At 69.6% G+C, this 57,671-nt stretch carries 44 protein-coding genes (1 of these 44 cut by a window edge); 30 read left to right on the forward strand and 14 right to left on the reverse strand.

Translation table 11 applies throughout. The features are described 5' to 3' along the window. Window positions 1-1,251 carry the 3' portion of a hypothetical protein gene (locus G3I78_RS01230; RefSeq protein WP_164420819.1) on the forward strand. 180 nt of this gene lie to the left of the window's left edge, so the window shows 1,251 of its 1,431 coding nt (coding positions 181-1,431); its start codon lies beyond the left edge, outside the window; its stop codon occupies window positions 1,249-1,251. Window positions 1,252-1,260: 9 nt separating this feature from the next. Next, window positions 1,261-1,563 (forward strand): hypothetical protein, encoded by a 303-nt coding sequence (locus G3I78_RS01235; RefSeq protein WP_164420820.1) that lies wholly within the window; start codon window positions 1,261-1,263, stop codon window positions 1,561-1,563. Window positions 1,564-1,668: 105 nt separating this feature from the next. On the opposite strand, the gene G3I78_RS01240 is transcribed toward G3I78_RS01235, so the two are convergent. Beyond that, a complete protein-coding gene (locus G3I78_RS01240; RefSeq protein WP_164420821.1) occupies window positions 1,669-2,415 on the reverse strand; it encodes an SDR family NAD(P)-dependent oxidoreductase in 747 nt (248 codons plus the stop codon). Window positions 2,416-2,506: 91 nt separating this feature from the next. Between G3I78_RS01240 and G3I78_RS01245 the strand changes: the two genes are divergently transcribed. Beyond that, entirely contained in the window at window positions 2,507-3,325 is an 819-nt protein-coding gene (locus tag G3I78_RS01245; RefSeq protein WP_164420822.1) for a TetR/AcrR family transcriptional regulator, read from the forward strand. Window positions 3,326-3,372: 47 nt separating this feature from the next. On the opposite strand, the gene G3I78_RS01250 is transcribed toward G3I78_RS01245, so the two are convergent. Further along, window positions 3,373-4,530, reverse strand: coding sequence for an FAD-dependent monooxygenase (locus tag G3I78_RS01250; RefSeq protein ID WP_164420823.1), 1,158 nt, complete (start codon window positions 4,528-4,530; stop codon window positions 3,373-3,375). Between the two features lie 72 nt (window positions 4,531-4,602). Between G3I78_RS01250 and G3I78_RS01255 the strand changes: the two genes are divergently transcribed. Continuing rightward, window positions 4,603-5,193, forward strand: coding sequence for a TetR family transcriptional regulator C-terminal domain-containing protein (locus G3I78_RS01255; protein ID WP_164420824.1), 591 nt, complete (start codon window positions 4,603-4,605; stop codon window positions 5,191-5,193). Here G3I78_RS01255 and G3I78_RS01260 read toward each other — a convergent pair. Further along, complete coding sequence (locus G3I78_RS01260) at window positions 5,182-5,616, reverse strand: MarR family transcriptional regulator (protein ID WP_164420825.1); 435 nt, start codon at window positions 5,614-5,616, stop codon at window positions 5,182-5,184. The genes G3I78_RS01255 and G3I78_RS01260 overlap by 12 nt on opposite strands. A gap of 57 nt (window positions 5,617-5,673) precedes the next feature. On the opposite strand from G3I78_RS01260, the gene G3I78_RS01265 reads away from it, so the two are divergent. Next, complete coding sequence (locus tag G3I78_RS01265; RefSeq protein ID WP_164420826.1) at window positions 5,674-6,204, forward strand: DUF6790 family protein; 531 nt, start codon at window positions 5,674-5,676, stop codon at window positions 6,202-6,204. A gap of 206 nt (window positions 6,205-6,410) precedes the next feature. On the opposite strand, the gene G3I78_RS01270 is transcribed toward G3I78_RS01265, so the two are convergent. Both G3I78_RS01270 and G3I78_RS01275 read right to left on the reverse strand, forming a co-directional pair. Beyond that, a complete protein-coding gene (locus tag G3I78_RS01270; protein ID WP_164420827.1) occupies window positions 6,411-7,940 on the reverse strand; it encodes a UDP-N-acetylglucosamine 1-carboxyvinyltransferase in 1,530 nt (509 codons plus the stop codon). An 83-nt stretch (window positions 7,941-8,023) separates the two neighbouring features. Then, a complete protein-coding gene (locus tag G3I78_RS01275; protein WP_164420828.1) occupies window positions 8,024-8,221 on the reverse strand; it encodes a DUF4236 domain-containing protein in 198 nt (65 codons plus the stop codon). A 100-nt stretch (window positions 8,222-8,321) separates the two neighbouring features. Between G3I78_RS01275 and G3I78_RS01280 the strand changes: the two genes are divergently transcribed. The 5 genes from G3I78_RS01280 to G3I78_RS01300 all read left to right on the forward strand — a co-directional run bounded on the left by G3I78_RS01280 (window position 8,322) and on the right by G3I78_RS01300 (window position 16,194). Beyond that, window positions 8,322-8,636: a hypothetical protein gene (locus G3I78_RS01280; protein ID WP_164420829.1), complete on the forward strand. Its 315-nt coding sequence runs from the start codon at window positions 8,322-8,324 to the stop codon at window positions 8,634-8,636. Between the two features lie 202 nt (window positions 8,637-8,838). After that, on the forward strand, window positions 8,839-11,553 hold the full coding sequence (gene acnA / locus G3I78_RS01285) for an aconitate hydratase AcnA (protein WP_164420830.1): 2,715 nt from the start codon (window positions 8,839-8,841) through the stop codon (window positions 11,551-11,553). 131 nt (window positions 11,554-11,684) lie between these two features. After that, complete coding sequence (locus G3I78_RS01290; RefSeq protein ID WP_164420831.1) at window positions 11,685-12,377, forward strand: response regulator transcription factor; 693 nt, start codon at window positions 11,685-11,687, stop codon at window positions 12,375-12,377. After that, window positions 12,374-13,921: an ATP-binding protein gene (locus tag G3I78_RS01295; RefSeq protein ID WP_164420832.1), complete on the forward strand. Its 1,548-nt coding sequence runs from the start codon at window positions 12,374-12,376 to the stop codon at window positions 13,919-13,921. Before G3I78_RS01290 ends, G3I78_RS01295 begins: the two co-directional genes overlap by 4 nt. Window positions 13,922-14,016: 95 nt before the next feature. Continuing rightward, the gene (locus G3I78_RS01300; RefSeq protein WP_343243622.1) at window positions 14,017-16,194 is read left to right on the forward strand and encodes a serine/threonine-protein kinase; all 2,178 of its coding nucleotides are present in this window, start codon (window positions 14,017-14,019) and stop codon (window positions 16,192-16,194) included. A 16-nt stretch (window positions 16,195-16,210) separates the two neighbouring features. Here G3I78_RS01300 and G3I78_RS01305 read toward each other — a convergent pair whose 3' ends face one another. Continuing rightward, window positions 16,211-16,699: a hypothetical protein gene (locus tag G3I78_RS01305; protein WP_164420833.1), complete on the reverse strand. Its 489-nt coding sequence runs from the start codon at window positions 16,697-16,699 to the stop codon at window positions 16,211-16,213. 9 nt (window positions 16,700-16,708) lie between these two features. Continuing rightward, on the reverse strand, window positions 16,709-17,674 hold the full coding sequence (locus tag G3I78_RS01310; protein WP_164420834.1) for a WYL domain-containing protein: 966 nt from the start codon (window positions 17,672-17,674) through the stop codon (window positions 16,709-16,711). A gap of 127 nt (window positions 17,675-17,801) precedes the next feature. On the opposite strand from G3I78_RS01310, the gene G3I78_RS01315 reads away from it, so the two are divergent. Both G3I78_RS01315 and G3I78_RS01320 read left to right on the forward strand, forming a co-directional pair. Continuing rightward, on the forward strand, window positions 17,802-18,167 hold the full coding sequence (locus G3I78_RS01315; RefSeq protein WP_164420835.1) for a VOC family protein: 366 nt from the start codon (window positions 17,802-17,804) through the stop codon (window positions 18,165-18,167). A 1,135-nt stretch (window positions 18,168-19,302) separates the two neighbouring features. After that, window positions 19,303-19,884: an HD domain-containing protein gene (locus G3I78_RS01320; protein ID WP_164420836.1), complete on the forward strand. Its 582-nt coding sequence runs from the start codon at window positions 19,303-19,305 to the stop codon at window positions 19,882-19,884. 22 nt (window positions 19,885-19,906) lie between these two features. Here the strand turns inward: G3I78_RS01320 and G3I78_RS01325 are convergent, their stop codons facing one another. Beyond that, on the reverse strand, window positions 19,907-20,503 hold the full coding sequence (locus G3I78_RS01325; protein WP_239157573.1) for a Uma2 family endonuclease: 597 nt from the start codon (window positions 20,501-20,503) through the stop codon (window positions 19,907-19,909). A 302-nt stretch (window positions 20,504-20,805) separates the two neighbouring features. On the opposite strand from G3I78_RS01325, the gene G3I78_RS01330 reads away from it, so the two are divergent. Together G3I78_RS01330 and G3I78_RS01335 are read left to right on the forward strand one after the other, a co-directional pair. After that, on the forward strand, window positions 20,806-21,870 hold the full coding sequence (locus tag G3I78_RS01330) for a lytic polysaccharide monooxygenase (protein WP_203614062.1): 1,065 nt from the start codon (window positions 20,806-20,808) through the stop codon (window positions 21,868-21,870). Between the two features lie 353 nt (window positions 21,871-22,223). Continuing rightward, entirely contained in the window at window positions 22,224-25,496 is a 3,273-nt protein-coding gene (locus G3I78_RS01335) for a GH92 family glycosyl hydrolase (protein WP_164420839.1), read from the forward strand. Here the strand turns inward: G3I78_RS01335 and G3I78_RS01340 are convergent. After that, window positions 25,486-26,481, reverse strand: a complete 996-nt coding sequence (locus tag G3I78_RS01340; RefSeq protein WP_164420840.1) for an acetylxylan esterase — start codon at window positions 26,479-26,481, stop codon at window positions 25,486-25,488. The two genes, G3I78_RS01335 and G3I78_RS01340, sit on opposite strands and share 11 nt — an antisense overlap. A gap of 203 nt (window positions 26,482-26,684) precedes the next feature. Here G3I78_RS01340 and G3I78_RS01345 point away from each other — a divergent pair, with 203 nt between their 5' ends. Genes G3I78_RS01345 through G3I78_RS01370 form a run of 6 tightly spaced genes read left to right on the forward strand, consistent with a single transcriptional unit; the run spans window position 26,685 to window position 34,416 of the window. Then, window positions 26,685-27,668 carry an ABC transporter permease subunit gene (locus tag G3I78_RS01345; protein ID WP_164420841.1) on the forward strand — a complete coding sequence of 328 codons (984 nt, stop codon included), beginning with the start codon at window positions 26,685-26,687 and terminating at the stop codon, window positions 27,666-27,668. Further along, window positions 27,662-28,534, forward strand: a complete 873-nt coding sequence (locus G3I78_RS01350) for a carbohydrate ABC transporter permease (protein WP_164420842.1) — start codon at window positions 27,662-27,664, stop codon at window positions 28,532-28,534. Before G3I78_RS01345 ends, G3I78_RS01350 begins: the two co-directional genes overlap by 7 nt. Window positions 28,535-28,569: 35 nt before the next feature. Beyond that, the gene (locus G3I78_RS01355; RefSeq protein ID WP_164420843.1) at window positions 28,570-30,225 is read left to right on the forward strand and encodes an extracellular solute-binding protein; all 1,656 of its coding nucleotides are present in this window, start codon (window positions 28,570-28,572) and stop codon (window positions 30,223-30,225) included. Further along, the gene (locus G3I78_RS01360) at window positions 30,225-31,736 is read left to right on the forward strand and encodes a glycosyl hydrolase (RefSeq protein WP_164421332.1); all 1,512 of its coding nucleotides are present in this window, start codon (window positions 30,225-30,227) and stop codon (window positions 31,734-31,736) included. The genes G3I78_RS01355 and G3I78_RS01360 overlap by 1 nt, the downstream gene beginning before the upstream one ends. Further along, a complete protein-coding gene (locus tag G3I78_RS01365; protein WP_164420844.1) occupies window positions 31,733-32,410 on the forward strand; it encodes a DUF624 domain-containing protein in 678 nt (225 codons plus the stop codon). Before G3I78_RS01360 ends, G3I78_RS01365 begins: the two co-directional genes overlap by 4 nt. Next, entirely contained in the window at window positions 32,407-34,416 is a 2,010-nt protein-coding gene (locus G3I78_RS01370) for a beta-galactosidase (RefSeq protein WP_164420845.1), read from the forward strand. The genes G3I78_RS01365 and G3I78_RS01370 overlap by 4 nt, the downstream gene beginning before the upstream one ends. Here G3I78_RS01370 and G3I78_RS01375 read toward each other — a convergent pair. After that, window positions 34,410-36,359, reverse strand: a complete 1,950-nt coding sequence (locus tag G3I78_RS01375) for an alpha-glucuronidase (RefSeq protein WP_164420846.1) — start codon at window positions 36,357-36,359, stop codon at window positions 34,410-34,412. The genes G3I78_RS01370 and G3I78_RS01375 overlap by 7 nt on opposite strands. 20 nt (window positions 36,360-36,379) lie before the next feature. Beyond that, on the reverse strand, window positions 36,380-40,108 hold the full coding sequence (locus G3I78_RS01380) for a GH92 family glycosyl hydrolase (RefSeq protein WP_164421333.1): 3,729 nt from the start codon (window positions 40,106-40,108) through the stop codon (window positions 36,380-36,382). A 422-nt stretch (window positions 40,109-40,530) separates the two neighbouring features. Between G3I78_RS01380 and ngcE the strand changes: the two genes are divergently transcribed. The 9 genes from ngcE to G3I78_RS01425 all read left to right on the forward strand — a co-directional run bounded on the left by ngcE (window position 40,531) and on the right by G3I78_RS01425 (window position 52,543). Next, window positions 40,531-41,991 carry an N-acetylglucosamine/diacetylchitobiose ABC transporter substrate-binding protein gene (gene ngcE / locus G3I78_RS01385; protein WP_164420847.1) on the forward strand — a complete coding sequence of 487 codons (1,461 nt, stop codon included), beginning with the start codon at window positions 40,531-40,533 and terminating at the stop codon, window positions 41,989-41,991. A 16-nt stretch (window positions 41,992-42,007) separates the two neighbouring features. Beyond that, entirely contained in the window at window positions 42,008-42,934 is a 927-nt protein-coding gene (locus tag G3I78_RS01390) for a sugar ABC transporter permease (RefSeq protein WP_164420848.1), read from the forward strand. Between the two features lie 5 nt (window positions 42,935-42,939). Further along, window positions 42,940-43,857 (forward strand): carbohydrate ABC transporter permease, encoded by a 918-nt coding sequence (locus G3I78_RS01395; RefSeq protein WP_164420849.1) that lies wholly within the window; start codon window positions 42,940-42,942, stop codon window positions 43,855-43,857. A 197-nt stretch (window positions 43,858-44,054) separates the two neighbouring features. Further along, the gene (locus tag G3I78_RS01400) at window positions 44,055-45,254 is read left to right on the forward strand and encodes an ROK family transcriptional regulator (RefSeq protein ID WP_164420850.1); all 1,200 of its coding nucleotides are present in this window, start codon (window positions 44,055-44,057) and stop codon (window positions 45,252-45,254) included. A 133-nt stretch (window positions 45,255-45,387) separates the two neighbouring features. Continuing rightward, the gene (locus tag G3I78_RS01405) at window positions 45,388-46,479 is read left to right on the forward strand and encodes a substrate-binding domain-containing protein (RefSeq protein ID WP_164421334.1); all 1,092 of its coding nucleotides are present in this window, start codon (window positions 45,388-45,390) and stop codon (window positions 46,477-46,479) included. Between the two features lie 283 nt (window positions 46,480-46,762). Further along, on the forward strand, window positions 46,763-47,554 hold the full coding sequence (locus G3I78_RS01410; RefSeq protein WP_164420851.1) for an ATP-binding cassette domain-containing protein: 792 nt from the start codon (window positions 46,763-46,765) through the stop codon (window positions 47,552-47,554). Further along, the gene (locus G3I78_RS01415; protein ID WP_164420852.1) at window positions 47,551-48,867 is read left to right on the forward strand and encodes a sugar ABC transporter permease; all 1,317 of its coding nucleotides are present in this window, start codon (window positions 47,551-47,553) and stop codon (window positions 48,865-48,867) included. Before G3I78_RS01410 ends, G3I78_RS01415 begins: the two co-directional genes overlap by 4 nt. 134 nt (window positions 48,868-49,001) lie before the next feature. Then, the gene (gene dxs / locus G3I78_RS01420) at window positions 49,002-50,921 is read left to right on the forward strand and encodes a 1-deoxy-D-xylulose-5-phosphate synthase (protein WP_164420853.1); all 1,920 of its coding nucleotides are present in this window, start codon (window positions 49,002-49,004) and stop codon (window positions 50,919-50,921) included. 137 nt (window positions 50,922-51,058) lie between these two features. Beyond that, on the forward strand, window positions 51,059-52,543 hold the full coding sequence (locus tag G3I78_RS01425; protein WP_164420854.1) for an amino acid permease: 1,485 nt from the start codon (window positions 51,059-51,061) through the stop codon (window positions 52,541-52,543). Window positions 52,544-52,703: 160 nt separating this feature from the next. Here G3I78_RS01425 and G3I78_RS01430 read toward each other — a convergent pair whose 3' ends face one another. Then, window positions 52,704-53,069, reverse strand: coding sequence for an NYN domain-containing protein (locus G3I78_RS01430; RefSeq protein ID WP_164420855.1), 366 nt, complete (start codon window positions 53,067-53,069; stop codon window positions 52,704-52,706). A gap of 67 nt (window positions 53,070-53,136) precedes the next feature. Between G3I78_RS01430 and G3I78_RS01435 the strand changes: the two genes are divergently transcribed. Then, window positions 53,137-54,162, forward strand: a complete 1,026-nt coding sequence (locus G3I78_RS01435) for a hypothetical protein (RefSeq protein ID WP_164420856.1) — start codon at window positions 53,137-53,139, stop codon at window positions 54,160-54,162. Between the two features lie 90 nt (window positions 54,163-54,252). On the opposite strand, the gene G3I78_RS01440 is transcribed toward G3I78_RS01435, so the two are convergent. Beyond that, on the reverse strand, window positions 54,253-56,379 hold the full coding sequence (locus tag G3I78_RS01440) for a 3-hydroxyacyl-CoA dehydrogenase NAD-binding domain-containing protein (protein WP_164420857.1): 2,127 nt from the start codon (window positions 56,377-56,379) through the stop codon (window positions 54,253-54,255). Continuing rightward, complete coding sequence (locus tag G3I78_RS01445) at window positions 56,376-57,602, reverse strand: acetyl-CoA C-acyltransferase (protein ID WP_164420858.1); 1,227 nt, start codon at window positions 57,600-57,602, stop codon at window positions 56,376-56,378. The genes G3I78_RS01440 and G3I78_RS01445 overlap by 4 nt, the downstream gene beginning before the upstream one ends. Window positions 57,603-57,671: the final 69 nt, after the last annotated feature.

Genomic DNA, 57,671 nt, shown 5'->3' on the forward strand with positions numbered 1-57,671 from the left:
AGCACACGGCAGGAGTTCCCCCGGATCACCCGCCGCGACCGGGTGAAGGGCGAGAACGCCTCCCACGACTCCGGGGCCGCCTACGCCTCCTACGGCGCCGACACGTTCGTGATGTGGGCGCCTCGGTCCCAACCGGGCCCGGCGGGCGCGCGGTTGGTGCGCGCGGATGTCCTGGAGGCGTCGCTCGTGCGGTACAGCCCCGAGGGGGAGTCGACGTTCACGACGTACGGCGGTGACTACGCGCCCGCGGAGTTCACGCCCGTGGTCGGGCTCAGGCTGCGGGTGCACGCGGAGGAGTCCCAAGGGGCCGTCGGGCGCGGGGAGTTCGAGGTCGCCGGCGAGTGGCCGGTGCCGTCCCTGTGTCTGTCGGCGGTCACGGCGGGCCGGCTGGCGGTCCTGGTGGACCTGTCCGCTCCCGAGGGCCCCGGCGCGATCACGGTCCACTGGCCGCGCAGCGCCCTGCTCGCGGGCACGAGGACCTGTCGCGTGATCGACCTCGAAGGCCGGCTGACCGATGTGACCCGACGGCCGCGCCGACAGCTGGCCCAGATGCGGATCTCGCGGGACGTGGGAGGCGTCAGGATGACCGGCGACACGATCGACCTGCGCCGCCTGGACGCGGAAACGGCCGCACGGTACGGCGCGTTGGCCGACCGGGCCGACCCCGAGGACCGGGCGCCGGTGACCGAGCCGGGGGAGGAGGCCCGTCTGCTGGTGGGCCAACTCCCCGGCGAGAAGGGAGGGTTCGGCACCGTGGGCCGGCGCTGGTCCCGGCGCGGCGGCCACCTGGTGCGCGCCCGGTTCCTGGAGATGCGCGGCCGGACCACCTTCCAGGACCACGGCCCGGTGCTCGACACGGTGCTGCGCGTCCAACCCGTGGACGGCACACCCCCGTTCGACGCCGCCCGGCGCCTGACGGTGCCGATGAACTACCTGGCGGTCCTGCACCACACCAGGGAAGTGGTCCTGTGCGTCAGCCCGAACGGCCGGGAGTACGTGGTCGACTGGGCCCGCACCAACCTTCTCGCGGGTGTCACCACGGCCACGGTCGTCGCACAGGACGGCCGGGAGTTCACGTTGCCGAGCCGCTCCGACGCGCTGTGGTCCCTGATGAACCTGCTTGCCTCACACGGCATTTCCCATCCGGCTCCGGTCCTGGACCTGCGAAGGCGCCGTACGGGAGTGGTGGCGGGGGCGGTCATGGACGTGCTGCGGGACGAGGGCCTGGTACCCGGCGATCACCGCGCATAGGGTCCCTCCATGAACGACGAGATCACGGCCACGGACGGCGACTGCCTCTTCGTCTTCGACGGCCGGATTCTGGAGAGGTTCGGACGCGACCCCGTCCGCTTCCACGTCCGGTACATGCACCTGAATGTCACGGGCCCCGACCGGAAGGGACGGCGGAACGTGATGATCGCCCATGGCCGGCCCGATTCTCCGGGCGCGTCCTTCTCGTGGACCTACACGGCCGCGGAGTGGGAGCGGGCCCGGGGCTTCGCCGAGCTGCTGGAGGTCGTACGGACGGCGGTCGAGTCGGGTTCGGACGCCGGGCTGGTGTGAGCGTCGGGGTGGGTGTGGGTGCGGGTGCGGGTGCGGGTGCGGGGACTGGGACCGGGGCAGGGTGCTCGCTGGTGAGCCAGGTGGGCTCCCGCTGCCCCGCCGGGTTCAGGCGGCAGCCCGTCCCTCGCTGAATCCCTGTCCCTCGCTGAAGAGGAGCCCCGTGGGACCGTCCGCGCCGAGGGTGGCCACGCGGACGACGTCGAGGGCGCTCTCGGCGGCGGACCGGTCGTTCTCGTCGTGGCGTCCGGGCTGGGTGGCGATGTTGCCGGGGTCGACGGCGTTGACCAGGATCGGCGTGTCCGCGAGGGCGCGGGCCAGGACCGTGGTCAGGGTGTTGAGCATGTACTTGGCCATCGAGTGGGCCGGGGAGCGCAGGGGCGCGCCCAGGTCGAGTCCGGTGGCGATCTGCTGGGCGGCCAGGCTGGAGACGTTCACGATCCGGGCCGCGGGCGCGGCCGTCAGCAGCGGCAGCAGGGCCTGGGTCAGGGCCCACGGGCCGAGCACGGCGACCTCCAGCGCGGAGCGCACCTCGTCCATGTCGGCGTCGAGCGCGGAGAGGGTCCTGAAGTCGGGCATGGTGCCGGCGTTGTTGATCAGGACGTCGAGGTGACCGAAGGCCACGCTGAGGTGCTCGGCCACCGCGTTCATGCCGGGCCGGTCGGACAGGTCCAGGTACACGGCGGTGGCCGCGTGTCCGTCCTGCCGGAGCCGCTCGGCCAGCGGCTCCGCCGCGGACAGATCGCGGGCGGCGAGGACGACATGGTGGTCGAGCTCGGCGAGACGGCGGGCCACGGCGAAGCCGAGTCCGGAGGGGCGGCCGGCTCCGGTGACCAGGGCGGTCTTGAGAGTCATGGGGTGTGATCCTTTCGGCGAACTAAGTTCGTTAGAGACGAACAATGTTCTAGTTGGCGAACTTAGTTCGTGTCAAGCTATAGTCGCCGGCATGGCCATCGACCCCAGGCAGCGCCGCGCGGCCCGCCACGCCCGGCCCGGCACCCAGCCCGGCGCCGAGCCCGCCACGCCCACGGCCCCCGCGAAGCGCAAGGCACCCATCACCGTCGAGCGCATCACGGACGCCGCGCTCCAGGTCGTGGCCGCCGAGGGGTACGACGCCCTGACCGTCCGCAGCGTCTCGAACGCGCTCGGGACCGGCCCGTCCTCGCTCTACGCCCACATCGTCAACAAGGCGGACATCGACGACCTGTTGATCGGACGGCTGTGCTCCCGGATCGTGCTCCCCGAGCCCGACCCGGCGCGCTGGCGGGAGCAGATCCGGGATGTGTGCGCCCAGCTCCGCGACCAGTACCTGGCCTACCCGGGCGTCTCCCGCGCCGCCCTCGCGATGGTCCCGACCGACCTGGAGACCCTGCGACTCAGCGAAGGCATGCTCGCGATCCTGCTCGCCGGTGACATCGCCCCCCGCACCGCGGCCTGGGCCATCGACGCCCTCTCCCTCTACGTCGCCGGGTACGCGCTGGAGCAGTCACTGGTCCGGCGCCGCCGCCAGGACCCGGACGCGGCCTGGGTGCTGAGCGAGGAGGAACTGGTCCGCCGCTTCAGCGCCCTGCCCGAGGAGACCTTCCCGCAGACCAGACGCCACGCGGCCGAGCTGACCTCGGGTACCGGGTACGAACGGTTCGACTTCGCGCTGGGGTTGCTGATCGACAGCCTTCCTGTGCGGGGCGGCGCAGGCGGACAAGACGGCAGGTCGGCGGGGGCTTCCCGTGGCGGTCGGCAGTCAGACCGCGCGGCCGACCGCTGAGGGGCCTGTCCACCCTTCCACGCCAAGGGCCGAGGGGGCGAAGCGGGTCAGTCCAGATGCGGCGGAACCCAGGCGTGGTGCCGAAGGATCATCCGTGTCGCGATACGGGAGGGCGTCAGCCGCATCGCCGTGTCGCGCAGGGCGACGGCCAGCGGGTGGGAGAGCTGCTGCCCCATCCGGCCCGCTTGCCGGGCGGCTCGTGCGACGGCCTGGCTGCGCGGCCGGCGCTCGGCGTCGTAGCGGGCGAGCGCGGCCTCGACGGTGGGCTCGGCGGCGAGCGCGGCGGACAAGGTGACCGCGTCCTCCAGGGCCTGGCAGGCGCCCTGCCCGAGGTTGGGGGTCATCGCGTGGGCCGCGTCGCCGAGCAGCGCGATCCGGCCGACGGCGTAGGAGGGGAGCGGCGTGCGGATCTCATGGACGTCGTGGTGCAGCACGGCGGCGGGCCGGGTCGCGTCGAGCAGTGCGGGAACCGGGTCGTGCCAGTCGCGGAACCGTCGGCGCACCTCGGCCAGCGGGTCGGCGAACCGGGTCCCCTCGGGCAGGTCGAGGACGGCGTGCCACTCGGCCCGTCCGTCGCGGAAGGCGATGTGCCCGAACTCGGCACCCGGCCCCCAGGTCAGCTCGAAGTCGGTGCGCAGCTCGACCGGCCCCTCGGTGACGGCCCGCAACACCGCCGAACCGCTGTGGACCGGGCCGGGATGGGTGGGGAAGAGCAGGCCGCGCACCTTGCTGCCGACGCCGTCGGCCGCCACCACCAGGTCGGCGTCGAGGACCGTGTCCCCGTGGCCGACTCGGACCGTCGCGGGGCCGAGTTGCCGGACCGGGTCGGCCTCGGCGCCGATCAGCAGGGCCTCGGCAGGCAGGGCCTCGCGCAGCAGCCGGTGCAGGGTGGAGCGAGGGATGCCCATGATCGGCGCGCCCACCGCCTTCTCCAGCACCGCTCCGTCCATCCGGGCCAGCCAACGGCCCTCCGGAGTGCGGGTGCCGCCGCTGTACTGGCCTCGCGAGGCATCCCGTACCGCCTTGCCGACACCGAGTCCGTCCAGTGCCCGCAGCCCGTTGGCGGCGAGCGAGATACCTGCGCCCGCGTCGTCGAGCGTGGCCGCGCGCTCGACGACCGTCACGTCCCATCCGATACGGCGCAGGCCGATCGCGGCTGCCAGCCCGCCGATGCCCCCGCCCACCACCACTGCCGTGCCGCCCATGCCGAGACCCCCGTTCTTCTACACCCGTAGAAGCCGACCCTATCCGAGCCTCTACAGGTGTAGAAAGGGGTCATGGCTTCGGATCGGCGCACCCTCCTCGCGGACGTGGCTCTCGACGTACTCGCCGACGACGGGATCCGTGGCCTGACCCATCGGGCGGTCGATCGCAGAGCGGCCCTGCCGCCCGGGACCACGTCGGCGTACTTCCGCACCCGGGCCGCGTTGCTCACCGGTCTCGTCACCCGCCTGGTCCACCTCGACCAGGAGGAGCTGCGGACGATGGCGGAACACCTCCCGCCCATCCGCACCGCCGAGGAACTGGTGGACGGCATGGTGCTGCTCACCCGGCGGCGACTCACCGGAGAGGGCCGACGCCGCTCGCTCGCCCGCTACGCCTGCGCCGTCGAGAGCGTGCGCGATCCCGAGCTGCGGGCGATCCTCGTCCCCCGCGAGAACGCCGGCCGTGAGGCCGTCCGGCTGTTCCTCGCCGGTCAGGGCGTACCGGATGTCGAGAGCCGCACGCACACCCTGCTGACCTGCATCGACGGGCTGGTCTTCGACCGGCTGGTGAGTGGCGGAGAAGTACCGGCCGAGCCCCTCGAAGGCCTGGTCGCCGCCGCCCTGCGCCGGGACTCGGCCGGCCCCGCCGCTTCAGGTCCGTGACGCCCGCGCGGCTTCCAGGATCTCGGCCAGCCGGAGTGTGTCGGCCAGATAGCGGTCGTACGGAAAATCCTGCTCCTGCAGGCCGAGCCGCAGTGTCTCGGCGAGGGGCTTTCCACTGGCGTGGTACGCCTCGCGGCCGGTGCCGGTGAGTTCGACGAGCCGGCGCCGCGCGTGCTCGGGGTCGCGGGTGATCCGGACCAGCCCGCCCTCTTCCAGTGGCCGCAGGGCCCGGCTGACCGCGGGGTCGGAGACTCCCAGTGCCTGTGCGAGCCGGTGCTGGGTGGCCGGTTCGACGTCTTCCAGCGTGCCCAGCAGCCTGAGCTGGCTGTAGGTGAGCTCGCCGTCCTGGCCGGTGTGGCGGCGAGCGACGTCGCCCAGCAGGGAGACCACGCGGTGCAGCAGATCTGAGAGTCCGTCGTCCATGGACGCAGCGTACCTCAATGTTGCGCAGTTAATATTAACCATGCAACACTCGACGGCATGGACACCTTCTCGTACCTCGCACAGTCCGCTTTCCCCATGACCTGGCTGCTGGTCGCGGTCGTCGGCGCGCTGATCCGCACCCGCCACAGCACCTCCCGCCGCGCGGCGCTGGAGACCTGGCAGCGCTGGTGGGCCGTCGCCGCGCTCGGGTGCGGCAGCCTGTGGATGACGATCTCGTTCGTCACGATCCCGGACGTCATGGCCACCGCGATCGGCTTCGGCCGGACCCCGTTCGAGTTCGAGATCGCCTTCGCCAACCTCGGCCTCGCCGTCATGGGCTTCCGCGCGGCCTCCCCGTCGGCCTCGGCCAGGGAGCGCGTCACCATCGGCCTCGGCGCCGGCATGTTCCTCTGGGGCGCGGTGATCGGCCACGTCCACCAGTGGTTCGCGCACGGCGACCACGCCCCCGGCAACACCGGCGGAGTCCTGGCCTACGACATCCTCATCCCCGCGGTCATGATCACCCTCGCGCTGCGCTCACGGCGGTACGCGGCTGCCGAGCAGCCTTCGGTGCCGGTCCTCGCGTGAGGCCGGTGCCGGCACGGATCGGCCAGGAACGGGAGCGAAGGCCACCGGAAGCACGAAACGATCCGCCGCCTCCTCGAACCGCCGCACCCGGCAGAATCGCCGCACCCGGCAGAACCGCCGCACCCCGCAGAACCGCCGCACCCCGCACCGACTCGCCGAGAGGCGGATCGGACGGGGTGCGGCGGCGTTCGTCTGCGAAGTGTCTTCTAGATGTCCCGGAAGATCTCGATCTGCGCCCCGATCGAGTTCAGCCGCTCGGCCAGATCCTCGTACCCCCGGTTGATGACGTAGACGTTCCGCAGCACCGATGTCCCGTCCGCCGCCATCATCGCCAGCAGGACGACCACGGCGGGCCGCAGCGCCGGCGGGCACATCATCTCGGCGGCGCGCCAGCGGGTCGGGCCCTCGACCAACACGCGGTGCGGGTCGAGCAGTTGGAGCCGGCCGCCGAGGCGGTTCAGGTCCGTCAGATAGATCGCGCGGTTGTCGTAGACCCAGTCGTGGATCAGGGTCTGGCCCTGTGCGACCGCCGCGATGGCGGCGAAGAAGGGGACGTTGTCGATGTTCAGGCCCGGGAACGGCATCGGGTGGATCTTGTCGATCGGCGCCTCCAGCTTGGAGGGGCGGACCGTGAGGTCGACCAGTCGCGTACGGCCGTTGTCCGCGAAGTACTCCGGTGTGCGGTCGTGGTCGAGCCCCATCTCCTCCAGGACCGCGAGCTCGATCTCCAGGAACTCGATCGGCACCCGGCGCACCGTCAGCTCCGACTCCGTCACCACGGCCGCGGCCAGCAGGCTCATCGCCTCGACCGGGTCCTCGGAGGGGGAGTAGTCGACGTCCACGTCGATCTGCGGCACGCCGTGCACGGTGAGGGTGGTGGTGCCGATGCCCTCGACCTTGACGCCCAGCGCCTCCAGGAAGAAGCACAGGTCCTGGACCATGTAGTTGGAGGAGGCGTTGCGGATGACGGTGACGCCGTCGTGGCGGGCGGCCGCGAGCAGCGCGTTCTCGGTGACCGTGTCGCCGCGCTCGGTCAGCACGATCGGGCGGTCGGGGCGGACCGTCCGGTCCACCCGCGCGTGGTACTGCCCCTCGGTCGCCGCGATGTCCAGACCGAACCGGCGCAGCGCGATCATGTGCGGCTCGATGGTCCGGGTGCCGAGGTCGCAGCCGCCGGCGTACGGCAGCTTGAAGCCGTCCATGCGGTGCAGCAGCGGACCGAGGAACATGATGATGGAGCGCGTGCGTACGGCCGCCTCGGCGTCGATCGCGTCCATGTCCAGCTCGGCCGGCGGGACGAGTTCGAGGTCCACGCCGTCGTTGATCCAGCGGGTGCGGACGCCGATCGAACTCAGCACTTCCAGCAGGCGGTAGACCTCCTCGATGCGCGCGACCCTGCGCAGCACCGTGCGCCCCTTGTTGAGCAGCGAGGCGCACAGCAGTGCCACGCACGCGTTCTTGCTCGTCTTGACGTCGATCGCGCCGGAGAGCCGACGACCGCCGACCACACGCAGATGCATCGGGCCCGCGTAGCCCAGAGAGACGATTTCGCTGTCCAGTGCTTCACCGATACGGGCGATCATCTCAAGGCTGATGTTTTGGTTGCCGCGCTCGATGCGATTGACGGCGCTCTGGCTGGTGCCGAGCGCCTCGGCGAGCTGCGACTGTGTCCAGCCCCGGTGCTGCCGGGCGTCACGGATGAGCTTGCCGATGCGTACGAGGTAGTCGTCTGCCATGGGGTTGAGGCTATCTCAGATATGAGATGGCGCATTTCGTGGGGTCCGTTCGGGTGAGAGGCCCGGGCGGACTTGAGGGAACGTCAGTGACGCTTGGCGTTACGGGTCCTGCGCCACCCGAAGGGTCCGGGCAAATCAACTGATGTCGTACGACGTCCCGTACTGCTGTGGGTCCGCCGGGGCCCATGGCTGCCACCGGTCGTGATGGACCAGGAGTGCCGGTTGATGTTGAGCCGCACGCCGGGAAGGATCCGGAAGCTCTTGCGGAACGTGAGCGGCATGTCCGCCCCCTTTCGTCCCGTACCGGATACCCGGAAGGCGCGGGGGCATGACGGTTCGGCGCGACCGGTGAGGAGGCAGGTATCCGGTATGGGGCAAGACGTGAACTCTCCTGAACCGGGCACCGAGCAGGCGGATGCGGCCCGTCTGCTCGATCTCGTTCGTTCCTTCGTCACCACGCATGTGTCGTGGAAGCCGCTGTTCATCGGAGCGGTCATCACGGGGGACGATCGGGCGCGCCTCTACTTTCGTTCGCCTGAGCGGGACCGCACGTACGGGGTGGATGTGCTGATCAGTCGGGCCGGGCCCGGCCTTCTCGGTGCTCTGGTCTCCCCGGTGTTCCTCGCCAACGAGCATCTGCACCGGCCCTCCGGCGATCCGCACTGCGATGTGGTCGTGGATCTCACCGGCTGCTGACGGGGAGCCCGGGCATGACCATTCCGCGCCCATGTACTAGAGTTATCTCGACATCGAGATATCTGCCGAGGCGTACCGCAGCCGCAGGCTCTGCCGGGTCTGGCAGTAAGGCATACCTAACTTAGCCTTACCTTAGCGGATCGGCCAAGAGGGCGTGGCGGCAGGATGCGGTGGTAAGCGCACAGAAATGAAGGAGACTGTCGTGTCGGCGAACAGCTTCGACGCCCGCGCCACGCTGAGCGTGGGCGACGAGTCGTACGAGATCTTCCGGCTGGACAAGGTGGAGGGCTCGGCCCGCCTGCCGTACAGCCTCAAGGTTCTGCTGGAGAACCTGCTCCGTACCGAGGACGGCGCGAACATCACCGCCGACCACATCCGCGCCCTCGGCGGCTGGGACTCCCAGGCCCAGCCGTCGCAGGAGATCCAGTTCACGCCGGCCCGCGTGATCATGCAGGACTTCACCGGCGTGCCCTGTGTCGTCGACCTCGCCACCATGCGTGAGGCCGTCAAGGAGCTCGGCGGCGACCCGGCGAAGGTCAACCCGCTCTCCCCGGCCGAGCTGGTCATCGACCACTCCGTCATCGCGGACAAGTTCGGCACCCACGACGCGTTCGCGCAGAACGTCGAGCTGGAGTACGGCCGCAACCGCGAGCGCTACCAGTTCCTGCGCTGGGGCCAGACCGCGTTCGACGACTTCAAGGTCGTCCCGCCGGGCACCGGCATCGTCCACCAGGTGAACATCGAGCACCTCGCCCGTACCGTCATGGTCCGTAACGGGCAGGCGTACCCCGACACCCTGGTCGGCACCGACTCGCACACCACCATGGTCAACGGCCTCGGCGTGCTGGGCTGGGGCGTCGGCGGCATCGAGGCCGAGGCCGCGATGCTCGGCCAGCCGGTCTCGATGCTCATCCCGCGCGTCGTCGGCTTCAAGCTGACCGGCGAGCTGACCCCGGGCACCACCGCCACCGACCTCGTGCTGACCATCACCGAGATGCTCCGCAAGCACGGCGTCGTCGGCAAGTTCGTCGAGTTCTACGGCGAGGGCGTGGCCGCCACCTCCCTCGCGAACCGCGCCACCATCGGCAACATGTCGCCGGAGTTCGGCTCGACCGCCGCGATCTTCCCGATCGACGACGAGACCATCAAGTACCTGAAGCTGACGGGCCGCGACGAGCAGCAGCTCGCCCTCGTGGAGGCGTACGCCAAGGAGCAGGGCCTCTGGCTGGACCCGAAGGCCGAGCCCGACTTCTCCGAGAAGCTGGAGCTGGACCTCTCCACGGTCGTCCCCTCCATCGCCGGCCCGAAGCGCCCGCAGGACCGCATCGTCCTCGCGAACGCCGCCGAGCAGTTCAAGAGCGACGTACGCAACTACGTCGCCGACGACGACGAGGCCGGCAAGGAGTCCTTCCCGGCCTCCGACGCCCCGGCCGCCACCAACGGCGTCCCGACCAACCCGGTCACCGTCACCGCCCCCGACGGCTCGACCTACGAGATCGACCACGGCGCGGTGACGGTCGCGGCCATCACCTCCTGCACCAACACCTCGAACCCGTACGTCATGGTCGCCGCCGCGCTCGTCGCGAAGAAGGCCGTGGAGAAGGGCCTGACCCGCAAGCCGTGGGTCAAGACCACCCTCGCCCCGGGCTCCAAGGTCGTCACCGACTACTTCGACAAGGCGGGGCTCACCCCCTACCTCGACAAGGTCGGCTTCAACCTCGTCGGCTACGGCTGCACCACCTGCATCGGCAACTCCGGCCCGCTGCCGGAGGAGGTCTCCAAGGCCGTCAACGACCATGACCTCGCGGTGACTTCGGTCCTCTCCGGCAACCGGAACTTCGAGGGCCGTATCAACCCCGACGTCAAGATGAACTACCTGGCCTCCCCGCCGCTGGTCGTCGCGTACGCCCTCGCCGGGTCCATGAAGGTGGACATCACCAAGGACGCCCTCGGCACGGACCAGGAGGGCAAGCCGGTCTTCCTGGCCGACATCTGGCCCTCCGAGGCCGAGGTCAACGACGTCGTGGCGAACGCCATCGGCGAGGACATGTTCAACAAGTCCTACCAGGACGTCTTCGCGGGCGACGCCCAGTGGCAGGCGCTGCCGATCCCGACCGGCAACACCTTCGAGTGGGACGCGGAGTCGACGTACGTCCGCAAGCCCCCGTACTTCGAGGGCATGACGATGGAGACCAGCCCGGTCTCCGACATCACCGGCGCGCGCGTTCTCGCCAAGCTCGGCGACTCGGTGACGACCGACCACATCTCGCCCGCCGGTGCCATCAAGGCCGACACCCCGGCCGGCAAGTACCTCACCGAGCACGGTGTGGAGCGTCGTGACTTCAACTCCTACGGCTCCCGCCGAGGCAACCACGAGGTCATGATCCGCGGCACGTTCGCCAACATCCGCCTGCGCAACCAGCTCGCGCCGGGCACCGAGGGCGGCTACACCCGCGACTTCACCCAGGCCGACGGCCCGGTGTCGTTCATCTACGACGCCTCGCGCAACTACATCGAGCAGGGCACCCCGCTCGTCATCCTGGGCGGCAAGGAGTACGGCTCCGGCTCGTCCCGCGACTGGGCCGCCAAGGGCACCGCGCTCCTCGGCGTCAAGGCCGTCATCACCGAGTCGTACGAGCGCATCCACCGCTCGAACCTCATCGGCATGGGCGTGCTGCCGCTCCAGTTCCCGGAGGGCGCCAACGCCGAGTCCCTCGGCCTGACCGGCGAGGAGACCTTCTCCTTCACCGGCGTCGAGGAGCTCAACAACGGCACCACCCCGCGCACGGTCAAGGTGACCACCGACACGGGCGTCGAGTTCGACGCGGTCGTCCGCATCGACACCCCCGGTGAGGCCGACTACTACCGCAACGGCGGCATCATGCAGTACGTGCTGCGCAGCCTGATCCGCAAGTAGGCCTTCGCACGAAGGGCCGCACCCCCGATGACGGGGGTGCGGCCCTTCGTCATGTGTGCAACACCGCAGGTCATCACCCACCCTCAGGTGGAACACAGGGTTCCCAAAGCGGACGGGGACAGGATCGGTACATGACTGGCACCTCCGGACCGCGAACCGGCCGCGTACGCGGGCTCATCGTCGACGACGAGCCCGCGCTCGACGAAGCGCTGTCCGTCGCCGTCACCGAGGCGGGCCGGCGCCCCTGTCCGGCGCTCGACGGACAGAGCGCGCCGAAGACCGCACGCGGCTGCGCACCGCACGCCGTCGTCCTCGACGGCCTCCAGGTGCTGCCCCGGCTGCGTCACGAGAACCCGAGGCCGCCCGCCCTCATGCTCACCGCCCGCCACGCCCTCGAACACCGCCTCGACGGACTGGAGTCGGGCGCCGACGACTCCGTGACCAAGCCGTCCTCCCTGGAAGAGGTCGGGCTGCGCCTGCGCGGACTGCCGCGCCGGTCCGGGTCCGAACACGGCCGCGCCGACGACTCCGTACGCGTCCTCGGCGACCTGGTGCCGACCGAGGACACCCGCGAGGTGCGGCGGGCCGGCAGCCGGATCCAGCTCACCGCCAAGGAGTTCGACCTGCTCGGACACCCCCGCCATGTGCTGAGCAAGGCCCAGATCCTCGACCACGTGTGGAGCAGCGCCTTCGACGGCGGCGGCAACCTCGTCGAGGTCTGCATCTCCAGCCTGCGCCGCAAGATCGACAGAGGCCGGACACCGGTGATCCACACCGTGCGCGGCCTCGGGTGCGCCATCAGGTCTGCGGAGGACGGGAGATGACCCGGCGTCAGAGCGCGCGGACGCGCAGCCGGTCCATCCGCACCCGCCTGCTCGTCTTCGTGAGCGCCACCCTGATCGCCGTCTGCGTCGCGATGGGCCTGGTCACCACGCTCTTCCAACACGCCTATCTGATGGGCAACATGGACGACCGCGTCCTCGGCGTCGCCGAACGGGCCCTGGGCGGGGCCTCGTTGCACCCGGAGCCGGAGAGCGACCTGACCTTTCTGAGGGAGACCGGGCAGCCCGCCGGGATGCTCTCCGCGCGACTCGACGCGAAGGGCGCCATCGTCGCCGCCGCCGTGGTCGTCCCGGACGCCCCGCCCCGGTCCCTCGACGCCGAGCAGCTCGCCGCCGTGGCCGGCATCCGGGCCGACGGCGCGATGCACACCCGGACCGTGCCCGGCCTCGGCACCTATCGGATCACCGTCCTCGTCGACGACGGCGTCCGGGTGCTCACCGGGCTGCCCATGGACGACGTCCAGGACATGATCAGCGGCCTCGTGGTGATCGAGACCGGCGTCGCCGTGGCCGGACTCGCCGTCGCCGGCCTGGTCTGCGCGGTGGTCATACGACGGCAACTGCGCCCCCTCGGCCGCGTCGCCGCCACCGCCGCCGAGGTCTCCCGCGCCCCGCTCGGACACGGCGAGGTCACCGGCCTCACCCGGGTACCCGAACGCGACACCGACCCCGACAGCGAGGCCGGCCAGGTCGGCGCCGCGCTCAACCATCTCCTCGACCACGTGGAGTCCTCCCTCGCCGAACGCCGGCGCAGCGAGGAGCGGGCGCGGCACAGCGAGGAGCGCATGCGGCACAGCGAGGAGCGCATGCGGCGCTTCCTGGCCGACGCCAGCCACGAACTCCGTACGCCGCTCGCCTCGATCGCCGGATACGCCGAGCTGATGAACCGCGGCACCGACCGCATCGAACCGGTACTGGCCTGGCGCCGGGTCTCCGCCGAGTCGGCCCGTATGACCGGCCTGGTCGAAGACCTCCTGCTGCTCGCCCGGCTCGACGAGGGCCGCCCCCTCCAGTCCGCCGAGGTGGACCTCGCGGCCCTGGTCGCGGAAGCGGTCTGGGAAGCGCGAGCGGCGGGCGGCGGCCACGACTGGCAGCTCGAACTCACCCTGGACGCCCCCACCTTGGTGCTGGGCGACGAGGCCCGCCTCCACCAGGTGGTCGCCAACCTCCTGTCCAACGCCCGTATGCACACACCGGCCGGCACCAGGGTCGTGGCCTCCGTGGAGTCGACGACCGACCACTGCGTGATCCGCGTCCGCGACAACGGCCCCGGCATCCCCCCGGCCCTCCTCCCCACCGTCTTCGAACGGTTCACCCGAGCGGACACGTCCCGCTCCCGCGCCGACGCCAAGTCCGGCGGTTCGGGGCTGGGGTTGGCGATCGCGGCGGCGATCACAGGGGCGCACGAAGGCCGGATCAGGGTCGAAAGCGCGCCCGGCCGGACGGAGTTCACGATCGAACTCCCCGCGGCGAGCAAGGCCGGGGTGGAGGAGCGGGCGGTGTCCGGCCGACCGGCCCCGGTGTAGCCCACCGAGAGGTGCGGGGCCGCACCCACCCGACCCATCGGCCCCCCGGTTTCCGAGGCGCGGCGCTCGCTAGTCTGTTCCCGCTGAACAACTCCGTGACGCATGGGACAGGAAAGGTCGACAACAAGATGCCGCTGAGCGCGGGTGAGATCGGCGGCTACACCCTGATCAACCGTCTGGGCTCCGGCGGCATGGGCGTCGTCTACCTCGCCAGATCCGACTCCGGCCGCCATGTGGCCGTAAAGGTCGTCCACACCCAGTACGCCCAGGACGAGGAGTTCCGCACCCGCTTCCGCCAGGAGGTCGCCGCCGCCCGCAGGGTGAGCGGAGCCTTCACCGCTCCGGTGGTCGACGCCGACCCCGACGCCGAACTCCCCTGGATGGCCACGCTGTACGTCCCGGGCCGCACCCTGGACGACATCGTCGACGAGCACGGCCCCCTCGGCGGCCCCCGCCTCCGCACGCTGGCCCTCGGACTGGTCGAGGCGCTCAGGGACATCCACCAGGCGGGAGTCGTGCACCGCGATCTGAAGCCGAGCAACGTCCTGATGGCCGAGGACGGTCCCCGCGTCATCGACTTCGGCATCTCCCGCGCCGCCGACAACCAGGCCCTCACGGTGACCGGCCGCCTGATCGGCACACCGCCCTTCATGTCCCCGGAGCAGTTCGCGTCACCGAAGGACGTCACCCCGGCCTCGGACGTCTTCTCGCTGGGCTCGCTCCTGGTGTACGCGGCCACCGGCAACCGCCCCTTCGACGGCGCCAGTCCGTACATGACGGGCTATCAAGTGGTGCACGAACAGCCCTCGTTGGACGGTGTGCCGCACCCCCTGCGGAGCGTGGTGGAGCGCTGCCTCCGGAAGGACCCGCTGGCGAGGCCCCAACTGGCCGAACTACAGGGCTTGTTCAGGTCCCTGCCGGACATGGCCGTACCGTCGTCGCCGCCGACGCTCGGGGGAGAAGGCGGCTCCGACGCGACGGCATCGACGGGGAGGTCCCGCCGCGGAACCCGTAGCCGTGTGCCCGTCTTGGCCGCCCTCGGTGCGGTCGTGGCCGTGGGCGCGGCGGCCGCGACGACGTTCCTCCTGGAGGCGGGAGCGGACAGGCCCGCCAAGACCCCCGCCACCGCTGCCGCCCCGAAGCTCCCCGCGGGCTGGAAGCCCTGGCAGACGAGTCTGACCCGGGGTGTGAAGGGCGATCCGCTGAGCATCGACGTGAGCAGTGTGGACGCCGGTTGTGTGACCGACGGGTCCGCCCTGTACTGCGCGGGCACCGGCTTCACGGTCGCCCGGCTGAACCCGGCGTCGGGCGCGATCGCATGGCGCTACGGCGCAAACACCCAGGCCGCCGAACGGCCCTTCGGCGTCCAGGACGGGATCGTCTACACGTACGAGCAGCCGGACGAAGTGAACGCGGACCAGCAGGTCACCGCCGTCGACGCCGCCACCGGGAAGCGGGTCTGGACGCGTGACGTCGACGCGAGCTACCGCGTGGCCCTGTTCGACGGCGGTGTCCTGACGGCGTCGGACACCGAGAAGGCGTTCATCGCCCTCGACCCCGCCACCGGCAAGGACCTCTGGCGCACCCCGGCCAGGTCGTCGGCCGGCACCGCCTGCGCCCCCCTGGTCCTGGACACCGCCCCCTACGGCCTGTGCGCCGACGCGAACGACCCCACGGTGGGCCCGGTCGACCTCCTCGGCCTCGACCCGTCCGACGGCACCACCCGCACCCTCGCCTCCCTGTCCCGCGCGGCGACACCGCTGGGAGCGGTGGCCGGGCAGCCGCTGTTCGTCCTGCCGAAGAACACGTCGGGCTACCAGACGGGCGACGGCAGGGACGAGGCGTACACCAGCCTGGTCCGGGTCAACCCCAAGACCGGCAGGACGACTTCGGTCCCCCTCAAGGGGACCCCGAGAGGCACCCCGACGGTCCTCGACTCGACGGTCTACTTCGTCCGCCCCGACGGCACGGTCACCGCCTACGACACCACCACCGGCACCCGCCTCTGGCAACGAGACACCCAGGTCGAAAACCTCTCACCCCCCATCCGCTCCACCTCCTACAACGCCCTCTACTTCACCAACCGCTACGGCCGCCTCCTCGCCCTCGACCACACCACCGGTACCGTCCGCTGGACCACCACCAAGCTGAACGACGTCGGCACATCGGCGGAGAACACCGACCCGAGCGTGGTGCTGGTACGGGACGCGATCGTGGGGGTGGCGGGGGAAGTGGCGTTCTCGGTGAGTCCGGAGCGGGGGGAGAAGGGGTGACGGGAAAAGAGGTCGATCACGGCTCAGGGATGTCGACCACGACCGGCCGGATCAGCTCGACGGGCTCGTCGCCCGGCTCCTCCCGGAATCCGTCGGCGTCAGCCACGACGTACGGTCCCATGAGCCGTGTCCCGGCAGCGCTGGCCAGGTACCACCGGCCGCCGACCAACGCCAGCCGGTAGTAAGGATCCAGGGGATCGACATCGCTCACGGACGGATCGACGCCACACAGAACGTCCACGCCGTGTCGCACTCCCATGTGCTCCGCGACGCGGAGGTCCGGGTACGGCCCGAGCGCACTGTCGTATCCGCCCACCACATCCAGGGAGAGCGGCCACGCCGGATCGTCGTTGCCCACCAGGCGAATCCACAGGTCCCCCACGTCATCCGGGATGTCGGCCTCGTCGGGCTGAACCACCAACCGCACGCCAGGCGGGGTCAGTTCCACGAATGCGGCAAGCACGTCGGCAACGGTGAGTGCCCGTGACACGGTGATGCTGAACATGATCGGTACCTAAGCCGTCGGTGCCGGCGCATAGTGGCGGGCAAGGCTGGTGGCGAGGTCACGGAGGTGAGCCCTGACTTCGGTGGGGCCGTGCACGGTGATGGCGCTCCCGAACGGCAGTAGTGCTCGCACGTCCCCCAGGTTCAGGAAGCGGATCGTCACCTTGTGACCCGTGGCGGATTCCTCGTCGTCGTCCCGGACAAGTCGTTGGCCAAAGATCCGTCGCGCCCGCTCGATCTGGGTCTGGTCGATGGTGGCGCTGACCTCTATCGCGTGGTGGTGCTCCCACCGCTCGACGAGCGCCGCAGCGACAGTGGCCAGGGTCTGGTTCTCACGGATCCGTCGTGGCCGGCCGACTTCCTTCCACGCCGTGATCCGTTCGAGTCGGTACATCCGTGGCACTCGGGCGCAGTCGGCGACGAGGTACCAGGTGCCGGCCTTGGCGAGCAGTCCGTAGGGATCGACGACCAGGTCGCGTGGGCATGCCTCGCGCGGGCTGTCGTACTCGATCCGTAGCCGGCGACCTCGCCGCACCGGGCCGATCAGCGAAGCCGGAGTCGTGCCGGAAGTCGGCGCCCGGAGCCAGGGACGGCTGTCCACGTGCACCACGTCGGTGAGCGGCAGGAGTTCATCGGCCCGACGCGACCGTGCGGCACCGAGCTTGGAGAGCGCGCGCCGGCTTTCGACGGAGGCGTCGATCTCCGCACGCTGCTTCTCGTCCAGCCCGGTGAGCGACAGATGATCACGCTCGCCCGGTGTGAGCCGCGTGAGGTCGAGCCCGGACCCGGGCAGTATGGTCACGCCTCCGAGGCGGCCCCGTTGCGCGGCCACCGGCAGACCGGCGTCGCGGAGCCAGTTCAGGTCCCGGGTGACGGTGCGAAGGGACACCCCGAGCGCCGAGGCGAGTTCCTGTGTCGTCACGGCATCCCTTGCTGCGAGGAGCAGCATCAGGGAGAAGAAGCGGTCTGGGGTCACCCACCGATCTTTTCAAGAATGGCGACAGGATGCGGCGCATATCCCGGTCAGGCTGGCGGATGCGTACCTCCGGCCTCCGACATCCGGCCTCCGACATCCGGCCTCCGACCTGCGAGAAGGAACACCCATGACCACATCCGTCGTATCCATCGTCTACGTGAACGACGCTCCCGCCGCGGCTCGCTTCTACGGCGATCTCCTCGGCCTGAGTCCGTCCTTCGAGACTCCGGGCTACATCACCTTCGCCCTCGGGCCAGGCGCTGACCTCGCCCTGTGGTCCGGCCAGTTCGAGGACCTGTCACCGGATGTCCCGCGTACCAGTGAGGTGTGCCTGGCCATCGACCCCGGATCCGACGACCTCGACGCCATCTTCGAACAGTGGCAGTCCAAGGGCGTCACGATCCTGCGCGAGCCCCACGACCTGGGATTCGGGCTGACCTTCCTCGCCGCCGATCCCGACGGGAACCGTATCCGCGTGGCACCACGGGGCTGACAGCCCACCTTGCGGCAGGCGCGGCACCTGTCGTGCGCGCCTGCCGTTGTCCGACTTCGAGGGGACGGTGAGTGCCCCATGCGATGCGTCGGCGAAAGCGACTCCGGATGGGGCACTGGGCAGATCGAGTCCGGGTGCGCGGTCGGCTCCCACCTGACCCGACTCGGACTCGGACTCGGCAAGCACGGCTTCATCGACCTCGGCGCTGAGAGCAACCGGAAACCGGGGGACTGGCTGCTACAGAGCGACTCCGCCACCGGCCGTGCCCATCGGCGCGTCACCACCACGGACGGACAAGGGAGCCCGCCGGCAGGGCGAACCGGATACCACGCCCTCGGCCGTTCCCGAAGCGGACCAACCACCCACCTTCACTTCGCCTGCTACGGAAGGGCAAGGCCACCGACCATCCCGCCCACATCCGCCCAGCGCCCCGAAGGCATCTGCGCAAGCACGGCATCGCACCACCACCCCGAAGAACCACGACCAGCACCGCCACCGCCACCGCCGCGACCGCGGCCGTGACTGCGGCCGTGACGACGGCCAACCTCCCGGTCCGACCGGGAGATCCACCGTCGATCCCACGTCGCCGGACGCCACTTCGACCGGCTCAAGCGGGCAAGATCGGCTCGAAGCCGGGAACATGCCGACCATGGCGAGGGCGAACGCCCCATCAGGGCGAGCCCGGCCGCGATCCAACGCGCCCCCCGCCCCAAGCTCGCCATGGATCGCAGGGAACCTCACGCCGTGCTCCTCTCCCGTTCGTCCGGGGGTTCGCCGACTGGATCATCGGTTGGCGGCGGTCGCGGCGCGCGGGATCGCCGTCGTGCTGCTCAGCTCCCCGGCGCCGGTCACGGGGGCACTCACGCCGACTCCACCACCGGCTTGACGCACAGGCCAGACCTGACGTCGGCGCCGACACGGCGCAGAGAGCCGACCCGAAGTGATCGGCGTAGCACCGGCGAAGGAGCCAAGCGACCGCAAGAGCTGCCCCGACCCCGAACCCCGCCCCACCCCGAACCCCACCCGACCCCGAACCCCACCCACCCGCGAACCACACCGAGCCGAACACCCCCAAGGCAAACCACGCCGTTCCACCCCCCACCCCAACTCCCGCCCCCACGCCTACCCTTGCCCCGTGCCCACCCCAGCCCCCCTCCACCGGGCCCTATACACCCCCGGCCCCCGCCCCCTCCCCGAAACCCCCGCCCGCCTCCTGACCGACCTCCACGCTCCACCCCGCCTCGCAGCCCACCTACGACTCGTCCACGACGTGGCGTACGACCTCGTCGACTGGCTGGCCCAACGCCACCCCGCGCTCCAACTCGACCGCGAGGCCGTGCTGTTCGGTGCCGCCACGCACGACATAGGCAAGACGGAGCACCTCACCGAACTCTCCGGCCCCGGCAACGCGCACGAGGAGGCAGGCCGTCGGCTTCTGCTCGCTCACGGCACCGCCCCGCACCTGGCCCGCTTCGCCGCGACCCACGCGGCCTGGGCCCTCCCGGACATCACCGTCGAGGACCTCCTCGTGAGCCTCGCCGACAAGATCTGGAAGAACAAACGCGTCCCGGACCTGGAGGACTTGGTCGTCAGAAGGCTGGCCGAGGCGAGCGGCCGGACGGTGTGGGAGGAGTTCCTGGAGCTCGACGACGCGCTGACGGCCGTAGGAGAGGAAGCGGGGGAACGGCTGGCCTTCCAGGCGGCCCACCCGGTGTGAAGCCCACCGCCCCCGAACGGGATCAGAAGCCGACGAGAGCTTCGAGATCGATCTCGACGGGGAACGGCAGTTCGGTGATGAGCTTGTCGTGGTGCACCAGGTGCGACGGCGCGGGGAAATACACGAGGGTGTCCGTGTTGAGCCAGTACTCGTGCACCGCGAGCCTCTGGTCCTGGTCCAGCTCGACGCGCCAGTAGTACGGGACCTTGTGCGCGGCGAACAGCGCGGGTTTGCGGACCCGGTCGTCCTGGCGGGAACCGGGGGAGACGACCTCGACGACGAGGGTGACCCTCGGAAACGGCACGCACTCGATCGCGAAGAAGTCCAGCTGTCGTGGGTCGAAGACGATGACGTCCGGCTTCGGTGTGTTCTGGTCGTCGATCATCACGCACTGCCCGGCCACGACCGCGTAAGAACCGGTACGCGCGGCTTCCAGGGCCGATGCCAACCCGTCCCGAACCCGGTTGTGCCAGAGCTTCGTCCGCCCCCGAACCACGATCCAGCCATCCACCAGCTCCCAGTCAAAGGGCAGCTCCAAGTCCGTGACCTGGTCGAAAGTCCAGCCGTCGGCGGGCGGGAACATCCAGGTGTCCTCAGTGGCCTGCCGCAATGTGGTCATCCCTGCTCCCATGAACGCCAGTCTGAACGCCGCCACACGCCGTGATCCTGCCTACGAAGACGCCGCCACCCGCACCGGTGACCCCAAGACGCGCCATTGACGCGAGCGGCAGGCGTTTACAACTGCCCCACATCCCGCTACCTTCCGCAGAAGTGGGGTGGGAGCGCTCCCACATGGACGGACCGGAACCCGCCCATGTGCCGCTCCCGCCCCACGGCACCAGGCGCCATCCGGAATCACCTCGAATCACGGCACCCCACACACCCGCACCGCCCGTACCCCACGCAACGGACTGGACTGTCATGATCCTGACAAAGTTATCGAGGGTGACCCGCCCCAGAGCCCTCCTCCTGGTCCTCGTCTCCCTGCTCGCCACCCTCCCCGCGATCGGCCTCGTCGTCACCGCGGGTGGCACGGCCGAGGCGCACGGCACCCCCATGAAGCCCGGCAGCCGCACCTTCCTGTGCTGGCAGGACGGTCTGACCGACACCGGTGAGATCAAGCCGGTCAACCCGGCCTGCCGAAACGCCCAACAGGTCAGCGGCACCACGCCGTTCTACAACTGGTTCTCCGTGCTGCGCTCCGACGGAGCGGGCCGCACCCGCGGCTTCGTCCCCGACGGCCAGCTGTGCAGCGGCGGCAACACCAACTTCACCGGCTTCAACGCGGCTCGCGACGACTGGCCGCTGACCCACCTCACCTCGGGCAAGACCGTCGACTTCTCCTACAACGCCTGGGCGGCGCACCCGGGTTGGTTCTACGTCTACGTCACCAAGGACGGCTTCGACCCGAAGAAGACCCTCACCTGGGACGACATGGAGGCGCAGCCCTTCCTCAGCGTCGACCACCCGCCGCTCAACGGCAGTCCGGGCACCGTCGAGGCCAACTACTCCTGGACCGGGCAGCTTCCGGCCAACAAGTCCGGCCGCCACATCATCTACATGGTCTGGCAGCGCTCGGACAGCGCGGAGACCTTCTACTCCTGCTCCGACGTCGTCTTCGACGGCGGCAACGGCGAGGTCACCGGCATCCATGAGCCGGGCAACCCGTCCGAGCCGGTACCGGGCACCTGCACCGCCAGCCGCAGGACCACGGGCAGTTGGAACGGCGGCTACCAGTCCGAGGTCACCGTCACCAACTCCGGCGACGTCCCGATGCTGGGCTGGATGGTCGACTGGACCCTGCCGACCGGGCAGAAGGTCGACAGTCTCTGGAACGGCAACGCCACCTACACCGGCCAGGACGTGATGGTCCACAACGCCGACTGGAACGGTTCGTTGAGTCCGGGGCAGAGCGCGACGTTCGGCTACGTCGTCACAGGCTCCGGGGGTGACTCGGCGACGACCCTTCCCTGTCAGGTCGGCTGAGCCACCGTCAGATCCTGGGAGGACCTTCCGCTCAGGGCGGACCCGGTGGGGCTGTGTGCCACCGGGTCCGCGAGCCGTGTCGGCACAGGGGGGTGGGGCCGACGCGGGTGGTGCATGGCTTGTGACGATCCGATGCGCGACAACGTTGTCGAGTGGTCTGCACCTGACTCTACCGCCCCAACGGACAACGATGTCAAATCAGTTGGCCGAAAGGGCTGGACCGGTCAGGTGAACCGCGTGCGCGCCACCCGGGGCGTACGCACTCTTCCGTGATACGCGTGGCGCACGTTACTGTCCCTGCGGCTTGTGCGACCTGTGGTGCGCGACCCGTCCGAAGGAGGAGGGGCCGCGTCATGCGTTTCCGTCCTACGTCCCTGCTGCTGGCGGCCGTTCTCACGGCCACCGGAGCCACCCCCGCCCTCGCGGCCTCGTCCGCCGCGCCGCCCGGTCTGGTCACCGACCCGACCGCCTACGTCGACCCGCTCATCGGCACGAGGAACGGCGGCGACGTCTTCCCCGGCGCCGTCACCCCGTTCGGCATGTTCTCCTTCAGCCCCGAGAACACCCGGGGCGACGCCACCCGCACCGCCGCACCCGGCGGCTACCAGTACGACGCCACCCGCATCCGCGGGTTCAGCCTCACCCACATGTCCGGCACCGGCTGCGCGGGCGGCAGCGGTGACATCCCGCTCTTCCCGTTCGCCGGCGAGGTCACCTCGTCCCCGGCGAGCGACACCAAGGACGCGGTGTACGCGGCCGACTTCAGCCACGCCGACGAGACCGCCGAGCCCGGCCACTACAAGGTGGGCCTCGCCTCCGGGGTGACCGCGGACCTGACCGCCACCGCCCGCACCGGCTCGGCCCGCTTCACCTACCCGGCCGGCAAGCCCGCCTCGCTGCTGTTCCGCACCGCCAACTCCGAGGTGGGCTCGACGGATTCGACGGTCGACATCGATCCGGCGACCCGTACCGTCTCCGGCTCCGTGACCTCCGGCAACTTCTGCGGATACCTCGACCCGGAAGGCCAACGCGCCTACTACACCGTCCACTTCACCGCCCGCTTCGACCGCCCCTTCGCGGCCACCGGTACCTGGCAGGACGACAGGCTCACCCCCGGGTCCCTCAAGGCGTCCGGCGGCACGGGCGGGTTCGCGCAGGGCGGGCGGCCCGTCGCGGGCAAGGGGGCGGGCGGCTGGGTCCAGTTCGCGCCCGGCACCGGGCAGGTCGGCGTCAGGATCGGGATCTCGTACGTCAGCCGGGCGGGCGCGGAGGCCAACCTCGCCGCCGAGAACCCGCCCACGCGCTCCTTCGACTCGGTGCGCGAGGCGGCCGGACGCGCCTGGCGCGACCGGCTGCGGGCGATCCGGGTCGGCGGCGGCACCGATGACGAGCGCACCACCTTCTACACCGCGCTCTACCACGCCCTGCTCCACCCGAACGTCATCAGCGACGCCGACGGCAGATACCGCGGCAGCGACGACGAGGTGCACAGGGTCGGCCACGGCCACCGCGCCCAGTACGGCACCTTCTCCGGCTGGGACGTCTACCGCGACCAGGTGCAACTGCTCACCCTGCTCGACCCGCGCACCGGCTCGGACGTCGCCCAGTCCCTGTACGAACTGGCCCGGCAGAACGGCGGTGTCTGGGACCGCTGGCTGCACGGCGCGAGCGGCACCCACGTCATGAACGGCGACCCCTCGCCCATCGCCCTGGCCGGCATCCACGCGTTCGGCGGTACCGACTTCGACCTGCGCGGCGCCCTCGACTCCCTCGTCAAGGCGGCCACGGTCCCCACCGAGCAGGACCTGTCACCGGCCGGCAAGCCGGTGCTGTCCGTCGGCCAACGACCCTCCCTCGACAAGTACTTGAAGCTGCACTACATGCCCTCCGTCTCCAACGCCTGGGGCGGTGCCGCCGAGACCCTGGAGATGTCCGGCGCCGACTTCGCGCTCTCCCAACTGGCCTCGGCGGCGGGGGAGAAGGACACGGCGGCCGGCTTCTCGAAGCGCTCCCAGTGGTGGCAGAACAACTTCAACATCGCCGCCGACCCGAGCGGCGGCTACATCGCCAACCGTAAGGCGGACGGCAGTTGGGTCACCGGCTTCACCCCGGCCACCGGCAACGGCTTCGTCGAGGGTACGGCCGCCCAGTACACCTGGATGGTCCAGCACAACCCGGCCGGCCTGTTCGCCGCGATGGGCGGCCGGGCCAAGGCTCTCGACCGCCTCGACACCTTCTTCCACGACGACGACGGTGACTGGGCGTTCACCGGCAGCGGCGGCGACAAGTCCGAGATGGACAACGAGCCGTCGATCAACATCCCCTACCTGTACGCCTACGCGGGCGCCCCCTACAAGACCCAGCAGACCGTCCGCGCCGCCATGGGGCAGCTCTGGTCCACCCAGCCGGGCGGTATCCCCGGCAACGACGACCTCGGCGCGATGTCCGCCTGGTACGTCTTCTCCGCGCTCGGCATGTACCCCCAGGTGCCGTCCCGCTCCGAACTCGTCCTCGCCTCACCGCTGTTCCCGCGCATCGAGATCACCCGGCCCGCCGGGAACGACATCTCCATCCGCGCCGAGGGAGCAGCCGCCGACGCGCCGTACGTCCACTCGCTGACGGTCAACGGCCGTACCAGCCAGGCCCCTTGGCTCCCGGCCTCCTTCGTCCGGGACGGCGGCCGGCTCGACTACGGCCTCTCCGGCACACCCGACCCGACCTGGGGCGCCTCCTCGGCCCCGCCGTCCTTCCGTACCGGTGAGCAGCCGTACCAGATCGGCGTCGGCCCGACCACGGCGACGATCGCACCGGGCGGCCACACCGAGGTCGGTGTCCGCGCCCTGTCGCTGAGCGGCGACGGCACGGGCCCCGAGGTCCGCTTCCGGGTCGAGACACCCGAGGGCATCACGGCGACGCCCGCCGAGGGCACGGTCGTCGACGGCTCCCAGGAGATCACCCTGCGTTCCGCCGAGGGCATCAAGCAGGGCTTCTACGACGTCACGGTCGCCGTCACCTCGGACGGCACCGCCTACGAGCAGCCCGTGTCCCTCACGGTCGCCGCCCCCGGCACCCTGCTCGCCGCGTACGACAACACCGGGATCTCGGACGACTCCGGCGACCACGACGAGGCCGACTACGACGGCGGCGGCTGGAGCTACTCCCGCCAGGCCCTGGCGGCAGCCGGACTCACACCGGGCGGGCAAGGCACGGTGAACGGCCTGGACTTCACCTGGCCGGACTCCCCGGACGGCCGCCCCGACAACGCCACGGCCTCCGGCCAGAGCATCCAACTGGACCGGCCCGTCGGCACGTTGTCCTTCGTCGGCAGCGCGGTCAACGGCAACCAGCAGGCCCAGGCCACCGTCACCTACACCGACGGCAGCACCGACACCGTCGAACTGGCCCTCACCGACTGGACCGTCGGCGGAGGCGGCGGCACCGTCCAGTACGGCAACGAGGTCGTCGCCCGCGCCGCGTACCGCAACGTGGCGGGCGCGGACCGGGACCCGGTGGCCACGTACGTCTTCGCCACAAAGCCGTTCACGACACCGGACGGCAAGACCGTCGCGAGTGTGCGACTGCCCCGGAACAGCGATCTGCACGTGTTCGCCCTGGCTACCGGCTGATCTCCAGCACCTCGCCCAGCCAGTCGAGTTGGCGGCGGACCTGTACCGCGTCGCCGCCCTCGTGACCGTTGTACGGATAGGCGCGGATCTCCTTGCGGGGGTCCGCGCCGGTCAGTTCGGCGTACCGGTTGAAGGCCGCGTACGCCCCGCTCGGCGGGCACACCGTGTCCCGCAGGCCCACCCCGAAGTGCGCCGGGGCGGCGGCCCGCCGTGCGAAGGAGACGCCCTCGACGTACGACAGCGTGCGGTACGCGGCCTCCGCCGCGTCCCGGTGCACCGACAGATACGCGGAGATCTCGCCGTAGGGGCTCGCGTCGGTGAGGTCCAGGGCCCTCCGGATGCCGCACAGGAAGGGCGCGGTGACCACCGTCGCCGCCAGGTCGGGCACCAGGCCCGCCACGGCCAGCGCCAGCCCGCCGCCCTGGCTGTTGCCGACGGCCGCGACGCGTCCCCCGTCCACGCCCGGCAGCGCCCGCACCGCCGTCACCGCGCGCACCGCGTCGGTGATCAGCCGGCGGTAGTGGTAGTCGCGCGGATCCAGCAGACCGCGCACCGCGGGGCCCGGTCCGCCCGGCGACGAGGTGTGCGGGTCGGGGGTCGCGCCGCCGTTGCCGTACTGGTCGCCCTGGCCGCGGTTGTCCATCAGCAGATGCGCGTACCCGGCGCTCACCCAGGTCAGCCGCTCGTGCGGGAGACCGCGCCCGCGGCCGTAACCGGCGAACTCCACCACGGCGGGCAGGAGTTCGGGCGCTCCGGCGGGTCTGCTGAACCAGGCGCGCACCGGATCGCCGGCGAAGCCCCGGAAGGTCACGTCCCAGGTGTCCGTCAGCCGCAGCCCGCTCTCCACCGGGCGCGCCGACACCAGCACGTCCCTCTGGGCGGCCTCTTTCAGGGTGTCACGCCAGAACTCGTCGAAATCCGGGGGTTCCTGGACTTCGGGCCGGTATTGCTCCAGCTCCCTCGTCGGCAAGTCGAACGCAGGCACGGGACACCTCGCATCAGTCGGTCAAAGCAGTGAAACTTGCGGAGGGAGCCGGGACTTGGTCTACCGGTTCTACCCCACTCGCGCCCCAGGTATCTCCTGCCTGACCCATTGACAGCGCTTTCTCGGTGGCTCTAAGTTGCCGCGAAGTTACCGGTAAGAGCTCGAAAGTTTCGGTTCCGTGCCTCCGTCTGAGAGGACCGAGCGTGAGCACATCCATCAAGTCGGCCTCTCCTCCACCAGGCATCGAAGAACCGCCCAGGGCCGCCGTCCCCCGCCCGGCGACGCGCAGCGGATGGCGCCGATCCCTGCGCCGCGACTGGCAGTTGTACTCGCTGGCCGTCCTGCCGTTGCTGTTCTTCCTGGTCTTCCGCTATCTGCCGATGATCGGCAACGTGATCGCCTTCCGGCGCTTCGAGCCCGGCGGCTCGATGTTCGGCGAGGACTGGGTGGGCCTGCGCTATGTGCGCATGTTCCTCAGCGATCCGACCTTCTGGCAGGTGTTCCGCAACACCCTGTGGCTCGGCGGACTCACCCTGGTGTTCTGCTTCCCGATCCCGATCGTGCTCGCCCTGCTGCTCAACGAGGTCCGCAGGCGCTCCCTCAAGCGGTTCGTGCAGTCGGTGTCGTACCTCCCGCACTTCCTGTCGATCGTGATCGTCGCGGGCATCACCCTTCAGATGCTCGCCACGGACGGCCCGGTCAACCACGCCCTCGGCTGGCTCGGCCACGACCCGATCCGCTTCATCCAGGAACCCGACTGGTTCCGCACCATCTACGTCGGTTCGGAGATCTGGCAGACCGCAGGCTGGGGCACGATCCTCTACCTCGCCGCGCTCACCACCATCGACGAGGACCTCTACGAGGCCGCCCGCATCGACGGCGCCAACCGCTGGCAGCAGATCTGGCACGTCACCCTGCCCGGCATCCGCCCCACCATGATCACGCTGCTGATCCTCAACGTCGGTACGTTCATGGCCGTCGGCTTCGAGAAGGTCCTGCTGCTGTACAACCCGCTGACCTACCCGACCGCCGACGTGATCTCAACCTACGTCTACCGGGCGGGCGTCGAGTCCAACAGCTTCAGCTACGCCGCCGCCATCGGCCTGTTCGAGGCGGTCATCGGCCTGGTCCTGATCACCTCCGCCAACACGCTCTCGCGCCGCACAGTGGGGACCAGCCTGTGGTGAAGCCGAGCCGTTCCTACCGGGTCTTCCAGGGCGTCAACGGCGTCGTCCTCACCCTGGTTGTGGTCGTGACCCTGTACCCCTTCCTCAACATCGTCGCCCGCTCCTTCAGCGGCGAGCGGCAGATCCGGGCCGGTGAAGTCACCCTGTGGCCCAAGGGGTTCAACCTCACCACGTACAAGATCGTGTTCCAGGACTCGATGTTCTGGCGGAACTACGGAAACACCGTGCTCTACACGGTCGTGGCCACCGCCGTCGCCATGGTCCTGACGACCTGCTACGCCTACGTCCTGTCGAAGAAGCACCTCAAGGGGCGCGGGGTGCTCGTCGGCATCGCCGTGTTCACCATGTTCTTCACCGGCGGGCTCATCCCCAACTACGTCCTGGTCACCAGCCTCGGACTCAAGAACAGCGTCTGGGCGATCGCCCTGCCCAACGCGATCAGCGTCTTCAACCTCCTGGTGATGAAGGCCTTCTTCGAGAGCCTGCCCACCGAACTGGAGGAGGCCGCGCAGATCGACGGCCTCAGCACCTACGGCATCCTGCTCAGGATCGTGCTCCCGCTGTCCAAGGCGGTCGTCGCGACCATGGTGCTCTTCTACACGGTGTCCTTCTGGAACTCCTGGTTCAGCGCGTTCCTCTACATGGACCGTACCGATCTGATGCCGGTCACCGTCTATCTGCGCAACCTCATCGCGGGCGCCACCGGCGGCGGCAACGCCGGTGCCACCACCGAGCAGCTCAGCCAGGTCGGCGCGAGCATCCAGGCGGTCACCATCGTGCTCACCGCGCTGCCGATCATCTGCGTGTACCCCTTCGTCCAGCGCTACTTCGTCTCGGGCGTGATGCTCGGCGCGGTCAAGGGCTGATCCCAGCAACTCACCTACGGAACAAGGGAGTTCCCGTGCAGAACGCAGGAGAGCTGTCGCGGCGTCAGATCCTGGCCGCCGCCGGATTCATCGGCCTCGCCGGCCTCACCGGCTGCGGCAGCGGCGACGACGGAGGCGACTCCAAGGACCTGTCGAAGAAGCAGAACGGCGCGATGAAGGACTACCGGGCCGGCCAGCAGTTCAAGGCCACCAAGGCGCTGTCCTTCTCGATGCTGCACAACGACAACCCGGTCTACCCCCTCAAGAACAGCTGGCTGTTCTGGAAGGAGGTCACCAAGCGCACCGGGATCACCATCAAGCCCCTCGACGTCCCGCTCGCCGACTACGAGAAGAAGCGCAGCGTCCTGATCGGCTCGGGCGACGCCCCCTTCATCATCCCGAAGACCTACCACCCCGGCGAGGTCGCCTTCGTCTCCTCGGGCGCGATCCTCCCGGTCAGCGAGTACGCCCACCTGATGCCCAACTTCCGCGACAAGGTGAAGAAGTGGAAGCTGGAGCCCGAACTGGACTCCATCCGCCAGTCCGACGGCAAGTACTACCTCCTGCCCGGCTTGCACGAGAAGCCCAAGTCCGGCTACTCGCTGTCCTTCCGCACGGACGTCCTCGACAGGCACGGACTCACTCTGCCCACGACCTGGGACGAGGTCCACGACGTCCTCAAGGCGCTCAAGGCCGAGTACCCGGACAAATACCCCTGGACGGACCGCTGGAGCACCAACACCCCCTTCCCGTGCGGGGCGTTGTTCGGCTATCTCGGCCAGGCCTACGGCGTGAAGGCCGGCTGGAACTACGACAACATCAGCTTCGACACCAAGGCGCGGAAGTTCGTCTTCACCGCGACCCAGGACGCCTACCGGCAGATGGTCGAGTACCTGAGAAAGATCGTCGCCGAGAAGCTCCTCGACCCGGAGAGCTTCACCCAGCAGGACGACCAGGCCGTGCAGAAGCTGCTGGCCGAGAAGTCGTACGTGATCAGCGCCAACCCGCAGGAGCTGGTGCAGAACTACCGCTACAACCTGAGCAAGCAGGTCAAGGGCTCGAAGATCGAGATGGTCCCGGTGCCCCTCGGTCCGGCCGGACCGATCCTGCTGAGCGGCATCCGGCTGGAGAACGGCGTCATGATCTCCAGCAAGGCCCTCAAGAGCGCCGACTTCGTCGCGATGATGCAGTTCGTGGACTGGCTCTGGTACTCCGACGAGGGCCAGAAGTTCTGCAAGTGGGGCGTGGAGGGCGTCACTTACACCGAGTCCGGCGGCAAGTACACGCTGGAGCCCGGCATTTCGCTGATGGGCTCCGACCCGGACGCCCCGAAGGACCTCCAGAAGGACTACGGCTTCTTCAACGGCGTCTTCACCTACGGCGGCAGCTGGGAGCTGGTCTCCTCCAACTTCAGCCCCGACGAGAAGAAGTTCCAGGACGTCATGTCCCAGCGCAGGGAACTCCCCGTCGACCCGGCCCACCCGCTCCAGTCCTTCGAGCAGGAACAGGCGACCCTCTGGGACACCCCGCTCAAGGACACCACCATCCAGAACACCCTCCAGTTCGTCCTCGGCAAGCGCCCGATGTCCCAATGGGGCGCTTTCCAGGCGGAGTTGAAGGCGAAGAACATGCAGCAGCTCGTCGACCTGCACAACAAGGCGTACGAACGGTTCAAGAAGGAGAACGGGTGATCACCCGCGTCCCCGCCGAGCCGTCCGGCCGGCTCCCCGACGCCTGGCGCCACTGCGTCGGCACCGGCCGGATCGAACTCGCCCTGCGCCGCGACCACCAGGACTCCCTGAAGCTCCTCCAGCGCGAGATCGGCTTCCGGCACATCCGGGGACACGGACTGCTCAGCGATGGCATGGGCGTGTACCGGCCCTATGACTGGCAGGGCACCCGGCACGTCCGGCACTCCTTCACGTACGTCGACCAGGTCGTCGACGCCTGCCTGGAGCTGGGCATCCGCCCCTTCCTCGAACTCGGCTTCATGCCGGGGGAGTTGGCGTCGGGCGACCAGACGGTGTTCTGGTGGCACGGCAACGTCACCCCGCCCCGCTCGCACAAGGAGTGGGCCGCCCTGGTCAAGGCGACCGTCACCCACCTCGTCGACCGGTACGGCCTCGACGAGGTGCGCGGCTGGCCCATCGAGGTCTGGAACGAGCCCAACCTCCCGGACTTCTGGCAGGGCGCGGACGAGAAGGCGTACCACCGCCTCTACGAGGTGACGGCGGCCGCGGTGAAGGAAGTGGACCCGGATCTCCAGGTCGGCGGCCCCGCGATCTCACCGGGCGCGGACGAATGGCTGGACCGCTTCGCCGAGTTCGCCGAACAGCGCGACGTCCCGGTCGACTTCGTGTCCAAGCACGCCTACACCTCGGGCCCCGCCCAGCACGTCCCCTTCGGCGTCCACCAGACGCTGGCCCCGGCCCACCACCTCCTGGACCAGTTCGCCACGCCCCGCGAACGCCTGAAGGGCACACGACTCGCTGAACTCCCGGTCCACATCACAGAGTTCAACTCGTCCTACCGCCCCGACAACCCGGTCCACGACACCGCCTTCCACGCCGCGTACCTGGCCCCGGTCCTCGCACACGGCGGCGACCACGTCGACTCCTTCTCCTACTGGACCTTCAGCGACATGTTCGAGGAGGCGGGTCCGCCCACCGCGCTCTTCCACGGCGGCTTCGGTCTGCTCACCCACCGACAGGTGCGGAAACCGACCTACCACCTCTACGCCTTCATGGCCCGCATGGGCCCGGACCTGCTCGCCCGCGGCAGCGACCACCTGGTCACCCGGCACCCCGACGGCCGGGTCACCGTCCTCGCCTGGGCACCGGTCGACGAGACCGGCGACACCCCTGGCCCGGCCCGGCACCGACTGCGCCTGTCCGTACCGCTTCCGGGCGCCCGCGAGGCGTTCGTACGCCGCTCCGTGGTCGACGAGGAGCACGGCAACGCCCGTACCGCCTGGCAGCGGATGGGCAGCCCGCGCTCACCCAAGCCGCACGAGATCGACGTACTGCATGAAGCGGCCGAGCCCGCCCGGCAGCACGCGCGCCAACCGGTCGAGGACGAACGGACCGAACTGGACCTGACGTTGGCCCGCCACGAGATCACTCTGGTGGAGGTCGGCCCGGTGGTGGAGGAGGCGCCCGAGTGGTGGGACGAGCGCCGGATGCTGGGGAGGGAGCCGCGGTGAGCGCCCCTGTCACGTTCGGCCAGGGCTCCCTCTCGCGCGCCGCCGCCCTCATCCACACCCTCGTCACCGTCGAGGCCCTGCTCCTCCTCGCCGCCGCGCCGGGCCTGGCCGCGCTGCTCCTGATCGGCCCCGACCCGGCCAACCTCCCGCTGGCCGCCGTATGCCTGCTGCCCCTCGGACCGGCCACGGCCGCCGCCCTGTACGCCCTCCACCACCGCGACCGCGACCTCGCCGACCTCCACCCGGCGCGGGCCTACTGGCGGGGCTGGCGGCTCAACGCCCTTCCCGCGCTGAGGCTGTGGACGCCGCTGCTGGCCTGGCTCACGGTGATCGCGTTCACGCTGACCCACTTCTCCGCCACCGGACTGCCCGGCTGGTGGGCGGTGCTGCTCGGGGCGATCGGCGCCGGGTCCCTGCTCTGGGGCGCGCACGCGCTCGTGCTCACCTCGCTGTTCGCGTTCCGGGCCAGGGACACCGTGCGCCTCGCCGGGTACTTCCTGTTCCGGCACGGCCGCGCCACCCTCGGCGCCGCCTCGCTGCTCGTCCTGACCGCCGCCGGGACCGCGGTGCTGACCGAGGCCCTGCCCGCGCTGCTGGCGGCCCCGCTGCTGCTGTCCCTGCTGTACGGCAGCCGCCCGGTGATCGCCGAGACCCAGGAGGACTTCACCGCATGACCCCGTCGAGCTCGAAGATCCCGTACGGCGGCGACTACAACCCCGAGCAGTGGCCGGAGGAGGTCTGGGACGAGGACCACCGCCTGTTCGCGCAGGCCGGCATCGACACCCTCACCGTCGGCGTCTTCTCCTGGTCCCTCACTCAACCGGCCGAGGACACCTACGACTTCACCGTCCTGGACCGCGTACTCGACCGGGCGGCGGCCGAGGGCCGGCAGGTCTGCCTCGCCACCGGTACGGCCGCCCTGCCGCCCTGGCTCGCCAAGAAGTACCCCGAGGTCAACCGCACCGACTTCGAGGGCCGCCGACACCGCTACGGCCAGCGCCACAACTTCTGCCCCAGCTCACCGCAGTACCGCAGACTCGCCACCCAGCTGGCGGACAGGCTCGCCGAACGGTACGCGGAACACCCGGCGTTGCTCGCCTGGCACATCAACAACGAGTACGGGGGCGTCTGTTACTGCGAACTGTGCGCCGAGGCGTTCCGACAGTGGCTGCGGGACAGGTACGTCACCCTCGACGCCCTCAACGACGCCTGGTGGACGACGTTCTGGTCGCACCGCTACACCGACTTCGCCGAGATCGAGCCGCCCAGCGCCCTCACCGAGCACTGGCGCGGCCCCGACCACACCGCCTTCCAGGGCGTCACGCTCGACTACTTCCGCTTCACCACCGACGCGCTGCTCGGCTGCTTCCTCGCCGAGAAGGAGGTGATCCGCGCCCATGACCCCGAGACCCCCGTGACCACCAACTTCATGGGCATGTTTCGCCCCCTCGACTACCACCGCTGGGCACCCCACCTCGACTTCGCCTCCTGGGACAGCTACCCGCCCCTGGACGCGCCGCCGACCTGGCCCGCCCTCGCCCACGACCTGATGCGCGGCCTCAAGGACGGCGCCCCCTTCTGGCTGATGGAGCAGACCCCGTCCACGACGGCCTGCCGTGACGTCAACCCCCTGCGCAGACCTGGGGAGTTGCGCCTGGCCACCTTCCAGGCGATAGCCCACGGCGCCGACGCGGCCCTCTACTTCCAGATGCGCGCCTCAAGGGGAGCCTGCGAGAAGTACCACGGGGCGGTCATCGGCCACGCGGGCCGCGACGACACCCGGGTCTTCCGTGAAGTGGCCGCGCTGGGGTCGGAGTTGGAGCTGCTCGGCACCGCCTCCCTCGGCGCCGCCGCCGCCGCCCGCACCGCCCTGGTCTTCGACTGGGACAGCTGGTGGGCCCTGGAGATCTCCGACGGCCCCTCCCGGCTGGTCAAGTACCAGGAGGTGGTCCACGCCTACTACCGGGCCGCCCGCGAGGCCGGTGCCGACGTGGACGTCGTCCCGCACGCCGCCGACCTCACCCCGTACGACGTGGTCCTCGCCCCCGCCCTCCACATGGTCAAGGGCGACCTCGCCACCCGCCTCGAAGCGGTCGCGGAACGCGGCGGCACGGTCCTCACCACCTTCCTCTCCGGCCGGGTCGACGCACACGACCGCGCCTTCCTCACCGACGTCCCCGGCCCGCTCGCCCCGCTCATGGGCATCCGGATCGACGAATGGGACTCCCGCGCACCGGAGTTCACCCAGCCGATCCCCGAGCTGGCCGCACAGGGACGGCTCGTCTTCGAGATCGTGCGGCTCCGGGGCGCCGAGACGGTCGCCACGTACGGCACGGACTTCTACGCCGGAACCCCGGCCGTGACCCGCAACCAGTACGGCGAGGGCGAGGCCTGGTACATCGCCACGGCCCTCGACCGGTCCGGCGTGGACCAGGTGGTCCGCCGCGTCCTGTCCCGCCACGACCTGATCGGACCGTACGCCGAGCACGAGGGCCTGGAGACCGCGACCAGGGTCGCGCCGGACGGCATGCGCCTGCTGTTCCTCCTCAACCACACCGCGGAGACAGCCCACTTGAAGGCGCACACCACCGCGACCGACCTGCTCACCGGGGAGCGGACGGAGGCGGGCGCCCCCCTCACCCTCGACCCCAGGGGCGTGGCGATCCTCCGCCTTCAGTAGACGACCCGCCCCCGCTCGTCCGGCACCCCGGACTTCCGGAAGAAGTAGCTGTTGACCTGATCGCGCCACTCGCGGGCACTGCGCAGCTGTTCCTCGAACCGCTCCGTCACCCGCGCGTGGCGCGCAGGGTCCACCAGATCCACCAGCGAGGCCCACACCTCCCGGGCTGCCTCCACCTCTTCCACGCCCTCGAAGTGTGTGTCGTAGATATGCTGGATCACCGTCTTCCCGCTCTTCAACATGTGCCCGTACAACACGTGGTGGAAGAACAGCAGCAGCTCGTCGGGACACGACACGAGTGACTCGTACACCTCGGCCCACGGCTTCCCGTACTGCCCCGCGTACCCCGTCCCGCTCGCCACGCTCCGGTCGACGCCGACTCCGTCGCGGTCGGCGAAGTGGTAGGTGCCCCACGGGCTGTACTCGTAGCCGTCCACGCTCGGCCCGTAGTGGTGCCCCGGCTGGACCATGAAGCCCACGCCCAGGGGAGCGGTGTACTTCTCGTACGTCCGCCACGAACCGTCCAGGATCGAGCGCAGGCCAGCCGCGAGCGCGGGGTCGGCCGTCCCGAAGCTCAGCCGGATCCATTCGTCGAGGACCCGATGCGGATCGGCGCCCGGCTCCCAGGCCAGCCGTCCGAAGGTGTACAGGTTCGCCTGGGCCAGCGGATGCCCCGTCCAGAACGGATCGTCCCCGGCATTGGACACGGCCACGAGCCCACCGCGCGCCGACTCGCCCACGGTGGACTCCCCGCCGCCGACCCCGAACCGCAGCACCTCGCTCCACATCGGCCCCAGCCAGCACACATGCCGCTGCTGCCCGGTGTACTCCTGCGTCACCTGGAACTCCACCGCCAGCCGGGTGCCCGGCATCGCCCCGATCAGCGGAGACACCGGCTCCCGGACCTGGAAGTCCATCGGCCCGTGCTTCACCTGGAGGACGGCGTTGGCGGCGAACTCCCCGTCCAGCGGCACGAAATGGTCGTAGGCGGCCCGCGCCCGGTCGGTGGAGCGGTCCCGCCAGTCCTGGTGGTGGTCGTAGACGAAGGCCCGCCAGTGCACGGTGCCGCCGTGCGGGGCGAGGGCCGCGGCCAGCATGTTGGCCCCGTCCGCGTGACTGCGCCCGTAAGCGAACGGCCCCGGCTGGCCCTCCGAGTCGGCCTTCACCACGAACCCGCCGAAGTCGGGGATCGTCCGGTAGACCCGCCGGACCGCCTCCACCCACCACGACGACACGTCCGGGTCCAGCGGATCGGCCGTCGGCAGGCCGCCCAGCACCATCGGCGCGGCGAAGGTCACCGACAGATGGACGCGAATCCCGTACGCCCTCAACGCCCCCGCGATGTCGGCCACTTCGGGGAGCCGGTCGGTCAGCAGCCGGGCCTCGGCCGCGTGCACGTTGACGTTGTTCACCGCCACGGCGTTGATCCCGCAGGCCGCGAGCAGCCTGCCGTACGCCCGCACCCGCTCCAGGTCCCCGCGCGCCCGCCCGTCCGCCCAGAACAACGACCCGCCGGAGTACCCGCGCTCCACCTGCCCCATGACCGGGTGCACGGCCACGTTGTCCCAGTGGTCGAGCATCCGCAGGGGCAACCGCGGTCCGTGCGAGGTGAGTCGGGCCTCGTCGAGGAACGCGGCCTCCCCGAGCCGTACGACGTGGAAGAAGCCGTACAGCAGCCCGCGCGCGCCGGACGCCGTGACGGTCGTACAGCCGTCACGGCGCCCGAACGTGAATCCCTCGGAGCCGTCGTCGCCGTCCAGCTCCAACACCAGGTCGTACGGGCCCGGTTCACGCGAGACGCTGCCGCCGAACCGACGACAGGCCTCGGCGACCTCCCCGCGGACGGTGTCCACCAGGGGACCCGAGCCGCGGATCAGGGTCCGCCGGGTGCCGATCGGCCGGAACGCCCCGTCCGGCAGCCAGGCCGGATCGACACCCTGCATGGGACCCCCAACGCCGTTGCTCAGGCGAGCAGTTCGACCTCCGACACGACCGCCTCGCCGTCGAGCACCAGACGGTACTTCTCGTACGTACCCGGAGACCTCACCGAGAACGCCCGTGTCTGCCGGTCCCATGCGAAGGATTCGCCGGAGCGCCGGTCGAGCGTCTTCCACGTGGTCCCGTCGGCCGAGCCCTGGAGCGTCCAGCCGGTCGGCGCCTTCGTGTGGTCCTTCGCCGAAGTCACCGTGTACTGGACCCCCTTGACCGGACCGGACACCGGCAGCTCCACCGAGGTCACGCTCGCGTCCGTCGCCGAGGTGTTGTCGAACAGCGCCCCGTCCCCGGAGAGCACGTCCGCGCGGGGCGTCGGCACCTCGTCGTCCTTGGTGATCGACGCCGGGGCGGCGTTCTTCCCCGTGCCCCACTTCGAGGGCTTCGGGCCCATGTCGAAGTCCAGGACGGCCCCCTTGGACAGCACCGAGTGCGGGAGCGAAGTCGACGTCCACGGCTTGCCGTTGACCCGCAGCCCCTGCACGTACACGTTCCGCGCGCTGTTCTTCGGAGCCTTGACCACCAGGTCCCGGCCGTTCTCCAGATGGACCGTCGCCTTGGTGAACAGCGGTGAGCCGACCGCGTATTCACCGCTGCCCATCACCAGCGGGTAGAAGCCCAGCGCCGAGAACAGGTACCAGGCCGACTGCTCGCCGTTGTCCTCGTCGCCGTGGTAGCCCTGCCCGATCTCGCTGCCGACGTACAGCCGCGACAGCACCTCACGGACGTTCCTCTGCGTCTTCCAGGGCTGACCGGCCGCGTCGTACATGTAGTTGACGTGGTGGGCGACCTGGTTGGAGTGCCCGTACATGCCCATCCGGACGTCCCGCGCCTCCGTCATCTCGTGGATGACACCGCCGTAGGAGCCGACGAACTCCGGCGAGGCCGTCTCCGGCGTCGCGAAGTACGTGTCCAGCTTCTCGGCGAGCCCTGAGCGCCCGCCGTACAGGTTGGCCAGGCCCCGGCTGTCCTGCGGGGCGGTGAAGGCGTAGCCCCAGCCGTTGGTCTCGGTGTAGTCGTAGCCCCACACCCGCGGGTCGTAACTGGCCGACGGCACCCGCCAGTCGCCCTTCGCGTCCCGGCCCTGGAAGAAGCCCGCCTTGGAGTCGAAGAGGTTCACGTAGTCCCGGGCCCGGTTGAGGAAGTACTCCGACTCGTCCTTGTAGCGCTTCTGACCGGTCTTCGCGTACAGCGCCTGGCCCATCCGCGCGATGCCGTAGTCGTTGAGGTAGCCCTCCAGCGCCCAGGACAGCCCCTCGTGGGTGTCGGTGCTCGTGTAGCCGAGGAAGGGCGAGGTCTCCATGCCCTTGCGGCCCACGCCGGACGACGGCGGTACGACCGTCGCGTTCTTCAGGGCCGCGTCGTACGCCGACTTGGCGTCGAAGTCCACGCCCTTGACGTACGCGTCCGCGAAGGCGACGTCCGAGGAGGTGCCGGTCATCAGATCCGCGTAACCGGGGGAGGACCAGCGGGAGGTCCAGCCGCCGTCCTTGTACTGCTGGACGAACCCGTCGACCATCTCGCCCGCCTGAGAGGGCGTCAGGAGCGAGTACGCCGGCCAGGTGGTCCGATAGGTGTCCCAGAAGCCGTTGTTGACGTACACCTTGCCGTCCACGATCTTCGCACCGGTGTGCGTCGGGGTGTCCGGACCCGGCATCGGCGAGAACGGCGAGGCGTACTGGTACTTCGAACCCACCTTCTCGAAGCCGGAGTTGGGGTACAGGTACAGCCGGTACAGGCTGGAGTACAGCGTGGTCAGCTGGTCCTGCGTGGCACCCTCGACCTCGACCTTGCCGAGCAGCCGGTCCCACTGTGCCCTGGCCCGGTCCCGGACCTTCTCGAAGGACGTGCCGTCCGGGATCTCCTGGCGCAGGTTGTCCTTCGCCTGGTCGAGGCTGATCAGCGAGGTGGCGAGCCGCAGCGTGACGGTCCGGTCCGCACCGGCGTCGAAGCGCAGATACCCCTTGACCCCGCCCGCGGAGCCGTCCTTCACCGGCTTGTCGAAGACGCCGTAGACGAAGAGCCGGGTCGCGCCGGTGGACAACCCGGACTTCACGTCCGAGTACCCGGTGATCACCCCGGCGTCCTTGTCGAGCGTCAGCCCCGCCTGGTCCGTCACGTTGTCGAAGAGGACGCTCGCGTCGTCGCCCGGGTAGCTGAAGCGCAGGGCCGCCGCGTGGTCGGTCGGCGCCATCTCCGCCTTGAGCCCGTTCTCGAACCGCACCCCGTAGTAGTACGGCCGCGCGGTCTCGTTCTCGTGCCGGAAGGCCAGCTCCCGCGCCTCCCGGCCGGTGTCCGGGGTGCCGCCGGCGGCCGACGGCATCACCTGGAAGGTCTGCCGGTCGCCCATCCACGGGCTCGGCTCGTGGCTCGCGCTGAACGCCTGGATCGTCGGCAGGTTGTCGTCGTTGTTGGCCCGCGCGTAGTCGTAGAGCCAGCTCAGCGAGGACGCGTTGGTCACCGGGGTCCAGAAGTTGAAGCCGTGCGGCACGGCCGTAGCCGGGAAGTTGTTGCCGCGCGAGAAGCCGCCGCTGGAGTTGGTGCCCCGGGTGGTGAGCGCGTAGTCCGACAGATGCGCCTTGGGTTTCTCCGCCGCGACCCGCTCCAGCTTCACGTCGTCCAGCCAGCCCCGGAACTTCGCGGGCCCGCGCGGGGAGTCGTACGCGACGAGGATCCGGTCGACGGTCTTCCCGGCCGCGACCGACCCGATCCGCGAGACCACGTTGTTCCACTGGTTGGCGTAGAGCACCTTCGAGGCGCCCTGTCCCTGCGGCGACAGCGGGAATCCGTGCTGGTCACGGGCGTCGAGACCGCTCAGGAAGGTGCCGTCGGTGAAGGCCAGGTCCACGGACACGTTCGTGGCGTCGTAGTCCCGGTCGCCGTCGGCCATCGACGGGAAGATCCGGTACGACAGCCGGGTCAGCCGGTCCACCGCCACGTTCACGTCGAAGACCTTGTTGTACGAGTACGCCCGTCCCTCGGCCGTGTGCCGACCGGCGTAACGCAGGGCCCTCTTTCCGGTGAATCCGGCGCCCGCCTTCGCGGTGGCCGATCCGCTCGGCCCGCGGTCGACCAGCGAGAGCATGTCCTGCGGCACCGGCCCGTCGCCGCCGCCCGTGGAGAACTGCACGTCGGCCAGCTGGAGGATGTCGTCGGCGCCGTTGTTCTTGGTGATGTCGAGCCGGAAGTGCTGGTACTCGGCCGGGTCCGCGATGTCGTACGACTTCGTCTGGAACCGTTCGTCGAACGATTCGCCGGAGCGGGTGTCGAGGGTCTTCCAGTCCTTGCCGTCGGTGGAGCCCTTCAGGGTCCAGTCCTTCGGGTCGCGCTCGGCGAAGTCGTTGGCCGAGGTCAGCGCGTAGGTGACCACCTTGACCGGCTTGTCCAGGTCGAACTCGGCCCAGCCGGTGGGCTCGAAGGCCAGCCACTTGGTGACGGACTCGCCGTCGACGAGGTTCTCCTTCACCTCGCCGCCGCCGGTGTTCTCGGCGCTCGCCCGGACGTCCGTGACATGGTCGGTGACATTGCCCGGGATGCCGGTGCTGTAGCCGCCGTCGACGCCGGAGGACCGGCCGCCGTCGACGGTGTTGATCCAGTCGGGGGCCGGGTCACCGGCCTCGAAGGAGGACGCGAACCCCCGGTCGGCCGCGGCCGGGGTCTCGGGCAGGGCGACCGCCGCGCCCTGCGAGCCCACGGTCATGACGAAGGCGGCCGTGAAGACGACCGCCGTACTCCGTCTGAGTCGAGTTCTGTACCGATCCATCGGCTAGTACCCTCCCTGCACGAGGACGGACAACGTTGTCACCAATTCCGTGCAAGGATCAGTAGTGGCCCAAGTGGACAGTGATGTCAAGGGCGTTGGCTGCGGCATTCGGGGCCTATGTCGCGGATTTTTCCGGCAAGCTTCGCACAGCGCGCTCATATTTCCGCGAGGTCTCAACTCGGAAAAGACCCATGGCCAACCTTGCATTCGATCTTGCTCCGCCGACCGGAAGTGGACTATACCTGTCGGCGATTCACCCCACTCGCACGAACCTCTTGCACGAACCTGCTTGACCTGACCGCGGTGCCGGGGAGGATCCGGTTCACCGCCTGAGTCCTGGAGAAGGCGAGGACTTGAGCATGGGATCCACTTCCGCCGAGAACAGCATGAACGGCAGCGCGGGTGTAGGCCGCCGCGATCTGATCAAGCGGTCGGCCGCGCTCGGACTGATCTCCGTCCCGACCATGAGCTTTCTGTCCGCGTGCGCCAGCAGTGGCGGCGACGACAGCGGCGACAAGGCCAAGGCCGGCAAGAAGACCGCGAAGAACCCGCTGGCCGTCAACGACACCGCCCAGATGGAATTCGTCCTGTTCGACGGCGGTTTCGGCAAGGAGTACGCCGAGGACGCCGTCAAGATCTACGAGAAGAACTTCCCCAAGGCGAAGGTGAAGTTCTCCGCCACCCAGAAGATCCAGTCCACCCTCCAGCCCCGCTTCAACCAGGGCACCCCGCCGGACCTCATCGACAACTCCGGCGCCGAGCAGATGGACATGGGCGTCCTGGTCGGCAAGAACCAGCTCGCCGACCTCACCCCGCTCCTGGACGCCCCGTCCTACGACGACCCGAACAAGAAGGTCCGCGACACCCTGCGGCCCGGCATCGTCGAGATGGGCCAGTTCGACGGCGACCCGGTGTGGATCATGTACTACGCCTACACGGTCTACGGCGTCTGGTACTCCCAGAAGGCCCTCGACTCGCTCGACGAGCAGTACCCGGAGACCTGGGACCAGATGCTCGCGGTGTGCGAGAAGGCCAAGAAGAAGGGCATGGCGGGCTGGACGTACGCGGGCAAGTACCCGTACTACCTGCCCTTCTCGCTCTACCCGATGATCGCCAAGGTCGGCGGAGTCGAGGTGCTCGACGCCATCGACAACCTGGAGCCCAACGCCTGGAAGAACCCGGCGGTCAAGGCGTGTTTCGACGCCTACTACGAGCTCTACAAGAAGGGCTACGTCCTCAAGGGCACCCCCGGTCTCGACCACATCCAGTCACAGACCGCGTGGGCCCAGGGCAAGGCGCTGTTCATCCCGAACGGCTCCTGGGTGGAGAACGAGTCGGCGAACGTCATCCCCAAGGACTTCGACCTCGCTGTCTCCGCGCCCACCGGCATCGACTCCTCCGACAAGATGCCCTTCGGCACCATCTGGGCCTCCGGCGGTGAGCCCTTCATCGTCCCGGCCAAGGCGAAGAACACCGCGGGCGGCATGGAGCAGCTGCGGATCATGCTCAGCGAGGCGTCCTCGAAGAACTTCACCTCCAAGGTGAAGTCGCTGACCGCCTTCAACGGCGGCACCGACGGCATCACCCTCACCCCGGGCCTCAAGTCCGGTGTGGCCGCGCTCGAGAAGGCCGGCTCCAACGTGGTGAACCCGAGGCTCCAGGACTGGTACGTCCAGCTCCAGAAGGAGCAGATCGGAGTGGCGGGCCTCGGCGAGATGATGGCCGGACGGCTCACCCCGGCGGAGGCGATCAAGAAGATCCAGGGCTTCGCCGACGCGGCCGCGAAGGACTCGTCGATCAAGCACTACAAGCACCAGTAACGGCAACGGAGCGGCGATGCAGCACGGCAAGTACCGGTTCATCGTGGGGTTCTTGGCGCTGCCCCTGGGACTGTACGCGCTTTTCGTGGTCTGGCCGTTCATCCAGTCCATCTACTACTCGTTCACGGACTGGACGGGCCTGAGCCCCGAATTCAAGATGGTCGGCCTGGACAACTACCGGAGGATGCTGGACGACGAGATCTTCTGGAAGTCCTTGCAGCACAGCTTGATCTTCGCGCTCGTGCTGCCGGTGGTGACGATCGGCCTCGCGCTGTTCTTCTCCTTCATGATCAATGTCGGCGGCCGGAAGAGAAAGGGAGGCCCGGTCGTCACCGGCGTCCGGGGCTCCTCCTTCTACAAGATCGTCTATTTCTTCCCGCAGGTCCTCTCGATCGCGATCGTCGCTCTGCTGTTCGCCTTCGCGTACAACCCGGACAGCGGCGCGATCAATTCGATTCTGCGCGGCATCGGGCTCGACAGCGTCCAGCCGCTGTGGCTGGGCGACCCGAGCCTCGCCCTGTGGGCCGTGATGGCGGTCCTGGTGTGGTCCACGGTCGGTTTCTTCGTGGTCCTGTTCAGCGCCGGAATGGCCTCCATCCCGGCGGATCTCTACGAGGCGGCGCTGCTCGACGGGGCGGGACGGGCGAGCACCTTCTTCCGGATCACCCTGCCGCTGCTGTGGGACACCGTGCAGTCCGGCTGGGTCTACATGGGCATCCTGGCCCTCGGCGCCGAGTCGTTCGCGGTCGTACAGATCATGACGACCGGTCCCGGCGGTCCCGACTACTCGACCACCGTCATGGTCCTGTACGTGTACCAGAAGGCGTTCCGTGACGGGCAGGCCGCCTACGCCACCACCATCGGCGTCGCCCTGCTCGTCGTCACGCTGGCGTTCGCCGCCCTGGTGATGCGGCTGGGCCGGCGCGAGCGGCTGGAGTACTGAATCAGATGAAGACGACCGAAACCTCCGTACCGGCCGACTCCGGTGCTCCCGTCGCCAAGACCGACTCGGACGGCCCCCCGCCCCGGAAGGAGAAGCGGGAGGGCGGCGTCCTCAACGTCTTCTCGCACGGGATGCTCGTCCTGTGGGCGTTCATGGTCGTGATGCCGCTGCTGTGGGCGGTGATGACGTCCTTCAAGGACGACAGCGCCATCTTCAACTCGCCCTGGTCGCTGCCGGACAAGCTGCACTTCGACAACTGGTCGCGGGCCTGGACCGACGCCAACATGAGCGACTACTTCCTCAACACCATCCTGGTGGTGGCGGGTTCGCTCATCGGCACCCTGGTGCTCGGCTCGATGGCCGCGTACGTGCTGGCCCGGTTCGACTTCCCGGGCAACCGGTTCATCTACTACCTGTTCATCGGCGGCATGAGCTTCCCGATCATGCTGGCGCTGGTCCCGCTGTTCTACGTCGTGAACAACATGGGCCTGCTGAACACGATCCACGGGCTGATCCTGGTCTACATCGCCTACTCGCTGCCGTTCACGGTCTTCTTCCTGACCGCGTTCTTCCGCACGCTGCCGACCTCGGTGGCGGAGGCGGCGTTCGTCGACGGGGCCTCGCACTCCAGGACGTTCTTCCAGATCATGCTGCCGATGGCCAAGCCGGGCCTGATCAGCGTGGGCATCTTCAACTTCCTGGGGCAGTGGAACCAGTACATGCTGCCGACGGTGCTCAACACCGACCCGGACAAGCGGGTGCTGACCCAGGGGCTGGTGCAGCTCGCGGCCAGCCAGGGCTACAAGGGCGACTGGTCGGGCCTGTTCGCGGGCCTGGTGATGGCGATGATCCCGGTCCTCGCCGCGTACATCGTCTTCCAGCGGCAGGTGGTGGCCGGTCTGACGGCGGGCGCCCTGAAGTAGCGGACCCCGAGCCCGGGAGGGCGCCGTTCCGGATCTTGAAGGATCCTGTGGGGGCGGCGCCCCTTCGGCATGGGCGGGAGCGCCGATACTGTTCAACCTCTTGACGGGAGGCGACCCGAACGGCTCAGCTTAGAGTTCACTAGTTGGACATAGACGGGGCCTCATCGCTGCGGTCCCGCGCCGCGCAGGAGGTCGTCGTGGAGACTCCAGGGTCGCAGTCGTCGCTGCACCGAGCCAACCTGGAGCGGGTCGTACGTGCCGTCCGGCTGGCCGGGTCGCTCACGCAGGCGGAGATCGCGCGGACCACGGGACTGTCCGCGGCGACCGTCTCCAACATCGTCCGTGAGCTCAAGGACGGCGGAACAGTCGAGGTCACGCCCACTTCGGCGGGTGGCCGACGGGCCCGCGCGGTCTCCCTGAGCGGTGACGCGGGCATCGTCATAGGAGTCGACTTCGGGCACACCCATCTGCGGGTCGCGGTGGGCAACCTCGCCCATCAGGTGCTCGCCGAGGAGTCCGAGCCGCTGGACGTGGACGCCTCCTCCAGCCAGGGCTTCGACCGGGCGGAACAGCTGGTCAACCGCCTGATCGAGGCCACCGGCGTGGACCGCTCGAAGATCGCCGGGGTGGGTCTCGGCGTGCCCGGCCCGATCGACCTGGAGTCCGGCTCGCTCGGCTCCTCCGCGATCCTGCCGGGCTGGATCGGCACCAAGCCCGCCGAGGAGCTCCAGGGGAGGCTCGGCGTCCCCGTGCACGTGGACAACGACGCCAACCTCGGCGCCCTCGGTGAGCTGGTCTGGGGCAGTGGCCGGGGGGTCAGGGACCTGGCATACATCAAGGTCGCGAGCGGTGTGGGCGCCGGCCTGGTCATCCAGGGCAAGATCTACCGGGGCCCAGGTGGCACAGCGGGAGAAATCGGGCATATTACTCTTGATGAGTCCGGCCCCGTCTGCCGCTGCGGCAACCGCGGCTGCCTGGAGACCTTCGCGGCCGCGCGCTATGTGCTCCCGCTGCTCCAGTCCAGTCACGGCACCGACCTGACCATGGAAGGCGTAGTTCGACTCGCACGGGACGGAGACCCTGGCTGCCGTCGGGTGATCGCCGACGTCGGCCGACACATCGGCAGTGGAGTCGCCAATCTCTGCAACTTGCTGAACCCGAGCCGGGTGGTCCTGGGCGGTGATCTCGCCGAGGCCGGTGAGCTGGTGCTCGGGCCGATCAGGGAGTCCGTCGGCCGCTATGCGATCCCCAGTGCGGCACGTCAACTGTCCGTGCTTCCAGGGGCACTTGGAGGTCGCGCGGAGGTGCTCGGAGCACTCGCCCTCGCTCTCAGCGAGATGGGTGATTCGACCCTTTTGGACAGCACGCTGCACGCAGCGACACCTGCGTTCACTTAGAGAACGCAGGACGTCGTTGCCATCTCGTTAAGTATTTACTTCTTGACGTCGCACGTGTGGCCGAGTTGACTTCCAGCCACCTCGGCCGCAACGACGCGGCCTCGTCAGGGAGGTTTCAAAAGTGAACACGCTCATGCGTCGTGCTGCCGTGTCCGTCGCGATCTCGGCGCTCGCCGTCTCGGTCGCCGCCTGTGGCAAGGCGGGCGACAAGGACAGCGGCAGCGACAGCAGCAGCTCCGGCTCGGGTGGCAAGTCGATCGGCCTGCTCCTGCCCGACAACGTCACCGCGCGGTACGAGAAGTTCGACAAGCCGTACTTCGAGGACAAGGTCAAGGAGCTGTGCAGCGACTGCACCGTCTCCTACGCCAACGCCGCGGCCGACCCGGCCAAGCAGGCCCAGCAGATGAGCAGCATGGTCACCAAGGGCGTCAAGGTCATCGTGATCTCCGCCCAGGACTCGGCCGCCATCAAGTCCTCCATCGCCTCCGCGGTGAGCAAGGGCGTCAAGGTCGTCGCGTACGACCGGCTGGCCCAGGGCCCCATCTCCGCCTACGTCTCCTTCGACAACGTCAAGGTCGGCGAGCTCCAGGGCCAGGCCCTGCTGGACGCCCTCGGCTCCAAGGCGACCCCCAAGGCGAACGTCGTCATGATCAACGGTGACGACGCCGACCCGAACGCCGCGCAGTTCAAGGAAGGCGCGCACAAGATCCTCGACGGCAAGGTCAAGATCGCCTACGAGCAGTCGGGCCTGTGGAAGGACACCGTCGCCGCGCAGAAGATGTCCGCCGCCATCACGCAGCTGGGCGCCAAGAACATCGCGGGCGTCTACGCCGCCAACGACGGCATGGCCGGTGGTATCGCCAACACCCTCAAGGGCGCGGGCATCAGCAACATCCCGCTGACCGGTCAGGACGCCGAGCTCGCCGCCGTCCAGCGGATCGTCGCGGGTACACAGTCCGCCACGGTCTACAAGCCGTACAAGGAGGAGGCCGACAACGCCGCCGAGCTCGCGGTCAACCTCCTCCAGGGCAAGGACATCAAGTCCCTGGCCGACACCGAGGTCACCAGCGGCTCCGGCGACAAGGTCCAGGCGAAGCTCCTGACCCCGCTGTCGGTCACCGTGAAGAACATCAAGGACACGGTCGTCAAGGACGGTCTCTACACCGTCGCCGACATCTGCACCGCGGACTACGCCGCCGCGTGCAAGAAGGCCGGCCTCCAGTAAGAGCCGCCTTGTCCTGAGCCCTCGGGGCGCGTCTCCCGCGTGGGACGTGCCCCGGAGGCGGGCACAGAGCCTGTCCGGCGCCCGCACCGCCTTCATACCCCGCTGCGGGGCGGGCGCCGGACGGAAGCACGGCCGACGCGGCCGTTGCCAAGAGGCACCGGCCGCGCGCATGTTCGACTTGTAAATCGGTGCTTACAGCACAACTCGTCAGGGAGTGCTACCAGCACAACCCTCCGCGCCTTACCCCAAGCGCGGCATCCCCGCCGGTCAGGCGGCGAAGGAGATGGTTCACGTGTCCGCTACGCCCGTGCTGGCGTTGCGCGGAGTCTCCAAGCGATTCGGTGCGGTCCAGGCCCTCACCGACGTAGAGCTGGAGGTCCACGCCGGAGAAGTGGTCGCCCTGGTCGGCGACAACGGCGCCGGAAAGTCCACGCTGGTCAAGACGATCGCCGGTGTGCATCCCATCGATGAGGGTGTCATCGAGTGGGACGGCAACCCGGTCAGCATCGACAAGCCGCACGACGCCCAGGGACTCGGCGTCGCGACGGTCTACCAGGACCTCGCCCTGTGCGACAACCTCGATGTGGTCGGCAATCTCTTCCTCGGGCGTGAGCTGCTGCACCGCGGCGTCATCGACGAGGTCACGATGGAGCAGAAGGCGCGCGAGCTGCTGAACACGCTCTCCATCCGGATCCCGAGCGTGCGCATCCCGATCGCCAGCCTCTCCGGCGGCCAGCGCCAGGTCGTCGCCATCGCGCGCGCCCTGGTCGGCGACCCCAAGCTCGTCATCCTCGACGAGCCCACCGCCGCGCTCGGCGTCGAGCAGACCGCACAGGTCCTCGACCTGGTCGAGCGGCTGCGCGAGCGCAACCTCGCCGTCATCCTCATCAGCCACAACATGGCCGACGTGAAGGCCGTCGCCGACACCGTCGCCGTACTGCGGCTGGGCAGGAACAACGGCTCCTTCCCGGTGAAGGACACCAGTCAGGAAGAGATCATCTCCGCGATCACGGGAGCCACGGACAACGCCGTGACCCGTCGTGCGGGGCGTCGCAGCACGGAGGCCGCGAAGTGAGCGACACATCCAAGGTTTCCAAGGCGGACACCCAGGCGCAGACCACGGTCGCGCCCACCGACGACCCCACCGCCGCAGGCCCCGCCGTCGTCGACCCCCGGCTGCTGGTCCGCCAAGAGGGCTTCAAGGGCTACTGGACCGAGTTCACGCGCAAGGTCAAGGGCGGTGAGCTGGGCTCCCTGCCGGTGGTGATCGGTCTGATCATCATCTGGACGATCTTCCAGTTCCAGAACGACCGCTTCCTGAGCGCCGACAACCTCTCGAACGTCAGCTACTACCTCTCGGCCACCGGCATGATCGCCATCGGCCTGGTGTTCGTCCTGCTGCTCGGCGAGATCGACCTGTCGGTCGGTTCCCTCAGCGGTCTGGCCTCCACCATCTTCGCCGTGTTCGTGGTCAACCACGGCATGAACACCTGGCTCGCGCTGGTCCTCGGCATCGTCAGCGGCATCGCCGCCGGCGCCCTGCACGGCTGGTTCTTCGCGAAGATCGGCGTGCCCGCCTTCGTCGTCACCCTCGCGGGCCTCCTCGGCTGGAACGGCCTGATGCTGTGGCTGCTGGGCTCCAGCGGCACCATCAACATCCCGTCCGACTCGGGTCCGATCCACCTGCTCGGCCAGTCCTCGTTCTTCATGGACCAGGCCATCATCGGCGCCTACCTGCTGGCCGGCCTCGGTGTCGTGCTCAGCCTCGTCGGCAACTTCAACGAGCAGCGCCGCCGCAAGGCCGCGGGGGTGCCCTTCCGGCCCACCAGCGAGATCCTGGTGCGCGTCGGCGCCCTGGCCATCGCCTCCTTCGTCACCGCGGCCGTCCTCAACAACGCGTCCGGCGTCTCCAACGCCCTGGTGATCTTCCTCGCCGCCCTGGTCGTCGTGGACTTCGTGCTGCGCCGTACGACCTTCGGCCGCAAGGTGTTCGCCCTGGGCGGCAGCGTCGAGGCCGCCCGTCGTGCCGGTATCAACGTGCCGTTCGTCCGGATCACCGTGTTCGCCATCTCCGGCGGCTTCGCGGCGATCGGCGGCATGTTCTTCGCCGGCCAGACCGCGAGCGCGACGCTCAGCGCCGGTACCGGCAACGTCCTCATGCTCGCCATCGCGGCGGCGGTCATCGGCGGTACGTCGCTGTTCGGCGGACGCGGCTCGGTGTGGTCGGCGCTGCTGGGCATGCTGGTCATCCAGTCCATCCAGACCGGCCTGGACCTGCTGAACATGAACCAGTCGATCCAGTACATGATCACCGGTGGTGTTCTGCTGGGCGCCGTCGTCATCGACTCGGTGTCGCGCAGGTCTCAGAAGGCCGCCGGTCGCGGCTGACCCCCAGGGCACAGCCCCTTCAGGCCCATCATCTTGCCCGGTACCCACAAGGTGCCGGGCAAGATTGTTCTCGTAGAACATTAGACTCGACACGCCCGGCAAAGCTCGATCAGCTCTACTGCAAGGAGGCACGGGTGCCGCTGCTGACCCGTATCAGGGGACCGCGTGATCTGGACCGGCTCAGCCTTGAGGAGCTGGACCAGCTGGCGGAGGAGATCAGGAGCTTCCTCGTCGGTGCCGTCTCCAAGACCGGCGGCCACCTCGGCCCCAACCTCGGTGTGGTCGAGCTGACCATCGCGCTGCACCGGGTCTTCGACTCGCCCAAGGACCGGGTGCTCTTCGACACAGGGCACCAGGCGTACGTGCACAAGCTGCTCACCGGGCGCCAGGACTTCTCGAAGCTGCGCTCCAAGGGCGGCCTGTCCGGCTACCCCTCGCGCGCCGAGTCCGAGCACGACGTCATCGAGAACAGCCACGCCTCGACCGTCCTCGGCTGGGCCGACGGCCTCGCCAAAGCCAACCAGGTGCTGAAACGGGACGACCACGTCGTCGCCGTCATCGGTGACGGCGCCCTGACCGGCGGCATGGCCTGGGAGGCGCTGAACAACATCGCCGACGCCAAGGACCGCCCGCTCGTCATCGTCGTCAACGACAACGAACGCTCCTACGCGCCGACCATCGGCGGCCTCGCCAACCACCTGGCGACCCTGCGCACCACCGACGGCTACGAGCGCTTCCTGGCCCGCGGCAAGGACCTCCTGGAGCGCACCCCGGTCGTCGGCAGGCCCCTCTATGAGACCCTGCACGGCGCCAAGAAGGGCCTCAAGGACTTCATCGCGCCCCAGGGCATGTTCGAGGACCTCGGCCTGAAGTACGTCGGCCCCATCGACGGCCACGACATCGAGGCACTGGAGTCCGCGCTGGCCCGCGCCAAGCGCTTCGGCGGCCCGGTGATCGTGCACTGCCTCACCGAGAAGGGCCGCGGCTACGAGCCCGCCGAGCAGGACGAGGCCGACCGCTTCCACGGCATCGGCCCGATCCACCCCGACACCGGCCTGCCCATCAAGGCCTCCGCCGCCAGCTGGACCTCCGTCTTCGGCGACGAGATGGTCAAGCTGGGCCGGGAGCGCGAGGACGTCGTCGCCATCACCGCCGCGATGCTCCAGCCGGTCGGCCTGAAGAAGTTCGCGGACACCTTCCCGGACCGGATCTACGACGTCGGCATCGCGGAGCAGCACGCGGCCGTCTCCGCGGCGGGCCTCGCGACCGGGGGAGTGCACCCCGTCTTCGCCGTCTACGCCACCTTCCTCAACCGCGCCTTCGACCAGGTCCTCATGGACGTCGCCCTGCACAAGTGCGGTGTGACCTTCGTGCTCGACCGGGCCGGCGTCACCGGCGACGACGGCGCCTCGCACAACGGCATGTGGGACATGTCGATGCTCCAGGTCGTCCCGACGCTCCGGCTCGCCGCCCCGCGCGACGCCGAGCAGCTGCGCGCCCAGCTCCGCGAGGCCGTCGAGGTCGAGGACGCGCCGACCGTGCTGCGCTACTCCAAGGGCGTCGTGGGCCCGGCTGTACCCGCAGTGGGCACCGTCGGCGGCATGGACGTCCTGCGCGAGCCCGGCACCGACACGCCCGACGTGCTCCTCGTCTCGGTCGGCGCCCTGGCCCCCATGTGCCTGGAGATCGCCTCGCTCCTCGACAAGCAGGGCATCTCCACCACCGTCGTCGACCCGCGCTGGGTCAAGCCGGTGGACGAGGCCATGGCCCCGCTCGCCGAGCGGCACCGCGTGGTCGTCACCGTCGAGGACAACTCCCGCGTCGGCGGAGTCGGCTCGGCCGTCGCCCAGGCCCTGCGCGACGCGGGCGTCGACGTCCCACTGCGCGACTTCGGCATCCCGCCGCGCTTCCTCGACCACGCCTCCCGCGCCGAGATCATGGCGGAGATCGGGCTGACCGCGCCCGACATCGCCCGCCAGGTCACCGGCCTGGTCTCCAAGCTGGACGGCCGCTACGACGACGCACGCGCCGAAGTGGAGTCGGCCCGCGACTAGAAGCACCCGTATGGGCCGGTCACACCACTCTTGACAGTGGTGTGACCGGCCCATTCGCGTGAATCCGCCCGTGCCGGGGCATACGACCTACGCCCCCTCTCGATCATGTCGAGGACGACACAGCGTGGGAGGTACCCGTGAGCAGCACCCTCTTCCGGACGAAGAAGGTCGAGCAGTCCATCCGCGACACCGAGGAGCCAGAACACGCGCTCAAGAAATCCTTGTCCGCGCTGGATCTGACCGTCTTCGGCGTCGGCGTCATCATCGGCACCGGCATCTTCGTCCTGACCGGCACCGTCGCCAAGAACAACGCGGGCCCGGCGGTCGCCCTGGCCTTCGTCGTCGCCGGCGTCGTCTGCGCGCTCGCCGCGCTCTGCTACGCCGAGTTCGCCTCCACCGTCCCGGTGGCGGGATCGGCGTACACCTTCTCCTACGCCTCCCTCGGCGAACTGCCCGCCTGGATCATCGGCTGGGACCTCGTCCTGGAGTTCGCGCTCGGCACCGCGGTGGTCGCGGTCGGCTGGTCCGGCTACATCGCCTCGCTGCTGGACAACGCGGGCTGGCATCTGCCGGAGGCGCTCAGCGGCCGGGACGGGGCCGACGGCTTCGGCTTCGACATCCTCGCCGCCGCGCTCGTCCTGGTGCTGACCGGCATCCTCGTGCTCGGCACCAAGCTCTCCGCGCGCGTGACCTCGCTCGTCGTCGCCATCAAGGTGACCGTCGTCCTGGTCGTGATCATCGCGGGCGCCTTCTTCATCAAGGGCGACAACTACGACCCGTTCATCCCGAAGTCCCAGCCGGTCGACGCGGGCGGTGACCTCCAAGCCCCGCTGATCCAGCTGATGTTCGGCTGGGCGCCCTCCAACTTCGGTGTGATGGGCGTCTTCACGGCCGCGTCCGTCGTGTTCTTCGCCTTCATCGGCTTCGACGTCGTCGCCACGGCGGCGGAGGAGACGCGCAACCCGCAGCGGGACATGCCCCGGGGCATCCTCGGCTCCCTGCTGATCTGCACGACCCTCTACGTCGCCGTGTCGATCGTCGTGACCGGCATGCAGAAGTACACCGACCTGTCGATCACGGCCCCGCTGGCGGACGCCTTCAAGGCCACCGGACACCCCTGGTTCGCGGGCTTCATCAGCTTCGGCGCCGCGGTCGGCCTCACGACGGTCTGCATGATCCTGCTCCTCGGCCAGACCCGGGTGTTCTTCGCGATGAGCCGTGACGGACTCCTGCCGACGTTCTTCTCGCACGTCCACCCGAGGTTCCGGACCCCGCACCGCCCGACCATCCTGCTCGGCGTGATCATCGCGATCGTCGCCGGCTTCACCCCGCTCAGCGAACTCGCCGAACTGGTCAACATCGGCACGCTGTTCGCGTTCGTGGTGGTCGCCATCGGTGTGATCATCCTGCGCAAGTCCCGCCCCGACCTGCCCCGCGCCTTCCGCACCCCGTGGGTACCGGTCATCCCGATCCTGTCGGTCCTCGCCTCCCTCTGGCTGATGCTCAACCTGCCGGCGGAGACGTGGCTGCGGTTCGCGATCTGGATGGTGCTCGGGTTCGTCGTGTACTTCCTGTACGGCCGGACGCACAGCCGGCTGAACCAGCGGGCCGAGACGGAGTAACGCGAGGGGTTCGTCGTCGGCTGCGGGTGCGTCGTGGCCGGTCGCGCAGTTCCCCGCGCCCCTGAGTGGGTGCAGTCCGGGCATGCCCAGCTGTGACCCACCTAGGGGCGCGGGGAACTGCGCGACCAGCCCCCACCGGCCCGCAGCCGAACGACGACTCTCAGGGACGTACCGCCCGCGGCCCCGCCACCTCCGCCCCCAACTCCCCAACCCTCCGCCGCAGTTCGCGATCCGCCGTCACCACCAGCACCCGCCGCTCACCCGCCCCCGCCACCAGCTCCACCATGTGGTCGTCCCCGCTCCCAGGAGCCGACTCCACCCGCACCCCCGGCACAGAGGACACCCCCCGAGCCGCCCCCTCCACCACCAGCACGATCTCCACCGGCTCGGACCGCCCCGGCACCCCCTGTGCCGCCAGCAGATCCCGCAGCCGCTCCGCCGCCCCGCGCCGGTCCCGCCACCACCCGTCCGGTACCGACCCGACGACATTCGCGGCATCCACGACGACCAGCAGCACTTCGCTCATCCGGACAGCGTCCCACGGGCCCGCCCGGAGCCTGCTCCGCTCACCCGATTAGAGTGGCCCTGTGTCAATGGTCCGTACAGTGAACGGCGACTGGCTCATCCGCGCCCGCGACGGCCGGCTCGGCGTCTACACCACCCGGGGCGACGAGGTGTGGTCAAGGGCGGAACGCCGCCCGGGCGGCGCCTGGACGCCCTGGCGCAAGACCGGCGGCGACCAGCGTCTGCACCCCGGACTCGCCGTGGGCCGAGGCGCCGACGGCTACGCACACCTCGTCTCCTGGCGCCCCACCAAGGCCGAAGAGGCGGGCCTGGTGCACTCCACCCACTTCCGCGTCCACCTCGCCGCCCTGGACTGGCTCCCGATCGGCCACCCCGACCGTACGGGCGCCCGCACAGGCCGCCCCGCCGTGGCCGTGGACGCGGAGGGCCGGGCCCATGTCTTCGTCGGCAACCGGAGCGGCGGCGTGCACGTCCGCATCCAGAAGGAACGCGGCGGATGGACCGGCTGGACCGACCTCGAAGGCACCGACATGCACGACGAACTGACCGCCGTGGCAGGGGAGTCGGGCCGGATCGAGCTGTACGCCACCCACCCCGCCGGGGTGCTGCGCTGGCTCCAGGAGGAGGCGGGCGCCGCTCCCGTACCGACCGATCCCCTCGCCGTCCCGGTCGAGCCGGGCACCCTGAGCGCGCTGCCCACCTCCAAGGAGCACACCACGCTCTTCTTCGCGGACCCCGAGGGCATGCTCTACGCCTGGCGCCCGGAGTCCGACCCGGTCCCGCTGCTCGCGGCGGCGGGCCCCGGCCCCGTGGCCCTGCTGCGCTGCACCCTGGACGGCCACGACTGCACGCTCCTCGCCCAGCGTTCGGCCTCCGGCCGGGTCGCCTTCGCCGCCTACCCGACCGAGCAGGAGGCGGCCGGGCTGTGGTGGACGGAGTCCGGCCCGCAGCTCCCCGTGGACACGGCCGTGGCCCTCGCCGAGGACGCGGACGGCCGTATCGTCGCCGCGACCGTGACCCCCGAGGGCGAGCTGCGGGTGGCCCGGCAGAAGGACGAGCCGGGGCTGGCGCTGGCGGCCTGGCAGGAGGTCTGAGCGGCTCCCTGAGGGCGAGTACGTACGACGGAGGGCCCCCGGCCCGGAAACCCGGAGCGGAGGCCCTCTGTACGACCGTACGGGACGCGCTTACGCCGGAACCGACGCCAGCCCCGGAGCCAGGAACTTCTTGCCGTTCACGCGCTCGGAGACACCCTCGCGGTCCAGGTACGGCGTGATGCCGCCCAGGTGGAAGGGCCAGCCGGCGCCCGTGATCAGGCAGAGGTCGATGTCCTGGGCCTCGGCGACGACACCCTCGTCGAGCATGAGCCCGATCTCCTGGGCGACGGCGTCCAGGACGCGCTCGCGGACCTGCTCCTCGGACAGGACGACATCGCCCTGCTTGAGGAGCGCGGCGACCTCGGGGTCCAGCTCCGGCTTGCCGGAGTCGTAGACGTAGAAGCCGCGCTTGCCCGCCTTGACGACGGCCGCGAGGTTCGGGGAGACCGTGAAGCGGTCCGGGAAGGCCCGGTTGAGGGTCTCCGAGACATGCAGACCGATCGCGGGACCGACCAGCTCCAGGAGGACCAGCGGGGACATCGGCAGGCCGAGCGGCTCCACCGCCTTCTCCGCCACGGCCACCGGGGTGCCCTCGTCGATGACGTTCTGGATCTCGCCCATGAAGCGGGTCAGGATGCGGTTCACGACGAACGCCGGGGCGTCCTTGACCAGCACCGCGGTCTTCTTCAGCTTCTTGGCCACGGCGAAGGCGGTGGCCAGCGAGGCGTCGTCGGTCTGCTCGCCGCGCACGATCTCCAGCAGGGGCAGGATCGCGACCGGGTTGAAGAAGTGGAAGCCCACGACCCGCTCGGGGTTCTTCAGCTTCGACGCCATCTCCGAGACGGAGAGGGACGAGGTGTTGGTGGCGAGGATCGCGTGCGCCGGGGCGACCGCCTCGACCTCCGCGAACACCGTCTGCTTGACGCCGATCTCCTCGAAGACGGCCTCGATGATGAAGTCCGCGTCGGAGAAGCCCTCCGCCTTGTCCAGCACACCGGTGACCAGGGCCTTCAGGCGGTTGGCCTTGTCCTGGTTGATACGGCCCTTGCCGAGCAGCTTCTCGATCTCGGCGTGGACGTAGCCCACACCCTTGTCGACGCGCTCCTGGTCGATGTCCGTGAGGACGACCGGCACCTCCAGGCGGCGCAGGAAGAGCAGCGCGAGCTGGGAGGCCATCAGACCGGCGCCGACGACACCGACCTTGGTGACCGGGCGGGCCAGGTTCTTGTCCGGCGCACCCGCGGGACGCTTGCCGCGCTTCTGCACCAGGTTGAACGCGTAGATGCCGGAGCGCAGTTCGCCACCCATGATCAGGTCGGCGAGGGCGATGTCCTCGGCGTCGTAGCCCTGCTGGAGGTCGCCGTTCTTGGCGGCCTCGATGATGTCCAGGGCGCGGTAGGCGGCCGGAGCGGCCCCGTGCACCTTGGAGTCCGCGATGAAGCGGCCCTTGGCGACGGCCTGGTCCCAGGCCTCACCGCGGTCGATCACCGGGCGCTCGACGACGATCTCGCCCTTGAGGACGGACGCCGTCCACAGCAGGGACTGCTCCAGGAAGTCCGCGCCCTCGAACAGCGCGTCGGCGATGCCCAGTTCGTAGACCTGGGCACCCTTGAGCTGCTTGTTCTGGTTGAGGCTGTTCTCGATGATGACCGAGACGGCCTTCTCGGCGCCGATCAGGTTCGGCAGCAGCGTGCAGCCGCCCCAGCCGGGGACCAGACCGAGGAAGACCTCGGGGAGCGAGAAGGCGGGCAGGGCCGCGGAGACCGTGCGGTAGGTGCAGTGCAGACCGACCTCGACGCCACCGCCCATCGCCGCGCCGTTGTAGTACGCGAAGGTCGGCACCGCGATGCCCGCGAGGCGCTTGAAGACCTCGTGGCCGCCCTTGCCGATGGCCAGCGCGTCCTTGTGCTCCTTGAGCAGCTCGACGCCCTTGAGGTCGGCGCCGACGGCGAAGATGAACGGCTTGCCGGTGATGCCGACACCGACGATCTCGCCGGCCGACGCCTCCTTCTCGACCTGGTCGATGGCGGTGTTCAGGTTCGCCAGCGACGCCGGACCGAAGGTGGTCGGCTTGGTGTGGTCGAAGCCGTTGTCCAGCGTGATCAGCGCGAAGCGCCCCGCGTTGAACGGCAGGTCCAGGTGGCGTACGTGCGCCTGGGTGACTACCTCGTCCGGGAACAGCTCGGCCGCACCCTTCAAGAGCTCAGTGGTGCTCACTTGCTGCCTCCGGCGTCCTTGTGGTTCGGGTTCTCCCAGATGACCGTCGCGCCCATGCCGAAGCCGACGCACATCGTGGTCAGGCCGTAGCGGACCTCGGGCTGCTCCTCGAACTGGCGGGCCAGCTGCGTCATCAGACGCACACCCGAGGAGGCCAGCGGGTGACCGAAGGCGATCGCGCCGCCGTACTGGTTGACGCGCGCGTCGTCGTCGGCGATGCCGTAGTGCTCCAGGAAGGCGAGGACCTGGACCGCGAAGGCCTCGTTGATCTCGAACAGGCCGATGTCGGAGATCGACAGACCCGCCTGCGCGAGGGCCTTCTCGGTGGCCGGGATCGGGCCGTAGCCCATGACCTCCGGCTCGACACCCGCGAAGGAGTACGCGACGAGGCGCATCTTGACCGGGAGGTCGTTCTCCCGCGCGAAGTCCTCGGAGGCGATGAGGGAGGCGGTGGCGCCGTCGTTCAGACCGGCCGCGTTACCGGCGGTGACCCGGCCGTGCACGCGGAACGGCGTCTTGAGGCCGGAGAGGTTCTCCAGGGTCGTGCCCGGGCGCATCGGCTCGTCGGCGGTGACCAGGCCCCAGCCCGTCTCACCGGCCTCCGGATTGGTGCGGCGCACCGAGATCGGGACCAGGTCGGCCTGGATCTTGCCGTTGGCGTACGCCTTGGCGGCCTTCTCCTGGGAGCGCACGGCGTACTCGTCGGCGCGCTGCTTGGTGATCGTCGGGTAACGGTCGTGCAGGTTCTCGGCGGTCATGCCCATGAACAGGGCGGACTCGTCGACCAGCTTCTCGCTCACGAACCGCGGGTTCGGGTCCACGCCCTCGCCCATGGGGTGGCGGCCCATGTGCTCGACACCACCGGCGACGGCGATGTCGTAGGCACCGAAGGCGACCGAACCGGCGACCGAGGTGACGGCGGTCAGCGCGCCCGCGCACATGCGATCGATGGAGTAACCGGGTACCGACTGCGGCAGACCGGCGAGGATGCCCGCCGTGCGGCCGATGGTCAGGCCCTGGTCACCGATCTGCGTGGTCGCGGCGATGGCGACCTCGTCGATCTTCGCCGGGTCGAGTCCCGGGTTGCGGCGCAGCAGCTCCCGGATCGCCTTCACGACGAGGTCGTCGGCGCGGGTCTCGTGGTAGATGCCCTTCGGGCCCGCCTTGCCGAACGGGGTGCGGACGCCGTCGACGAAGACGACGTCCCTGACGGTACGAGGCACGATGGCTCTCCTCCAGATGCGGGATCTGCACTGCTGCGATGCGCTGAGCGCGCGCTCAGGGCCCATGCT

Origin of the sequence: Streptomyces sp. SID13726, from assembly GCF_010548375.1 — a bacterium.
In the GTDB taxonomy this organism is placed as follows: Bacteria; Actinomycetota; Actinomycetes; order Streptomycetales; family Streptomycetaceae; genus Streptomyces.

Coding starts and splice junctions, on each gene's coding strand:
- G3I78_RS01235 (WP_164420820.1), top strand. CDS start 1,261: ATGAACGACGAGATCACGGCCACGGACGGCGACTGCCTCTTCGTCTTC.
- G3I78_RS01240 (WP_164420821.1), bottom strand. CDS start 2,415: ATGACTCTCAAGACCGCCCTGGTCACCGGAGCCGGCCGCCCCTCCGGA.
- G3I78_RS01245 (WP_164420822.1), top strand. CDS start 2,507: ATGGCCATCGACCCCAGGCAGCGCCGCGCGGCCCGCCACGCCCGGCCC.
- G3I78_RS01250 (WP_164420823.1), bottom strand. CDS start 4,530: ATGGGCGGCACGGCAGTGGTGGTGGGCGGGGGCATCGGCGGGCTGGCA.
- G3I78_RS01255 (WP_164420824.1), top strand. CDS start 4,603: ATGGCTTCGGATCGGCGCACCCTCCTCGCGGACGTGGCTCTCGACGTA.
- G3I78_RS01260 (WP_164420825.1), bottom strand. CDS start 5,616: ATGGACGACGGACTCTCAGATCTGCTGCACCGCGTGGTCTCCCTGCTG.
- G3I78_RS01265 (WP_164420826.1), top strand. CDS start 5,674: ATGGACACCTTCTCGTACCTCGCACAGTCCGCTTTCCCCATGACCTGG.
- G3I78_RS01270 (WP_164420827.1), bottom strand. CDS start 7,940: ATGGCAGACGACTACCTCGTACGCATCGGCAAGCTCATCCGTGACGCC.
- G3I78_RS01275 (WP_164420828.1), bottom strand. CDS start 8,221: ATGCCGCTCACGTTCCGCAAGAGCTTCCGGATCCTTCCCGGCGTGCGG.
- G3I78_RS01290 (WP_164420831.1), top strand. CDS start 11,685: ATGACTGGCACCTCCGGACCGCGAACCGGCCGCGTACGCGGGCTCATC.
- G3I78_RS01295 (WP_164420832.1), top strand. CDS start 12,374: ATGACCCGGCGTCAGAGCGCGCGGACGCGCAGCCGGTCCATCCGCACC.
- G3I78_RS01305 (WP_164420833.1), bottom strand. CDS start 16,699: ATGTTCAGCATCACCGTGTCACGGGCACTCACCGTTGCCGACGTGCTT.
- G3I78_RS01315 (WP_164420835.1), top strand. CDS start 17,802: ATGACCACATCCGTCGTATCCATCGTCTACGTGAACGACGCTCCCGCC.
- G3I78_RS01325 (WP_239157573.1), bottom strand. CDS start 20,503: ATGACCACATTGCGGCAGGCCACTGAGGACACCTGGATGTTCCCGCCC.
- G3I78_RS01330 (WP_203614062.1), top strand. CDS start 20,806: ATGATCCTGACAAAGTTATCGAGGGTGACCCGCCCCAGAGCCCTCCTC.
- G3I78_RS01335 (WP_164420839.1), top strand. CDS start 22,224: ATGCGTTTCCGTCCTACGTCCCTGCTGCTGGCGGCCGTTCTCACGGCC.
- G3I78_RS01370 (WP_164420845.1), top strand. CDS start 32,407: ATGACCCCGTCGAGCTCGAAGATCCCGTACGGCGGCGACTACAACCCC.
- G3I78_RS01375 (WP_164420846.1), bottom strand. CDS start 36,359: ATGCAGGGTGTCGATCCGGCCTGGCTGCCGGACGGGGCGTTCCGGCCG.
- G3I78_RS01380 (WP_164421333.1), bottom strand. CDS start 40,108: ATGACCGTGGGCTCGCAGGGCGCGGCGGTCGCCCTGCCCGAGACCCCG.
- ngcE (WP_164420847.1), top strand. CDS start 40,531: ATGGGATCCACTTCCGCCGAGAACAGCATGAACGGCAGCGCGGGTGTA.
- G3I78_RS01390 (WP_164420848.1), top strand. CDS start 42,008: ATGCAGCACGGCAAGTACCGGTTCATCGTGGGGTTCTTGGCGCTGCCC.
- G3I78_RS01395 (WP_164420849.1), top strand. CDS start 42,940: ATGAAGACGACCGAAACCTCCGTACCGGCCGACTCCGGTGCTCCCGTC.
- G3I78_RS01405 (WP_164421334.1), top strand. CDS start 45,388: ATGCGTCGTGCTGCCGTGTCCGTCGCGATCTCGGCGCTCGCCGTCTCG.
- G3I78_RS01410 (WP_164420851.1), top strand. CDS start 46,763: ATGGTTCACGTGTCCGCTACGCCCGTGCTGGCGTTGCGCGGAGTCTCC.
- G3I78_RS01430 (WP_164420855.1), bottom strand. CDS start 53,069: ATGAGCGAAGTGCTGCTGGTCGTCGTGGATGCCGCGAATGTCGTCGGG.
- G3I78_RS01435 (WP_164420856.1), top strand. CDS start 53,137: ATGGTCCGTACAGTGAACGGCGACTGGCTCATCCGCGCCCGCGACGGC.